This window comes from Holdemania sp. Marseille-P2844 (assembly GCF_900120005.1).
GTDB lineage: Bacteria > Bacillota_I > Bacilli_A > Erysipelotrichales > Erysipelotrichaceae > Holdemania.
The window spans coordinates 172,354-228,269 of sequence record NZ_LT635448.1 but is presented as its reverse complement, the minus strand read 5'-3'; the positions used below and the strand labels follow the sequence as shown (position 1 = coordinate 228,269).

57 protein-coding genes and 1 other annotated feature (2 of these 58 only partly in view) are annotated in these 55,916 nt (G+C 52.3%); of the genes, 21 read left to right on the top strand and 36 right to left on the bottom strand.

Annotation, left to right across the window (positions count from 1 at the left end; translation table 11 throughout):
* On the top strand, positions 1-1,484 hold the 3' portion of the coding sequence (locus BQ7364_RS01940) for a DUF1846 domain-containing protein (protein WP_072683147.1). Its footprint begins 1 nt before the window's first position; the window shows 1,484 of its 1,485 coding nt (coding positions 2-1,485); its start codon straddles the left edge of the window (only 2 of its three bases are visible, at positions 1-2); its stop codon occupies positions 1,482-1,484.
* 143 nt (positions 1,485-1,627) lie between these two features.
* Here BQ7364_RS01940 and BQ7364_RS01935 read toward each other — a convergent pair whose 3' ends face one another.
* From BQ7364_RS01935 to BQ7364_RS01920, 4 genes are all read right to left on the bottom strand, one after another.
* The gene (locus tag BQ7364_RS01935) at positions 1,628-2,281 is read right to left on the bottom strand and encodes an HAD family hydrolase (RefSeq protein ID WP_072683146.1); all 654 of its coding nucleotides are present in this window, start codon (positions 2,279-2,281) and stop codon (positions 1,628-1,630) included.
* Between the two features lie 132 nt (positions 2,282-2,413).
* The gene (gene rpoE / locus BQ7364_RS01930; protein ID WP_072683145.1) at positions 2,414-2,758 is read right to left on the bottom strand and encodes a DNA-directed RNA polymerase subunit delta; all 345 of its coding nucleotides are present in this window, start codon (positions 2,756-2,758) and stop codon (positions 2,414-2,416) included.
* A 32-nt stretch (positions 2,759-2,790) separates the two neighbouring features.
* Complete coding sequence (gene argS / locus BQ7364_RS01925; RefSeq protein WP_072683144.1) at positions 2,791-4,437, bottom strand: arginine--tRNA ligase; 1,647 nt, start codon at positions 4,435-4,437, stop codon at positions 2,791-2,793.
* Positions 4,434-4,826, bottom strand: a complete 393-nt coding sequence (locus BQ7364_RS01920; RefSeq protein ID WP_072683143.1) for a YwiB family protein — start codon at positions 4,824-4,826, stop codon at positions 4,434-4,436. The genes argS and BQ7364_RS01920 overlap by 4 nt, the downstream gene beginning before the upstream one ends.
* A 118-nt stretch (positions 4,827-4,944) precedes the next feature.
* Between BQ7364_RS01920 and BQ7364_RS01915 the strand changes: the two genes are divergently transcribed.
* Positions 4,945-6,831 (top strand): transglycosylase domain-containing protein, encoded by a 1,887-nt coding sequence (locus BQ7364_RS01915; protein ID WP_072683142.1) that lies wholly within the window; start codon positions 4,945-4,947, stop codon positions 6,829-6,831.
* 119 nt (positions 6,832-6,950) lie between these two features.
* Positions 6,951-7,115, top strand: a complete 165-nt coding sequence (locus tag BQ7364_RS17895; protein ID WP_159432745.1) for a hypothetical protein — start codon at positions 6,951-6,953, stop codon at positions 7,113-7,115.
* Here the strand turns inward: BQ7364_RS17895 and BQ7364_RS01910 are convergent.
* Both BQ7364_RS01910 and BQ7364_RS01905 read right to left on the bottom strand, forming a co-directional pair.
* Positions 7,098-7,880: a hypothetical protein gene (locus BQ7364_RS01910; protein WP_072683141.1), complete on the bottom strand. Its 783-nt coding sequence runs from the start codon at positions 7,878-7,880 to the stop codon at positions 7,098-7,100. The genes BQ7364_RS17895 and BQ7364_RS01910 overlap by 18 nt on opposite strands.
* A 228-nt stretch (positions 7,881-8,108) precedes the next feature.
* The gene (locus BQ7364_RS01905; RefSeq protein WP_072683140.1) at positions 8,109-9,347 is read right to left on the bottom strand and encodes an HD domain-containing protein; all 1,239 of its coding nucleotides are present in this window, start codon (positions 9,345-9,347) and stop codon (positions 8,109-8,111) included.
* Positions 9,348-9,493: 146 nt separating this feature from the next.
* On the opposite strand from BQ7364_RS01905, the gene proC reads away from it, so the two are divergent.
* Positions 9,494-10,279, top strand: a complete 786-nt coding sequence (proC, locus tag BQ7364_RS01900) for a pyrroline-5-carboxylate reductase (RefSeq protein WP_072683139.1) — start codon at positions 9,494-9,496, stop codon at positions 10,277-10,279.
* Positions 10,280-10,315: 36 nt separating this feature from the next.
* Positions 10,316-10,849 carry a type II secretion system protein gene (locus BQ7364_RS01895; protein WP_200798744.1) on the top strand — a complete coding sequence of 178 codons (534 nt, stop codon included), beginning with the start codon at positions 10,316-10,318 and terminating at the stop codon, positions 10,847-10,849.
* Positions 10,850-10,893: 44 nt separating this feature from the next.
* Here the strand turns inward: BQ7364_RS01895 and BQ7364_RS01890 are convergent, their stop codons facing one another.
* The 3 genes from BQ7364_RS01890 to BQ7364_RS01880 form a co-directional block, all read right to left on the bottom strand.
* Positions 10,894-11,355: a YbaK/EbsC family protein gene (locus BQ7364_RS01890; protein ID WP_072683137.1), complete on the bottom strand. Its 462-nt coding sequence runs from the start codon at positions 11,353-11,355 to the stop codon at positions 10,894-10,896.
* Positions 11,356-11,673: 318 nt separating this feature from the next.
* Positions 11,674-13,140: a sensor histidine kinase gene (locus tag BQ7364_RS01885; RefSeq protein ID WP_072683136.1), complete on the bottom strand. Its 1,467-nt coding sequence runs from the start codon at positions 13,138-13,140 to the stop codon at positions 11,674-11,676.
* On the bottom strand, positions 13,121-13,825 hold the full coding sequence (locus tag BQ7364_RS01880; protein ID WP_072683135.1) for a response regulator transcription factor: 705 nt from the start codon (positions 13,823-13,825) through the stop codon (positions 13,121-13,123). The genes BQ7364_RS01885 and BQ7364_RS01880 overlap by 20 nt, the downstream gene beginning before the upstream one ends.
* Positions 13,826-13,947: 122 nt before the next feature.
* On the opposite strand from BQ7364_RS01880, the gene BQ7364_RS01875 reads away from it, so the two are divergent.
* Positions 13,948-15,783, top strand: coding sequence for an FAD-dependent oxidoreductase (locus tag BQ7364_RS01875; protein WP_072683134.1), 1,836 nt, complete (start codon positions 13,948-13,950; stop codon positions 15,781-15,783).
* A 299-nt stretch (positions 15,784-16,082) separates the two neighbouring features.
* Here the strand turns inward: BQ7364_RS01875 and BQ7364_RS01870 are convergent, their stop codons facing one another.
* Positions 16,083-16,847, bottom strand: coding sequence for a hypothetical protein (locus BQ7364_RS01870; RefSeq protein WP_072683133.1), 765 nt, complete (start codon positions 16,845-16,847; stop codon positions 16,083-16,085).
* Positions 16,844-17,578 (bottom strand): hypothetical protein, encoded by a 735-nt coding sequence (locus BQ7364_RS01865; protein WP_072683132.1) that lies wholly within the window; start codon positions 17,576-17,578, stop codon positions 16,844-16,846. The genes BQ7364_RS01870 and BQ7364_RS01865 overlap by 4 nt, the downstream gene beginning before the upstream one ends.
* Positions 17,579-17,805: 227 nt before the next feature.
* Between BQ7364_RS01865 and BQ7364_RS01860 the strand changes: the two genes are divergently transcribed.
* From BQ7364_RS01860 to BQ7364_RS01850, 3 genes are all read left to right on the top strand, one after another.
* Positions 17,806-18,051: a FeoA family protein gene (locus BQ7364_RS01860; RefSeq protein ID WP_006058412.1), complete on the top strand. Its 246-nt coding sequence runs from the start codon at positions 17,806-17,808 to the stop codon at positions 18,049-18,051.
* Between the two features lie 2 nt (positions 18,052-18,053).
* The gene (feoB, locus tag BQ7364_RS01855; RefSeq protein WP_072683131.1) at positions 18,054-20,174 is read left to right on the top strand and encodes a ferrous iron transport protein B; all 2,121 of its coding nucleotides are present in this window, start codon (positions 18,054-18,056) and stop codon (positions 20,172-20,174) included.
* 254 nt (positions 20,175-20,428) lie between these two features.
* Positions 20,429-21,100, top strand: coding sequence for a lysoplasmalogenase family protein (locus BQ7364_RS01850; RefSeq protein WP_159432744.1), 672 nt, complete (start codon positions 20,429-20,431; stop codon positions 21,098-21,100).
* A gap of 401 nt (positions 21,101-21,501) precedes the next feature.
* Here the strand turns inward: BQ7364_RS01850 and BQ7364_RS17635 are convergent, their stop codons facing one another.
* Positions 21,502-21,780, bottom strand: a complete 279-nt coding sequence (locus tag BQ7364_RS17635) for a hypothetical protein (protein ID WP_139248534.1) — start codon at positions 21,778-21,780, stop codon at positions 21,502-21,504.
* Between BQ7364_RS17635 and BQ7364_RS01845 the strand changes: the two genes are divergently transcribed.
* Complete coding sequence (locus BQ7364_RS01845; protein WP_072683129.1) at positions 21,752-22,510, top strand: SDR family NAD(P)-dependent oxidoreductase; 759 nt, start codon at positions 21,752-21,754, stop codon at positions 22,508-22,510. The genes BQ7364_RS17635 and BQ7364_RS01845 overlap by 29 nt on opposite strands.
* Positions 22,511-22,746: 236 nt before the next feature.
* Positions 22,747-24,513, top strand: coding sequence for an oligoendopeptidase F (gene pepF, locus BQ7364_RS01840; RefSeq protein WP_072683128.1), 1,767 nt, complete (start codon positions 22,747-22,749; stop codon positions 24,511-24,513).
* Between the two features lie 86 nt (positions 24,514-24,599).
* Here the strand turns inward: pepF and BQ7364_RS01835 are convergent, their stop codons facing one another.
* Positions 24,600-25,538: a LysR family transcriptional regulator gene (locus BQ7364_RS01835; protein WP_072683127.1), complete on the bottom strand. Its 939-nt coding sequence runs from the start codon at positions 25,536-25,538 to the stop codon at positions 24,600-24,602.
* A 133-nt stretch (positions 25,539-25,671) separates the two neighbouring features.
* On the opposite strand from BQ7364_RS01835, the gene BQ7364_RS01830 reads away from it, so the two are divergent.
* Positions 25,672-26,541, top strand: coding sequence for a hypothetical protein (locus BQ7364_RS01830; RefSeq protein WP_072683126.1), 870 nt, complete (start codon positions 25,672-25,674; stop codon positions 26,539-26,541).
* Between the two features lie 3 nt (positions 26,542-26,544).
* On the opposite strand, the gene BQ7364_RS01825 is transcribed toward BQ7364_RS01830, so the two are convergent.
* The 15 genes from BQ7364_RS01825 to BQ7364_RS01755 all read right to left on the bottom strand — a co-directional run bounded on the left by BQ7364_RS01825 (position 26,545) and on the right by BQ7364_RS01755 (position 40,320).
* Complete coding sequence (locus BQ7364_RS01825) at positions 26,545-26,835, bottom strand: metallophosphoesterase (protein WP_072683125.1); 291 nt, start codon at positions 26,833-26,835, stop codon at positions 26,545-26,547.
* Positions 26,836-26,998: 163 nt separating this feature from the next.
* Entirely contained in the window at positions 26,999-27,862 is an 864-nt protein-coding gene (locus BQ7364_RS01820; protein WP_072683124.1) for an aldose epimerase family protein, read from the bottom strand.
* Positions 27,855-28,310, bottom strand: coding sequence for a PTS sugar transporter subunit IIA (locus BQ7364_RS01815; RefSeq protein ID WP_072683123.1), 456 nt, complete (start codon positions 28,308-28,310; stop codon positions 27,855-27,857). Before BQ7364_RS01815 ends, BQ7364_RS01820 begins: the two co-directional genes overlap by 8 nt.
* A gap of 29 nt (positions 28,311-28,339) precedes the next feature.
* Positions 28,340-30,298, bottom strand: a complete 1,959-nt coding sequence (locus tag BQ7364_RS01810; RefSeq protein WP_072683122.1) for a BglG family transcription antiterminator — start codon at positions 30,296-30,298, stop codon at positions 28,340-28,342.
* 86 nt (positions 30,299-30,384) lie between these two features.
* A complete protein-coding gene (locus tag BQ7364_RS01805) occupies positions 30,385-31,245 on the bottom strand; it encodes a ketose-bisphosphate aldolase (RefSeq protein ID WP_072683121.1) in 861 nt (286 codons plus the stop codon).
* Positions 31,246-31,250: 5 nt separating this feature from the next.
* Positions 31,251-32,342, bottom strand: coding sequence for a PTS fructose transporter subunit IIC (locus BQ7364_RS01800; protein ID WP_072683120.1), 1,092 nt, complete (start codon positions 32,340-32,342; stop codon positions 31,251-31,253).
* The gene (locus BQ7364_RS01795) at positions 32,326-32,664 is read right to left on the bottom strand and encodes a PTS fructose transporter subunit IIB (RefSeq protein WP_072683284.1); all 339 of its coding nucleotides are present in this window, start codon (positions 32,662-32,664) and stop codon (positions 32,326-32,328) included. Before BQ7364_RS01795 ends, BQ7364_RS01800 begins: the two co-directional genes overlap by 17 nt.
* Positions 32,664-33,761, bottom strand: a complete 1,098-nt coding sequence (locus BQ7364_RS01790; RefSeq protein WP_072683119.1) for a class I mannose-6-phosphate isomerase — start codon at positions 33,759-33,761, stop codon at positions 32,664-32,666. The genes BQ7364_RS01795 and BQ7364_RS01790 overlap by 1 nt, the downstream gene beginning before the upstream one ends.
* 92 nt (positions 33,762-33,853) lie before the next feature.
* Positions 33,854-35,302 carry a lactate racemase domain-containing protein gene (locus BQ7364_RS01785; protein WP_072683118.1) on the bottom strand — a complete coding sequence of 483 codons (1,449 nt, stop codon included), beginning with the start codon at positions 35,300-35,302 and terminating at the stop codon, positions 33,854-33,856.
* Positions 35,299-36,123, bottom strand: coding sequence for a triose-phosphate isomerase (locus BQ7364_RS01780; protein ID WP_072683117.1), 825 nt, complete (start codon positions 36,121-36,123; stop codon positions 35,299-35,301). Before BQ7364_RS01780 ends, BQ7364_RS01785 begins: the two co-directional genes overlap by 4 nt.
* A gap of 3 nt (positions 36,124-36,126) precedes the next feature.
* Complete coding sequence (locus BQ7364_RS01775) at positions 36,127-37,047, bottom strand: transketolase family protein (protein ID WP_072683116.1); 921 nt, start codon at positions 37,045-37,047, stop codon at positions 36,127-36,129.
* Complete coding sequence (locus tag BQ7364_RS01770) at positions 37,044-37,880, bottom strand: transketolase (protein WP_072683115.1); 837 nt, start codon at positions 37,878-37,880, stop codon at positions 37,044-37,046. The genes BQ7364_RS01775 and BQ7364_RS01770 overlap by 4 nt, the downstream gene beginning before the upstream one ends.
* A 518-nt stretch (positions 37,881-38,398) precedes the next feature.
* A complete protein-coding gene (locus BQ7364_RS01765) occupies positions 38,399-39,262 on the bottom strand; it encodes a DUF4438 domain-containing protein (RefSeq protein WP_072683114.1) in 864 nt (287 codons plus the stop codon).
* 104 nt (positions 39,263-39,366) lie between these two features.
* Complete coding sequence (locus BQ7364_RS01760) at positions 39,367-39,840, bottom strand: hypothetical protein (RefSeq protein WP_072683113.1); 474 nt, start codon at positions 39,838-39,840, stop codon at positions 39,367-39,369.
* A gap of 3 nt (positions 39,841-39,843) precedes the next feature.
* Positions 39,844-40,320 carry a hypothetical protein gene (locus BQ7364_RS01755; RefSeq protein ID WP_072683112.1) on the bottom strand — a complete coding sequence of 159 codons (477 nt, stop codon included), beginning with the start codon at positions 40,318-40,320 and terminating at the stop codon, positions 39,844-39,846.
* A gap of 369 nt (positions 40,321-40,689) precedes the next feature.
* On the opposite strand from BQ7364_RS01755, the gene BQ7364_RS01750 reads away from it, so the two are divergent.
* Positions 40,690-41,460, top strand: coding sequence for a ZIP family metal transporter (locus BQ7364_RS01750; RefSeq protein ID WP_072683111.1), 771 nt, complete (start codon positions 40,690-40,692; stop codon positions 41,458-41,460).
* Positions 41,461-41,532: 72 nt separating this feature from the next.
* Here BQ7364_RS01750 and BQ7364_RS01745 read toward each other — a convergent pair whose 3' ends face one another.
* Positions 41,533-42,432 carry a hypothetical protein gene (locus BQ7364_RS01745; protein ID WP_072683110.1) on the bottom strand — a complete coding sequence of 300 codons (900 nt, stop codon included), beginning with the start codon at positions 42,430-42,432 and terminating at the stop codon, positions 41,533-41,535.
* 128 nt (positions 42,433-42,560) lie between these two features.
* Between BQ7364_RS01745 and BQ7364_RS01740 the strand changes: the two genes are divergently transcribed.
* Positions 42,561-43,181, top strand: a complete 621-nt coding sequence (locus BQ7364_RS01740) for a TetR/AcrR family transcriptional regulator (protein ID WP_072683109.1) — start codon at positions 42,561-42,563, stop codon at positions 43,179-43,181.
* Between the two features lie 57 nt (positions 43,182-43,238).
* Here the strand turns inward: BQ7364_RS01740 and gluQRS are convergent, their stop codons facing one another.
* The 5 genes from gluQRS to ispF form a co-directional block, all read right to left on the bottom strand.
* A complete protein-coding gene (gene gluQRS / locus BQ7364_RS01735) occupies positions 43,239-44,165 on the bottom strand; it encodes a tRNA glutamyl-Q(34) synthetase GluQRS (protein ID WP_072683108.1) in 927 nt (308 codons plus the stop codon).
* A 258-nt stretch (positions 44,166-44,423) separates the two neighbouring features.
* Positions 44,424-45,278 carry an anti-sigma-V factor rsiV gene (locus BQ7364_RS01730; protein ID WP_072683107.1) on the bottom strand — a complete coding sequence of 285 codons (855 nt, stop codon included), beginning with the start codon at positions 45,276-45,278 and terminating at the stop codon, positions 44,424-44,426.
* Positions 45,279-45,281: 3 nt separating this feature from the next.
* Positions 45,282-45,776, bottom strand: coding sequence for an RNA polymerase sigma factor (locus BQ7364_RS01725; RefSeq protein WP_072683106.1), 495 nt, complete (start codon positions 45,774-45,776; stop codon positions 45,282-45,284).
* Between the two features lie 357 nt (positions 45,777-46,133).
* Entirely contained in the window at positions 46,134-46,433 is a 300-nt protein-coding gene (locus BQ7364_RS01720; protein ID WP_072683105.1) for a hypothetical protein, read from the bottom strand.
* Positions 46,430-46,912: a 2-C-methyl-D-erythritol 2,4-cyclodiphosphate synthase gene (gene ispF, locus BQ7364_RS01715; RefSeq protein ID WP_072683104.1), complete on the bottom strand. Its 483-nt coding sequence runs from the start codon at positions 46,910-46,912 to the stop codon at positions 46,430-46,432. The genes BQ7364_RS01720 and ispF overlap by 4 nt, the downstream gene beginning before the upstream one ends.
* A gap of 398 nt (positions 46,913-47,310) precedes the next feature.
* Here ispF and BQ7364_RS01710 point away from each other — a divergent pair, with 398 nt between their 5' ends.
* From BQ7364_RS01710 to brnQ, 4 genes are all read left to right on the top strand, one after another.
* Positions 47,311-47,514, top strand: a complete 204-nt coding sequence (locus tag BQ7364_RS01710) for a helix-turn-helix transcriptional regulator (protein ID WP_072683103.1) — start codon at positions 47,311-47,313, stop codon at positions 47,512-47,514.
* Complete coding sequence (locus tag BQ7364_RS01705; protein ID WP_072683102.1) at positions 47,511-47,939, top strand: hypothetical protein; 429 nt, start codon at positions 47,511-47,513, stop codon at positions 47,937-47,939. The genes BQ7364_RS01710 and BQ7364_RS01705 overlap by 4 nt, the downstream gene beginning before the upstream one ends.
* Positions 47,940-48,105: 166 nt before the next feature.
* Positions 48,106-48,999 (top strand): carbohydrate kinase family protein, encoded by an 894-nt coding sequence (locus BQ7364_RS01700; protein ID WP_083538358.1) that lies wholly within the window; start codon positions 48,106-48,108, stop codon positions 48,997-48,999.
* A 283-nt stretch (positions 49,000-49,282) separates the two neighbouring features.
* Positions 49,283-49,517 (top strand) — a binding site (T-box leader).
* A gap of 40 nt (positions 49,518-49,557) precedes the next feature.
* Complete coding sequence (brnQ, locus tag BQ7364_RS01695) at positions 49,558-50,868, top strand: branched-chain amino acid transport system II carrier protein (RefSeq protein WP_072683100.1); 1,311 nt, start codon at positions 49,558-49,560, stop codon at positions 50,866-50,868.
* Positions 50,869-51,200: 332 nt separating this feature from the next.
* Here brnQ and BQ7364_RS01690 read toward each other — a convergent pair whose 3' ends face one another.
* Both BQ7364_RS01690 and BQ7364_RS01685 read right to left on the bottom strand, forming a co-directional pair.
* The gene (locus BQ7364_RS01690) at positions 51,201-52,664 is read right to left on the bottom strand and encodes a hypothetical protein (RefSeq protein WP_072683099.1); all 1,464 of its coding nucleotides are present in this window, start codon (positions 52,662-52,664) and stop codon (positions 51,201-51,203) included.
* A gap of 64 nt (positions 52,665-52,728) precedes the next feature.
* On the bottom strand, positions 52,729-53,766 hold the full coding sequence (locus tag BQ7364_RS01685) for a diguanylate cyclase domain-containing protein (RefSeq protein ID WP_072683098.1): 1,038 nt from the start codon (positions 53,764-53,766) through the stop codon (positions 52,729-52,731).
* Positions 53,767-53,804: 38 nt separating this feature from the next.
* Between BQ7364_RS01685 and BQ7364_RS17890 the strand changes: the two genes are divergently transcribed.
* The 3 genes in view from BQ7364_RS17890 to BQ7364_RS01675 are tightly spaced (at most 29 nt apart) and all read left to right on the top strand, a layout consistent with a single transcriptional unit that may run on beyond the window.
* Positions 53,805-54,095 carry a hypothetical protein gene (locus tag BQ7364_RS17890; protein WP_159432743.1) on the top strand — a complete coding sequence of 97 codons (291 nt, stop codon included), beginning with the start codon at positions 53,805-53,807 and terminating at the stop codon, positions 54,093-54,095.
* A gap of 29 nt (positions 54,096-54,124) precedes the next feature.
* Positions 54,125-55,624, top strand: coding sequence for a sensor histidine kinase (locus BQ7364_RS01680; RefSeq protein ID WP_229100751.1), 1,500 nt, complete (start codon positions 54,125-54,127; stop codon positions 55,622-55,624).
* Positions 55,621-55,916, top strand: the beginning of a protein-coding gene (locus tag BQ7364_RS01675; RefSeq protein WP_072683097.1) for a response regulator. It continues 418 nt past the right edge of the window; only the first 296 of its 714 coding nucleotides appear in the window; the start codon lies at positions 55,621-55,623; its stop codon lies beyond the right edge, outside the window. Before BQ7364_RS01680 ends, BQ7364_RS01675 begins: the two co-directional genes overlap by 4 nt.

Genomic DNA, 55,916 nt, shown 5'->3' with positions numbered 1-55,916 from the left:
TGAAAAGACTGGCTTTCGATAACGAAAAATATGTGCAGATGCAGTCTGCCAAAATTAAAGAACGCATCAAACAATTTGATAACAAGCTTTATCTGGAGTTCGGCGGCAAGCTCTTTGACGATTACCATGCCTCCCGCGTACTCCCGGGATTTCAGCCGGACAGTAAAATAAAAATGTTGATGGAGCTTCGGGAATCTGTCGAGATCGTCATCGTCATCAATGCGACGGACATTGAGAAAAACAAAGTCCGCAGCGACTTGGGGATTACCTACGATCTGGATGTCTTACGTTTGATCGACGCCTTCCGCAGCATTGACCTGTATGTCGGCAGCGTCGTCATCGCACAGTACGCCGGCCAGATCACCGCAAATCTGTTTAAGAAGAAACTGGAAAATCTCGGTATCAACGTCGTTCTGCATTATCCGATCCCCGGCTATCCAAGCAATGTTTCCTACATTGTTTCCGACGAAGGCTATGGCAAGAATGAATACATCGAAACCACCCGTGAACTGATCGTCGTCACCGCCCCGGGACCCGGCAGCGGCAAAATGGCAACCTGCCTGTCGCAGTTGTATCATGATTACAAGCGAGGCATCAAAGCCGGCTATGCCAAATTTGAAACTTTCCCGATCTGGAATCTGCCGTTAAAGCACCCGGTCAATCTGGCCTATGAAGCGGCGACGGCGGATCTCAACGACGTCAACATGATCGACCCGTTCCACCTTGAAGCGTATGGCGAAACTGCGGTGAACTACAACCGCGATGTGGAGGTATTCCCGGTCTTGAATACTTTATTTGAAAAGATTGCGGGCGTATCCCCGTACAAATCGCCGACCGATATGGGCGTCAATATGGTCGGCAACTGCATCATCGACGATGAAGCGGCGCGCCGGGCCAGCGAAGATGAAATTCTGCGGCGCTACTATCAAGCGCTGTGCGATTACCGCCGCGATCTGGCAACGGAAGAATCCGTTCAGAAAATCGAACTGATCATGAACCAGGCCGGGATTGTAAAGGAAGACCGCAAGGTGGTTACCGCCGCCTTAAATAAAGCCGCGGAAACCGAAGCGCCGGCCGTGGCCATCGAACTGAACGATGGACGGATCATCACTGGAAAAACTTCCAATTTGTTAGGCGCCTCCAGCGCCGCACTGCTGAATGCGTTAAAGGAAATCGGCGGCATCAACGACAATATCCCGCTGATCTCCCCGAATGTCATCGAACCGATTCAGAAGCTGAAAGTCGAGCATCTCGGCAATCATAACCCGCGCCTGCATACCGATGAGATCCTGATCGCCCTGGCGATTGCCGCGACGAATAATCCGGTATCCCATCTGGCGATGCAGCAGCTGAAAAAGCTGAAGGACTGCGAAGTTCATTCCACCGTGCTGCTTTCGGAAGTCGATTCGTCGACATTCAAAAAGCTGGGCATGAATCTGACATGCGAGCCGGTGTATCAGAAGAAAAGATTGTATAATCGTTAACAAAAGCTGCGACACAAAGATTCATCCGAGTCTTCTGTGCCGCAGCTTTTCATTTGCATTTTTATTTTAACTGGAAACTTTATTCATCCTCTGCTCATTCTCCAACAAGCACCCGCCGGGTGCTTTCTTCCACGGCAAAAAGGTTATCCAGCACTTATTGAAGCGGAAATCAACGCGACCGCTTCCAAAATATTGGACACGACCGGCTTGCCGGAAGTGACAAGAAGCCTGCGGCTTTGGTGGCCGCGGTCGATCAGAATGCAATCCCAGCCTAACGCTTCCGCAACCTCCGCGTCATGCAGGGAATCCCCGATCATGATCATTTCCCGATCCGGCTGCGGATTTTTCTTCAGCCACGCCTGGGCGGCGCTCAGCTTCTCCCGGGCATAGATATCGGAAATTCCGATCAGATCGCTGAACCAGTCCGTACATCCGCATTGTTCTGTCTGCATGCGCAGATGATCCTGCCGGGAAGCGGAAAGAATCAGCGACGGTACCCCCTGTTCCCGCAGCTGCCGGATCCCCGGCTCCGCATCCGCAAACAAGCCGCAGCGCACGGCCCGTTCGTGATATCCGCGCATGTATTCCGTTGACAAAGCCTCAAAGCTTTCCCGTTCCAGATCAAAACCAACCTGCCGGTAGTAATTGATCACCGGGAACGTAAACACATTCTGGTATTGATCCACGCTTTCCAGCTGCGGCAGATGCCGCCGGCGAAGCATCGCGTTGACCGTTTCGATGCAGACCTCCACATCGTCCAATAACGTCCCATTCCAATCCCAGACTACCATTTTCATCCTTTTTCACCTCACTCGCTATGATTCTTGCCTGAAACGCCATTGATAAACACGCTTGCGCAAAGCGCAAAACGTTTTCTTTGCGCATCACTTTTTCCAAACGAAAAGGCAGACTGCGCTGCCCTTTCCCCATCAGAAACTTTCGTCGTTTGATTCTTCAAACGGAACTTTTTCGACTTCCGCGTCTTCCTCGAAGCTGTCCAGTTCGTCCAGCTCGTCGATATTGTCGTCCTCCAGGACGATCGCACTGGTATCAAAGTGCGTTTCGTTATACGTATGCCGTGACCGCAGATCCCACTTGTTGTTGCCCAGGGACGTAAAACGGTTGTCCAGCATCATCGACGTGTAGAACGAGGCGATTTTCCGTTCAGCCACATTTTCGGAATAACCCATGATTTGAGAAACCTCATCCCACAGCTTGTTGAAGGTGACGCTGTTTTTCTTTTTGCTTAACAGTTGATAAGCAACATCAGTCATTGAACGATTTGACACTTTGAAACAGTCCTTTCTTACATTTTTTCCGGTGCGCTGACGCCGATCAAGGTCAGTGCGTTGCGCAGAGTTATTTCAGAAGCCTTCACCAACGCCAGACGTTGGGCGCTTAATTCCAGGTTCGTCCGATCCAGAACTTTGCAATCGGCATAGAACGTGTGGAACAGCTGCGCCAAACGGGTGATATAATTGCACATTTTGTGCGGCTGGCGGGTTTTGGCGGCATCCGCGACCGTGGATGCGAACTCGTTGATGTGCTTAAGCAGATCGAGTTCCTTTTCGTGCGTGATCAGTTCGTAATGATCCGCAAGCGCGATGTCCGCTCCCGAACGCAGAATCGAACACATCCGCGCGTGAGCGTATTGAGCATAGTAGACCGGGTTTTCGTTGGTCTGCTTCTTCGCCATGTCGATATCGAAATCCATGTGCGTATCCGCAGCCCGGGAAACGAAGAAGTACCGGACGGCATCGACGCCCGCTTCCTCCACCAGATCTTTTAAAGCAACGGCTTTGCCGGTCCGCTTGGACATCTTAAACTCTTCGCCGTCTTTCACCATCCGGGCCATCTGGATGATGTCCACTTCCAGATCGTCTTTATTTTTGCCCAGCGACTGCACCGCCGCCTTCAGCCGGGCAATGTAGCCATGATGATCGGCACCGAAGAAATCGATCAGCTTATCATAGCCACGGTCAAACTTGTCGACATGGTACGCGATATCCGGCGTCAGATACGTATAGCTGCCGTCGCTCTTGACGAGCACGCGGTCCTTATCGTCGCCGAAATCGGTTGTGCGCAGCCACAGAGCGCCTTCGCTTTCATACGTCATGCCCTGAGCTTTCAGCGTGTTCAGCGCTTTGTCCACCATACCGCGGTCATAAATGCTCTGTTCACTGGTCCAGACGTCAAACTCAACGCCGAAGGCCGCCAGATCGGCTTTCAGCTTCGCCAGCTCGGCCTGCAGTCCGTATTGGCGGAAAAAGGAATAAGTTTCTGCTTTATCCTTATGCGCCAGCTCTTCGCCGTATTCCTGTTTGAGATCCTGCGCGATTTTAATCAGGTCCGGGCCGTGGTAACCGTCTTCCGGCACCTCCGCCTCCATCCCGCACGCCTGCAGATAACGTGCCTGCAGCGACAGCGCCATGTTGCGGATCTGATTGCCCGCGTCATTCACATAGTATTCACGCGTCACGTCATAGCCCGCAAATTTCATCAGCCGCGTGACGGAATCGCCCATCGCCGCGCCCCGGGCATGGCCCGGATGCAGATCACCGGTCGGATTGGCCGAAACATATTCGACGTCCACCTTCAGTCCCTGGCCCGCGTCGGAACGTCCGTAGTTTTCATTTTCCTGCAGCACGACGCCGATCACCGACGCCAGACTTGCGCTCTCCATAAAGAAATTGATGAAGCCCGGACCCGCGATTTCACATTTGGCAATCGAGCCCTGCTTCAGATCCAGATGATCGATCAGCTGCTGCGCGATCATCCGCGGATTCTGCCGCAGCTGCTTTGTCAGCCGCATCGCCGCATTCGTCGAGTAATCGCCGTGGATCTTTTCCTTCGGGATTTCGATGACGACGTCGCCGCTCTCCCAATCCAGATCAAAAGCCTGTTTCACCGCGTTTATGATGCAGGTTTTGAGGTTTGTTTCAATTTGATTCACGCTTCTGCCTCCTTAAAAAACCATTCGATCTGGAAGCGGTCGGACGGCTGTCCCGCTTCGCCGATTTCATACGCGACGCGCCAACAGTCCTCCGTTTGTTCCAGAAGGGTCGTAAGATTGCCGATTTCAAAAACACCGAACTCCGTTTGAATACGGGATACGGACCGTTGATGAAGCACCAGAAACATCGTGGATACGGCTTCACCCTTGCGTTGGATCGTTATGCTTTGACTTTGTATTTCAACCCGGACCGGACAGCCCGAAGGTTCTTCGGTGTAGAAAAGCTGATTCCCGCCGACGACCTCGCAGGCACATTCGCACAGGCATTCCGCCCGGCCAGTGTTCAGATCTGTTCGTACGACTCGAACTTGTTTAGGTTTTGAAATCATGTTTCTTTTTCCTTTATTCCCTATGATTATAACGGTTGTTGAATAGTTGTCAATAGTCAATTTCAATAAGTTTAAAATTCTTTCTACGGGCCACAATAAACCTGCGAGGTGATGGACGATGAAAAAACTGATCACAGCCGGATGCGTCCTGACGTTATGCGGATTACTGGCACTTTTGGGCTTCTACGGCTACGCTTATTTATCGTATGTCCCGCTGCTGGGACAGGACAGCCGGATCCGTCTTTATAATAACCAGGGCGGTTTAATTTATGAATCGACCTACCAGAAAAACAGCGAATGGATAAATTTGGAGGACGTCCCGCAGACGATGATCGACGCGGTGATCTCGATTGAGGACCGGCGTTTTTATCACCATTACGGGTTGGATCCGATCCGAATCGCCAAAGCGGTGCTGGTCAACGCTGAAAACGGCGATATCGTGGAAGGTGGTTCGACGATCACCCAGCAGCTGGCGCGCAACCTGTTTCTGACGCTCGATCAAACCTGGTCGCGAAAGTTTCAGGAAGCGGTGTATGCCGCGAAGCTGGAGATGCATTTCTCCAAGGATCAGATTCTCGAAACCTATCTGAACACCATCTATTACGGGCATGGCGTCTACGGCATCCAGAAGGCCGCCGCGTTTTTCTTCGGCAAAGAGCTGGACGACTGCACCTTAGGCGAAATGGCGATGCTGGCGGGAATTCCCAACGGTCCTTCCTTATTCTCCCCTTTTATTTCGATGGACAACGCCCGTTCACGGCAGGCCGTCGTCTTGCAGGCGATGGTTGACAACGACAAGCTTTCCCAAAGCGAAGCCGACAGCGCAAAAGCGCAGCCGGTGCTGCTGGCGGACTTTTCCACCCAGAAAATCATGGGCTCCAGCGGGTATTATAAGGACGCCGTGCTGACGCAGCTGAAAGAGATGGGCTTCCTCGATCAGGAAACGCTGGAAAAGGGGCTGAACGTCTATACCTATCTGGATCCGCAGATGCAGACGATTTTACAGGACGCCGTCGACGATCACATGCCCGATACCGATCAACAGATCGCCGGATTAATTCTGGAGCCGTTTACCTTCAACGTTCTGGCGATGGTCGGCGGCCGGGACTACACGACCTCCCAATACAACCGCGCGCTATATTCCACCCGGCAGGTCGGCTCGACGATCAAGCCGCTGCTTTACTACATCGCCCTGCAGCAGGGGTTGTCTCCCTCCTCGACCTTTCTTTCCACCGCGACCCAGTTTCAGATCTCCCAAAGTGTGTTTTATGCCCCGACCAATTACCGCAATGTCTATCCGGAAAAGGAAATCTCGATGATCAATGCGATCGGCGTGTCGGATAATATCTACGCCGTGAAAACGCATTTGTTTCTGGGCATGGATCTGTTGGCGGACGGTCTGGCCGCCTTCGGCATCGAATCTGAGGAAGCCACGGCCGCGATGGCTTTGGGCGCGACGCATTTCCCGCTGATCGACCTGGCGAAGATTTACAACACGTTCGCTTCCGAGGGATTGGTGGACGAGCCGTCGATGATCCGGTTAGTCACCGATAACGCCGGCAACATCCTCTACCAACGCCAGGAAAATCCAAAACAGCTGCTGCACCGCGATGAAACGCTGATGCTTTCCCAGCTGCTGCGGGCGCCGTTCGATATCAAAAATCTGCAGGTGATGACGCCTTCCCTGTTGGGCTACGAGCCCTATACAACGACGGCCGCAAAGTCCGGATCCAGCGACTGGGACAGCCTGATCGCCGGGTATAATCCGCAGATGACCGTCGTGCTGTGGAGCGGTTATGATGAAAATGAGAAACTGGAAACCAACGAGGAACGGCGGGTGCCGAAACAGATCTGGAAGCAGATCTTCAACACCGTTTATCCCCAGGATTCCCCCGGCCCCTGGTACACGCTCAGCCCCGCGCTGGAGGAACGGCGCGTGGATCCGATCAGCGGACAGTCCAGCTCTGCCGGTTCGCTCTACTGGTTCCGCCGCACTGATCCGTAAGCGGAACGCCGTCTTTCCTGGACGGGTTATTTCTGAAATGATTGTTAACGAAAAAAAGGAAGGCGATTTCTGGAACCTTCCGTTTTTCTGCAACATAGTCTGGGGCAGGAGGAATTGCGATGATCCGAGGGTTATGTACCGGCCTGGCCGGCATTCTGACACTTTTTGGACTTTGGGCAGCGATGAACTGGCCCGCGTTGTTGTGGGCGAATCACAGCGCGGGCATGGCATGTTTAACCTGTCAGATGGCGCTGCTCGCCTTTCTGTTATACCGGCATGAATAAACGGCGGCGGCAGGGAATCCACTCGACTTCCGGGTCCGGCCGCAAGACCTTTCCCCACTGCGTCAGCTGCTTTGCCAGCTGATCGCGCAGGTATTCGTAATCCGCGCAATATGCGCTAGGGAGTTGGGCGCTGATCCAGGCTTCCTCGCCGATCCAGACAAACCGCAGGCCGCCGGCGTCGATCGGAGTCCCGGCCTTGTTCGCCAGCTGATTCCAATGATGAATCTGGGCGATGGCTTCTCCACGCCGGGCTACTTCGGCTTGCTTATAAGTCAGAATCCGAACTTCGAGCCGATGGATCTGAAGCTGGGGATCGATCTGACACCGCAGCACGCCCACGCCCGTTCTTTCCTCATCCTTCTCCCATTCGATCCGGCATGCGCCCTCCCTGCATCGGCCGGACTTTTTCCTTTTTCCAACAGGATTGCCTTCCTGAAAAAAGCCGCCGTCAGAGACAGCCAGCCCTGAAAGTGATCCGCAAGGAACCCCGATCCAGCCGCTGTGAAAGCCCCACAGCCACATCAGGCGATGATGAAAACGAAGGCTCAGCCGCAGTGCATCGGGATTTTCATCGAGAATGCCGCCCACGATCAGCTGTTTTTCGACCTTGCTGATAACGCCGATGACGTCCAGATTTCCTTCTTTTACCTGAAAGCACCGGCGAAATGAAGCGGGAAACGTTGGATCCAGAAAACGGGGATCGTTCACCCGCCGCTGCCCGGCCTCGCTCCGGTATTCTTTTTCCGTCAACCATTTCCACCGCATTAAAAACTCCCCCTTTTTTCACATCTGTCAATTAAATCAGACATTTTATGACAGCGAAAAAACGAAAGGAAAAGCCCTGTTTCCAGAAAATTTCCGGACTTACGGGGCTGTCAGGGAAAGTCTACTTTTTGTGTTTGATCCGCAGGAATGGAAAACCGCGCGGATCGTCAGCCGTATTATATCATGATTTCCAGCTTTTGGAATCTTTCCGCAGAGAATTTTACAGGCTTACCGGCCCGGAGGGTCACTCTCCATTTCCCGCGGATAGTACATCCGCAGATCATTCTTGGATTCCCCATGCACCAGTGCCGCCGCGATGACCGAGGCATCGGATAATTCCTCAATCGTGCCGTCCTGCATCAAAACCCAGACCATCGAATTTTCATTTCCCTGATAAGGCTGATACGGCCGTTGGCGGACTTCGTCTACGGTCAGGTAATACGTCGGATCCCAGCCGTTTTCCACCAACCGTGCACGCATCGCTTCCAGCTGATCGTGCGTATGGATTTCGCAGGACTGAAACAGATCGCGGTCCAAAAGCCGCCGCGCCAGATCCGCCGCGATCGGATCTGCGCATTGCCGCAGCAGCGTAAACCCGTAGTTGCAGGCGGATTCATCCATCAGAAAATGATCCTCGACGCTGACGCCGCGTCCTGAGAGGAATGCGTTGAAAATTGGAATTTGTTCCAGAATCGGACTGTCCTGATCCCGCAGCTGTTTTAACCGCGAAAACATCAGCGCGAGCATCGACTCAAAGCTGCGCGATACCGGATGAAAATAAACCTGCCAGTACATGTGATAGCGGGCCATAATGTAATCCTCGACGGAATGCATGCCGCTTTCCTTGACGACCATTTTATGATCGCGCACGCGAATGGTCCGCAGGATTCGTTCCAGATCAAATTCCCCGTATTTCGTCCCGGTGAAGTACGCATCCCGAAGCAGGTAATCCATCCGGTCGGCGTCCAGCTGACCGCTGATCATCTGAACAAGAATTTTATTGGGATGGGTGTGGTCGATCACCGCCGCCACCTTTTCCGGCAGCGATGGGCTGCAGCGGACTAACGCGCGATGGACTTCCGTGTCTTCCAAAATAATCCGGCGCGTCATTTCCTCATGCCTGGCGATCGTCACCGATTCAAACGCATGGGAGAACGGACCATGCCCCAGATCATGAAGCAGACCGGCGGCCATGACCGTAATCTTTTCCTCCTCGCTCAGCGTTTCCCGCAGATCGCGGACTTCCTCGACCATCCGCCGGGCGATCTCATACACCCCTAAAGAGTGCGCGAACCGGGAATGCTCCGCGGTATGATAAACCTGAAACGCCCCGCCCAGCTGCCGGATCCGCTTCAGCCGCTGGACCTCGCGGCTGTTGATGCAGTCCCAGATCACTTTCAGATCAACGTGAATATAGCCATGAATTGGATCGCGAAGCACCTTGACTTCGTTGAGTTTCTCAAACATTGTTTTCCACCTGGCCTTTCTGCTTTTATTTTAAAGGTTTCCCCGGATAATTACAATTCACGAGCGGTCGAAGTTGACGGTTTGTTGTATAATGAAACCAAATCGAAGAAAACCGGCAGGACCGGCTAAAAAAAGGAGGACTTTTTATGACGACAATCGGCTGGATCGGCACAGGCAATATGGCATCGGCGATCATTCACGGCATTACTCAGAAAACGCAGGCTTATGCGATGGCGGCGTATTCGCCGCATTTAGCGGAAAAGACGGATTTCCCGGCACAGAAGCTGAATTCCTCAGCCGAAGTGGCAAAGGTCAGCGACGTTTTATTTCTGGCGGTCAAACCGGTTAAAATGGCGGAGGTGCTCGCCGAGATCAAACCGGCGCTGCGGCCGGAAACGCTCGTCGTGACGATCGCCGTTTCTTTGACGTTGGACTGGTACGCCCGGCGCCTGGGTGAAAACGTCCATCTGGTCCGCTCCCTGCCCAACACCTGCGCGGCTGTCGGGGAAGGGTTTACCGCGCTGACGTTTAACGCCCAGGTCACGGAATCGGAAAAGCAGCTGGCGCTTTCCTTATTGGCCATGACCGGGAAAACCGCGGTGATCGAGGAAGCGCAGATGAACGCGGTATCCGCCCTGACCGGCAGTACCCCGGCTTTGATTTATATGATAATTGAAGCGATGGCCGACGCCGCGGTCAAACACGGAATTCCGCGCGCTCAGGCGTATGCGATGGCAGCCCAGGCCGTGAAAGGCGCCGGGGCGATGGTGAGCGAAACCGGACTGCATCCGGGAATTTTGAAGGATCAGGTCTGTTCCCCAGCCGGCAGCACGATCGTCGGCGTGGAAAAAGCCGAAGCCCTGGGCTTACGTTCAGCCATGCTGGAAGCGGTCGACGCGATCATTGAAAAAACAAACCAGATTTCCGGCTGATCCCTTTTTACACAATCAGAAAGTTTTATACTGTAATTGAATATAACTAACCGCAGTCAAATTGATATACTTAATGCGGTGATAAGGATGAAAGAGAAAAAAAAGAAAAATGGTTTTACTTTGATTGAATGCATTGTCGTTGTTGCGATTCTGGTGGCCTTGTTAATCATGCTGGTCCCCAAGCTGACCGGTTTCACAGAAACGGCAGCGGATACCGCCGCATTGAATAATCTGAAACAAATTGATAAAGCGTTTACCGCCGCCGACATCAAGGCCCGCGTTCAGGAAGGCTATCTCCTTAATCAGAACAGCGAAGTTCTCCTTCCTTTTAACTCTGCCATGCCGGGAGGCAATCAGGAATATGAAATCAGAGTTACCGAATTAATCGAAGAAATGATCGGAGAGGAACTCGCAAAACGATATTCAATTCTTTACGGGCAAACGACGTATCTTATTCAATATTATACAAGTGAGAAATTTAAATCCGATTATTATACCTATGAAAACGGTACCTATTTAAAGTGTGAGGCTGCCGGTTCATGCAAACCGTTATCCTTTCGTGAAGAATAACGAAAACATTCCGGTCAACGGGAAACGTGGATCGGAATGTTTTTTTATTTGCACACGTTAATCCACGCTTGTGCCTGCGCGATTTCATACAACCGGTCCGGCGTCAGCTCGATCGCGCTGTTGCCGCTGCCGCAGGCCGGAAACACCGTTTCAAACCGTTGAAGCGATTCATCCAAATAAACAGGAATTCCCGGACGGATGCCGAACGGACAGACGCCGCCGACCGGATGACCGATTACCGGTTCCACTTCCTCATAGCTTAACATTTTCGCTTTCACATGGAAAAACGCCTTATATTTCGCATTGTCGATCTTCTGATCCCCGGCCGTCACGACCAGCACCGGCTGATCCTGCACCCAAAACGACAAGGTTTTCGCGATCCGCGCTTCCTCCGTACCCAGCGCTTTGGCCGCTAACGCCACCGTTGCGCTGGAATGCTCCAGCTCAATGATCTGATCGGCGCAGCCCCATGCTTTTAAATATTCCCGGGCTTGTTCAATCGCCATAACATCACTCCCAATCTGTTTTTAATCCTACCTCACTTTGAAGGAAGACGCAAGAATTGACGAAATACGATATCAGGTTACATTGAAACATCACGCTTCTGCAATTAAAAATCTCAGCCATTTTACATGTACAGATATTTAATAATTAAGAATTCCGTCCCCGCTTTCGCTGCGGGCGTTCTGTCCGTGGTATCGTTTGATGCATCGGTTGGGTGGGCAGGAATTTTTTTTTATGCTTTTTTAATTATCAGTTAAGGAACTACGGAAATAAACTCTCATGCTAAGAAATTCTTCAATCAGTGGTTACATTATCGTCTGTTATTTCTCAACATGCATTTTATCTATTGGAAAAACAAGCGTAAACGTCGTGCCTGCGCCCACTGCACTTTCAACCTGAATCTCAATCTGATGCCGGACGGCGATTTCTTTTGCGATTGCCAGCCCCATTCCGGAGCTGCCGCGCTCAATTCCTTTTCCCTGCCGGTAAAAGCGTTTAAAGATATTGGAAAGAGCTTCCTGATCCATGCCTGCGCCTTCGTCCTGAATCACAATTTCTCCGCGGTCGGTCTGATAATAATAAATAGATTTTCCTGATTCTGTGTATTTAACCGCGTTATCCAGAATCAACATCAACAACTTGCGGATCAGCTCATAATCGCCCAGGATGACGAAATCATTCTCCGGCGGCTGCGTGACAAACTGAATTTTCTTTTTCATCGCCATGCCGCGGGCGCTCATCGCCGTATCGGACATCACCTCGGAAAGATGAACCGGCTCCTGTTTAATTTTAAATTCCTTGGTTTTCAAGGTTGAGATCATCAACAGGTCCTGAATCAGTTTCTGCAGGTACTGACTTTCCGCCAACATCTGCCGATAGTAGGCGGCGACATCCTGAGGATTCTTGATCACCCCGTCCGCCAGCGATTCCAGCGACCCGCGAATCACGGTCACCGGTGTTTTTAATTCATGCGAGATATCCGCCAGGAAATTATCGTGCATTTTCGCTTCGTTTCTCTGAATTTCCTTGCTTTTGCACAACTCAATCGCCAGCTGATCCATCGAATAGGCCAGCTGTCCGATTTCATCCTTCTGATGGATATTCGTTTGAATCGACAGATTGCCATGCGCCAGCTCGTTGGCAATCTGCGTGATTTTCCGGATCGGCGCGGTAAAATGAAAGGACATGAACACGCTGACTAACAGAAGCAGCAGTAAAACGACCAGTGTCAGCCCGAAAAGAAAACGGTTGATCTTCGACTGCATCGCCGCGGAATCGCCGGCCTGATGCAGGATCAGAAGAACACCGACAGTTTCTCCCTGATTATTATGAATCGGCGCGGCCCCGGCGATGATATGCCCTTCTTCCGTCGGAAACTCAAGACAGGAGCTTTCTCCCGCCAGCGCTGAATCCCGGACGGTTTCCGCTTCCGGGATCAAAGTGATATCGTTTTTCTGAATCAGCTGATCTTCGTTTAAGTACAGATATTCGCCATTTTGATCGCACAGGGAATAGCTGTAATCGCTGATATCGGAAAGCAGGGCCAGACTGTATTCCGCATTTCCCGTATCCCGAACCGCCTGGATAAAGTTATCCGGCCGCGTGTCTTCCGGAAGCATGCGTTCAAAGGTTTCCGCCGCGTTTTCCGCGCCGCGGAAAATAATATCGACGTGATGTGAATTCAGAACGTCGGCAGTGAAGTGCGAAAAATTATACACCAGAATCACCGCATAGCTCAGAATCACGGCGCTGAACATAACGACCAGCTTACTTGTCAGCTTGCTCATGCTTTTTTTCCTCATAGGCAAAACTGTACCCTACGCCCCAGATCGTTTTGATGGAGAAGCAGGGGTGCGGATATTCGTCCAGCTTGGCGCGCAGCCGCTTCACGCAGGAATCCACCGCCCGGTCATAGCTTTCCCCACTGTATCCCCAAACCAGATCGAGAAGAATCTCGCGGGAATACACCCGGCCGGGATGAGAAGCGAGCAGCACCAGCAGCTCCATTTCTTTCTTTGTCAAATTGATCGGCTTGCCGTCCAGACTGACTAAATTCCGGCTTTCCTGAATCATTAAATTGCCATAAACGAAATCGGCCTGTTCCGGATTGTCCTCTGTTCTGCGCAAAACCGCGCGGATCCGTGCCATCACCTCCTGACAGGAAAACGGCTTGAGAATATAATCGTCAGCCCCGATATCCAATCCCATCACGCGGTCCTGATCGGCTGTCTTGGCGGTAATCATCAGGATCGGCACCCGGGATACTTTGCGGATACACTGGCAGACCTCAAAGCCGTCGATATCCGGAAGCATCACGTCTAGAAGGATGACATCCGGCTTGTAATTGGTAAAATAGGTAAGTCCTTCCTGACCAGTATGCGCGATTACCATCGTGTAGCCGGCTTCTTTACCATAATGATATAAGATGTTGCAGATCGATTCGTTATCATCCACTATTAAAATCGTTTTCATGTTTGTTCTCCCGTTTTTATTATAACAAACAACAGAATTGCGTCAAAACTGTGTCAAAAACAAAATATTTTCAACACATTGTTAAATTATTATCTTGTTGCATTGTAAGAGGAGGAAAGACAATGAAAAAGCTTCTTAAACTGGCTTTATGTCTGGTGCTCGCTGCTTCAGCCGCCGGCTGCGGCAACAACGGCGACGCCGGCACGCCAACCCCGGATACCTCAGCCGCCGCGCTGACGCCGGGAACCTATACTGCGACCGTCACCGGCCACAACGCGCCGATCACGATTGAAGTGACGGTCAGCGATCAGGCGATCGAATCAATCAACGTCGTTGAATCGTCGGAGACGGCCGGAATCGGCACCAATGCAATGGAAAAGCTGACCGATGAGATCATCGCCAACCAAACCGTCAATCTGGATACGATTACCGGAGCGACGATCACCAGCGCCACCTTTATTTCCGCGGTCAAAGACGCGCTGACTCAGGCTGGCGCAGATCTGAATACCCGTTTCAACACCGAAGTCGCGGCGGAAGCACTCAACGACAGCTATGACTGCGACGTGCTGGTCATCGGCGGAGGCGGATCCGGCATTACGGCCGCCGTACGGGCCGCTCAGACCGGAGCGAATGTCATCTGTCTGGAAAAGAACGGCTTCATCGGCGGCGATACGGTCTTAAATGCCGGCACGATGGTTGCCACCAATTCCCGGATTCAAAAAGAAGTCCTGAATGAAACGCAGGATTCTTCCGATTTGTTGTATGAAGATATCATGAAGGTCGGATTGGAAAAGAACGACCCGGTGCTGGTCAGACTGCTTGCGGACAACATCGGCGAGTGCATCGACTGGCTGACCGACGATTTAAAAATTGCTTATGACGCGGCCGCAACGCAGTATCCGGATCATTCCGCTTCCCGGCAGATCGGCGTTGTCGGACGTTCCGTTTCCTTCCTGGATCAGATGCAGACGCTGCTGGCACAAAATCATGGTCAGCTGTTCACCGATGTGCGGGCATCCAAGCTTCTCACGGATGACAACGGCGCGGTGATCGGCGCTGTGGGCACGGATGCGGCAGGCAAGGAAGTCACCTTCAACGCGAAATCCGTCGTCCTGGCGACCGGCAGCTTCGGCGCGAACCAGGAGCTGCTTCCAAAATCGCTGGATGGATATCTGTTCTATGGCCGCGACAGCGACACCGGCGATGGCTTGGTCATGGGTGAAGAAGTCGGCGCGGCGACGATCAATCTGGATTTAGTCAAGGTTTACGCGCAGGGTGTTGAAAAGCTCCCGACCAAGGGGTTAGCCGCCACCGCCAGTTCGACGGCAGCGACCAACGGCCACGGTGCGATTTATGTCAACTCCAAGGGTGAACGCGTAGTCAGCGAAGTCGGCACATTAAGCGACATCACTAATGCTACCGTGGCTCAGGAAGATAAAATTCTTTATCTGGTCATGGATGAAGACGCCTATGCCGCCTATCTTGCCAAATCTGTGGAAGATAAGTTAATCCCTTCGGAAGCTTCGATCGAGGACTGGTATTCAGTTTCCAACAATGGCAAGCCGATTATCGTCAAAGGTGAAGATTTGAGCGCGCTGGCAGGCCAGATGGGCATCGACGCAGAAGGCTTAGCCGCGACGGTCGCTAACTACAACGAGATGTGCGCCGCCGGAAAAGACACACAGTTTGACAAACCGGATCCGGTAGCTTTAAAAGAAGGAACCTATGTCATCGTCGAACAGAAGCCGCGTTTCGCAACGACGCTGGGCGGCTTAAAAGCAAACGAAAATCTCCAGATTGTGGATGCGGAAGGCAATCCGATCGCTAATCTCTATGGCGCAGGCTGCGTTGTCGGCGGCGCGAACGGCGCGGATTCCATGACGGCGATGATGCAGGGATGGGCCAATTTCTCCGGTTATACCGCAGGCACAAACGCTGCGAAAAACGCGGGCAAATAAAGGAAGTCCCCACGCTGTTTCATTTCTGTTATTTCCAGATCAAAACGACAAAACCAGACTGCCGCAGTCATCGCACTGTGCCGGTCTGGTTTTTTAATTGTCAGCTTGTGGACGTCAGATTATGTTTTACAAAGTTTTGCGCAAACCGATTCTTTTGTGAAATCCAGCGATCCTTGAAAAATCGCAATTCATTTTTCATCAGTACCTCCAATAATCGCAGTTCGTTGAATGCCCTATCCAAAAATCGCAATAGAGAAGAATGATCGTTTTAGAAAGAGGCGTTTTCACCTTTTTCTCGTCTACAAACGGCCGAGCATCCATTCCATTTCATCGAACCGCATCGAAGCACCTTCGATCAGCGGCAACGGGGTCGCGTGATATTCCGGCCAGTCCTCGTCAGGCGGAAGGACAAGATCGCAAAAATCAGAACTGTAACCATAGTGATCATTCCAGTAAACCCAGCGGTTTTCTGCCTGATGGAGATTGTGGATCACTAAAACGAAGGTTTTCGTTTCTTCCGATTCCCCCAAATCCTCCCTCACCCAGGCGAACAGCTGAGCCGTATTGCCCAGCTCTGAATCAATAAAATATGCGTTTTCAATCGTCAATGTTCCTTCGGGATTCTGTTTATAGCGCAGGCTGGCAAAGCGAAACAGGATTTCCTCCAGCGCGGCCTGGACGTCCGGCGTCTGCGCTTCTTCCCGGGTCAATAAAGGGATTGATCCCTGTATCCGCGGTTCGTCGGTCAGCAGGATATTGCATGCCGGATACCAGTTATACCGGGGTGTCTGACAGCGGGACGCGGCCTGGACACGTTTGAGCTGATCGAGCCATTCCAGATCGCCTGCCTGCCGGGCATAGCGCAGATCGTCCTTTAGCAGCCGCGGATTCCATTCTCTTCGATTGGGCGTCGAGGGATATCCTGAATATACGGATGTATGATAATATTCCCACACTTCGCGGCTGATTGCCACTACCGGTTCCTGCATCACGCTGCGTCCAAGCAAAACCAGCGTTAACGCCGCAACAGCCAGAAGCACAAGGTTGATTCCTTTTTGTTTCATTCGCTCGCCAATCCCTTTCCATTCCCCCAGATCCAGGTCGAATCCGCAGCAGCCTGCCGCTCAAATTCCCGGACGTCAGCCAGGCGCAATTCTTTTTCTCCAAAATGGAAAACATCCTGCTCGTCAAAATAGGCGCCCGTGACCTCCACGGCATAAATCTGTTCAGTGTCCAGATCCTCAAAGATGATGATCATATTCACTTCGCCCTGCTCGTCTGTGCGCAAGGCATATGTAATCCAGTCGGGCTGTCCCGTAAAGTGCGGCGTCAGGATCCGCAGAATCTCCGCTTTCTGAGCCTCCAGCCGCGGATCCCGCTCTGTCAGCCCTTCAGACAGACCTTCCACTTGCAGCATCAGAGGCGAGGTGTCCGGCTTGACCTTCAGCAGTTCGGCATACACTGAATCATAAACCGGAATCACAAGCAGCGAATCACCGTTATGCAGCCGATTCAGCGCCGAGATCGGAACCAGCCCGGTTTCTGATTTTGCGAAGAATTCCATATTGGCGCAGAATTCCCCCTGCCGTGTAATATTATAAGAAGACTCGGCATTGGTAAATTCAACATGGCCGCTCCCATTTGCTCCGCTGAACTCAAAAACACCGCAGTGCCGGTAATCCGTCGGCGTTAACTGATGCCGGCGCGTGCTGACTATTCCAATAACATTGCCCAGAATCACAAGCAAAAGCAGCACGGTCAGCGTTTTGGATTCCAGTACCCTTGTTTTCTTCATGGCTTTTGAATTCCCCTTTCTTTATAAAATTATATCATCCCGTTTTTCGTTCTTTCAGCGAACAAAGAAATTGTAAGAATTCCTTCATCATTCAGCGCATCGAAGTCCGCTTTTTCCCCCTTTCTTTTTGCAGGCTGTTCCGTAAGCCTAGCAGCACGCTTTCCCTTCACATAAGTTGGTAGTGGGAAACAAGCTTTCCCATGACCAACTTAAAGGAGGAATTGACTATGAGTATCGTCCAATGTTCATTAAATCAGATCCCGTTGGGTAAGCGCTGCAAAGTCACCCAGCTCAACAGCACCGGTTCGATCCGCACCCGCCTGCAGGATATCGGGTTAGTTCAGGGCACCGAGCTGATTCCGCTGGTCAAAAGCTGCGCCGGCGATCCGGTGGCCTATCTGATCCGCGGTACGGTCATTGCCATTCGCGACAAAGATTCCCGTTCCATCCTTGTCGAGCATGACGAGGAATAGGTATGGGACTTACTGTTCAGTCGACCAGCGCGAAAGCCAGCCGCCGCTTCCAGTTCGGTGATTCCGAGACTCTGATCGCGCTGGCCGGCAATCCGAACGTCGGCAAGAGCACCGTGTTCAACGAGCTGACCGGCATGAACCAGCACACCGGCAACTGGCCGGGAAAAACCGTCGCGCTGGCCAAAGGCATCGCCCGGCATCAGGAAACGGACTACACGCTGGTTGATCTGCCGGGAACGTATTCCCTGATCGCCAACAGCGCTGAGGAAGCGATCGCCAGCGAATTCATCTGTTTCCAAAAGCCCGCCGTAACGATCGTGGTGTGCGACGCGACCGCCCTGCAAAGGAATCTCAACCTCGTCCTTCAAATTCTCCAGATGACCGCGAATGTCGTCGTCTGCGTTAATCTGATGGATGAAGCACGCAAAAAGAAAATTGAAATCGATCTGGAAAAGCTGAGTGAATTGCTTCAGCTCCCGGTCGTCGCCGCCAGCGCCCGCAGTCATCAGGGATTAGACGCATTGATGGACGCCGTCGCGCAACTATGCGAGCATCCCCGCACGCAGATCGCCTGCCTGAATTATCCGTTTGTCATTCAGAACGAATTGGACCGCCTGCGCGGACAGCTGCGGATGCTCGATCCGGCCTACGACATTCCCTGGATTGCCTTGCAGATTCTGAACAATCCGGACTCGACGCTGAAGTCGCTCTACGCATCGACAGCTTTAAATCAGGCGGATATTGAAACACTTCACAGTCTGGCCCTGCGCAGCCGCAAGGTGCTCGATCAGACGTATAAAAACGACAACTGGCCGGACCTGCTGATCCAGTGCCCGGTCCAGCAGGCGCAGCAGCTGGCGGAACAGACTGTGACGATGAACGAAGCCGAGGCGATGAAACGCGACCGGCAGATCGACCGCATTCTGTTCTCCCGCTGGGCCGGGATTCCTCTGATGATCCTGCTTCTGTGTCTGGTGTTATGGATCACGCTGGCCGGCGCGAATATTCCCTCGCAGATGCTGGCGGAATTTCTATTCTCTCTGGAAGCGCCGCTGGCGAAGTTTCTGACGGCGCTGCATCTGCCGGGTGTCATCGTCACGATGCTGAGCGAGGGGATGTACCGCGTATTAGCCTGGGTAGTCGCAGTTATGCTTCCGCCGATGGCAATTTTCTTCCCGCTGTTTACCTATCTTGAGGATCTCGGCTATCTGCCCCGCGTCGCGTTCAATCTGGACAAAACGTTCGCCAAGGCGCATGCCTGCGGCAAACAGGCACTGACGACCTGCATGGGCTTCGGCTGCAACGCCGCCGGGGTGATCGGCTGCCGGATCATCGACTCTCCGCGGGAACGGCTGATCGCGATTCTGACCAATAATTTTGCTCCCTGTAATGGAAGATTTCCCACGCTGATCAGTATTCTGACCATGTTCTTTCTCGGCTCGGCCGCAGGGCTGACGCAGTCGCTGCAGTCGGCGCTGCTTTTAACCCTGACGATCCTGTTGGGACTAGGTATGACGTTTTTAGTCAGCCGGCTGTTGTCGGCCACGGTCTTAAACGGTGTGCCTTCCTCGTTCACGCTGGAGCTGCCGCCTTACCGCCGGCCGCAGCTGGGCAAGGTGCTGGTTCGCTCGGTCTTTGACCGCACATTGTTCGTTCTGGGGCGGGCGATCACGGTCGCCGCGCCGGCCGGGATTCTGTTGTGGGTGATGGCCAACGTCGGCGTGCAGGGGCAGTCGCTGCTCGCCTGGGCGTCGGGGTTCCTCGATCCGTTAGGCCGCTTCATGGGACTGGACGGCGTAATTCTGGTCGCCTTCCTCCTCGGATTTCCAGCCAATGAAATCGTCATCCCGATCATCATCATGGCCTACATGGCCAACGGCTCGCTGATCGAAATGAGCAGTCTGAGCGCGATGAAGGACTTGTTTCTGGCGCAGGACTGGACGTTGACAACGGCGGTATGCACCTTGATCTTCGTGCTGTTTCACTGGCCTTGTTCGACGACCTGCCTGACCATTTACAAGGAAACCAAGAGTGTCAAATGGACCGCCGCGGCGATCCTGATCCCGACGGTATGTGGTGTCGTCTGCTGCAGTCTGGCGGCGTTTATCCTGCGGTTGTTCTAAACAGGAATAAGAAAATCCGTTCATCCACAGCGGTAAACCTTCTCTTTCTGCACGATCATTCAGTTTTCTTTCCCCTGTGATCTTCACCTTTCTTCCCTCCCTGTTGGAGCGCTGCCGGCGCTCCTTTTTCTTTTTAACGGTCTATTTCAGACCGATTTCGGTCAGAACAGAAAAGACAGTAATCCTCGCAACTGGGCAAAGACCTGATAAGGCTGTGCGGAAAGGGGCAGGCTAAAATGCAGGAGGTGGCGCAGATGTTTCTGCTTGCGGTCTTTTTCTGCGTTTTAATTCTGGGAATGGAGAATGGGGTTCTGCCGGGAGCTGCGGAGATTGAATATTGGAAGTGGATCGGGGTTGTCCTGTGTCTGGCAAGCGCGCTGATGTCAAAAGGGAAGGAGCAGCAGGCGGATCCTCTGTCGCTTCTGGTTCTGACCGGCTGTGCCCTGGCCGATTTGTTTCTGTTATTTACCCGGCAATGGGAAACCGGGATCGCCGGCTTTTGTCTTGTCCAGCTGTGTCTGAGCTTCAGCCTGATTTCCCGGGAACAAACACTCCAGCTGTGCCTGATCCTCGGCGGCTTGTTCTTTATCGCAGGACTGCTTCTGAAACTGCCGGAAATGATCTGTCTGGTGATGTTCTACGCAATTCAAACCAGCTTTAACCTCATCGCGGCACTGAGAATGCTTACGCATACTTTCCTTTTGAAATCCGCGTTTGACAAGCTTGGGAAGAATCCATCTGAGCTTCAACCCCCTTCAGCCGATATCCGGTTTCGTTTCTGGACGGCAATGGGAACCGTGTTATTAGCTCTGTGCGACCTGAACGTCGTGCTCTTTCAGCTGGGCGGTCCGCTGGCGGCGGCCGGCGGCTGGATCTGGCCGTTCTATCTGCCAGCCCTGCTTTGCTTCGCTCATGCCGCACGGTGAGGTCATCCTGCCTTCCATGAAAGCAAAGCCTGAAGTTCTCCATTGGGAAGAACGCTGACGTGCGGTTTATTCTTTTGTCCGGTCAGGAATCTGCCGGCTTCGCGAAGTCTGTATGATTGCTTTTGCCAAATTGATCAGCGCGCGTAAGCGCAGAAATTTCTGGAGATATCCTTTTAAACGAACATAAGAAACAGTCTGTTTTATAACGAATCGAGGCATTGTCCATGTCTGAAATCTTCTTTAGAACCTCAGTGGGAGTGCCGGCCCAACAGCGCAAACAAACCTGTCTCGCCTTGATCCAAAAATACGGCAGCCGCCGTTTGATTATCGCAATTCGGCCTCGCTCGGCAGATTGACCCCGGGACGTTTCATCACTTCCCCCATTCGAAGAAACTCAGATTTTATGCTTGTCCCCAAGAGCGGCGAGCGTCTTTTCCGGCAGTTTGTAGAAGCAGCGGAGCACAGTGGCGCAAGCGCTCCACCGCAAGGCTATCGCACAGCTGCAAGCTCTCTGAAAAAATTGATTTCTGAATTTCATAGTCCGCTGTCTTTGGTTTTTCCCTCAGAGCGCTTTGTGAAAGCAATACTTTGTTAAATTCTGCTCTTTCCTCACGAGTTAGTGCTATACTAAAATAAAGGAAGGTGAGATTTATGGGTAAACTCTCTGGTAAAATTGCCATCGTCACCGGGGCCAGCTCCGGGGTCGGCGCGGGGATCGCGAAGGTCTTAGCCGCGCATGGGGCTTCCGTCGTCCTCTGTGCCCGCCGTCAGGAAAAACTCGACGAGATTCGCCGCGAAATTGAAAATCGGGATAACGAAGGCGAAGTGATGACGGTCGCCTGCGACGTTGTCGACGACGCCCAGATCCACCGGGCCATCGAAGCAACAATCGCCCGCTTTCACACCATTCACATTCTTGTCAACTGCGCTCAGGGCGCGATGCTGTACCGGGCAATTCCCGATATCGACAGCGATTATGCCTTACTCGCTTACAAGACCGGACCGCTGGCCAGTCTGAAATTCATGCAGCTGTGCTATCCTTACATGAAGGAAAACCACTGGGGCCGGATCATCAACACCGCCTCGGCTGCCGGTGTTGACGGCAACGAGGGTTTCGGTGCTTACGGCATGGCAAAGGAAGCCATCCGTGCGATCACCCGCACAGCCGCCCGGGAATGGGGGCAGTATGGGATTACCTCCAACGTCTTCCTGCCGATCATTTCGACCGAGACGTTCCGCACCACCCAACCGGCGGCCTTGAAGTCGCTGGAACGCCAGTCTCCGCTGCATCGCATCGGCACAACGGAAGAGGACTGCGGACCGATTATCGCCTTTTTGGCCTCTGACGATTCCGCTTATCTCAACGGTCAGAGCTTCATGCTGGACGGCGGTCTGCACATGCACTCTTAATCTGCCGGATAGCACAGCCTGCGCTCAGGGTTTCCTTTCCCTGAATTACCAAAAAAAACGTTCTCCCCACAAAGCGAAAAGCACCGCTGACTTTCCCATCCGCGTTTATGAGTCAGCGAACATTTGAATCCGAGAAAAGTTCCGGAAGAAAACGGAATTTTTTTCTTTTTGTCGAAAGGAAGAAATGGGAAAATCAGGAATTAATGATACAATGGAAGGCAGAGGTGATATCCAACATGGAAAGAAAAGAAATTCGAATTGAAGATACCTGGGATCTGAGCGGATTGTTCGCCGATCAGGCCCAGTTTGACGCCGCTCTAAAACATGCGAAACAGCTGCTGAACCAGATCACGCAGGCACAGGGACACATCACGGAGTCCCGTGAAAGCTTCCGCAGCTTTATGGACAGACAGGAGGAACTGCAGCGGCAGTGCGAAAATCTGACGGTTTATGCCCAGATGCGCGCCGACGTGGAACCGGAGGATCCGCAGGTCCAGCAGAATCTGGCCAAGTCGGTCACTTTTGTCAATCAGGCCGCAGCGGCGACAACCTTTGTCGATCAGGAACTGATCGAGCATCGCAATGTGATCGAAACGTATCTGAACGCGGAAGACTGCGCAGATTACCGCTATCCGATGGAAGAAACGTTCCGCACCATCCCGCATCGTCCGAACGCTCAGACCGAGCAGCTGCTGGCGCAGATGAGCGATCTGTTTCAGAATCCGCAGAAAACATTCAAAGCGTTCGTACCGGAATTTAAACCGGTGATGATCGACGGAAAAGAGGAATTCTTAAATCAGGCGATCATGAACCAGCTGCTTCACAATCCGGACAGAGAAATCCGCAGGCAGGCGTTTGAGCATTTCTATGAAGAATACCGCCGGCATCAGAACGTTTTCTGTTCGACCTTGATCGGCCACGCTCAGGGACAGGTGCTCCAGGCGAAGCTGCATCATTTCTCCAGCGCGCTGGAAGCAAGCCTGTTTGAGGACGGCGCGGATGTTCCGCTGTTTAATCAGGTACTGGACATGGCCAACACCAGATATCACAAAACTTTCTGGCGTTATAACGAATTAAAAAAGAAGATCATGGGACTGGATGACTGCACCAGTTATGATTTGAACGTCCCGTTAGTTCAGGCTGTCGATGCACATTATGATCTTGATCAGTGCTTTGAAATTCTGGATCAGGCGTTAGCGCCGTTAGGCGAAGAATATCAGGCTTTATTAAAACGGGCGCGGGCTGAGCGCTGGATCGACTATTATCCGCATCAGGGCAAGCGCGGAGGTGCGTATTCCTGGGGCACCTACGATTCCAATCCGTTTGTCCTGACCAACTTCACCGGCGGTTATGATTCCTTAAGCACGCTGGCGCATGAGCTGGGCCATTCGATGCATTCGTTCTTCTCCCACCGGGCCAATCGGCCGTTATTGGCGGATTACCGCATCTTTGTCGCGGAGGTTGCTTCCACGGTCAACGAAGTCTTGCTGAACCAGTACATGCTGCAAAACAGCGACGATCCGAAAATGAAGGCTTCACTGCTGTACAACATGCTGGAGCAGCTGGTCGGAACGCTGTACCGTCAGCCAATGTTCGCCCAGTTTGAAGCATGGCTGCACGAGCAGCTGGAAGCCGGGCAGGCTCTGTCTTCCTCCGATTTGACAGATTATTATTACAAACTGAATCAGGACTACTATGGTCCATCCGTCACCGTGCATGAACTGGAAAAATACAAATGCTATTCCGTTCCGCATTTCTATTACAACTTCTACGTTTATAAATACACGATCGGCATGTCCGTCGCCTTATCCTTCGCTTCCCGGATTCTCAGAGGAGAAACGGAAGCTTACCTGCGCTTTTTAACACGCGGAGGCAGCTGCGCTCCGATTGATCAGCTGGTTGAAGCCGGCGCGGATCCGCGCGGCGAACAGGTCTATGACGACGCGTTCCGCTATTTTGAAGAAACGCTGGATCAGTTTGAAAAGCTGATGCGGGAAATCTGAATTTCCCCACGTGCTTTCGGCACAACAAAAATCCTGCTTTTGCCCGGCAGACTCCGAGCGAAGCAGGATTTTTTAATCTTCTCTTTTTATTCCGCCTGAATCTGATCCTCGGATGCCGGGAAGCTGGCCGGCGCGATGGCAGAAGACAGCGGCAGTTTCTTATTTAACGGCAGCGCGGCTTTCTGCACGATCTGGAAAAACCGTTCGGCGATCCGGCTTTGCGGCCGCAGCGGTATCGCCACGCTGAGCTGCCATGGATTCTTGTTGCGCATCGGAATTTTGACGATCTTTTCGCTTTCGATCGGAAACTGAGGATTGCTGATCGCCAGCCCTCTGCCTTCCTCGACCAGCCGGCGGATTGCTTCCAGATCGCAGCCGCAGTACACAATCCGCGGCGCGGCATTGGCCATCCGCATGTGGACGTTGTAACAATCGTAGATTTTATAACTTTCGTTTAAGGTTAAAAAAGGTTCGTTGACCAGATCGTGAAAGGTGACGAAGCTGTGCGAAGCGAGCCGATGTCCCCGCGGCACGCATAATTCGTTATACGCCTCAAACAGCCGGACGTTCTGCAGTTCGCTGGTGAAGATCGGACCGGTGATGAAGGCGGCGTCGACTTCCTGCCGCAGCAGTTTTTCCTCAACGATTTTATCCGAGTACTCGCTGAGAATCACCCGAACCTCAGGCTCCGTGCGCTCAAATTGTTCCAGCAGTCCCTGCACCATCGCATAGGTATTGCTTGAGATTGCCACGCTCAGCGTCTTATCGGAATTCCGGCGGATATCGTCGTTGATCTGTTCCAGCTGCCGCACAAGATCCTTGATCTGCGTGTAATAGAGCCGTCCTTCCTCGGTCATTTCCGTTTTGCGCTGCTGAAAGATCAACAAGTCGACATCCAGCTCCTTCTGCAGCGATCGCAGGCTTTTATTCAGACCCTGCGGAGAGATATAGAATTTTTTGGCGCTTTGAGTCATATTGCCGGTTTCGCACACGTCGATAAAATATTTCAGCTGTTCCAGATTCATGGCAAAACCCTCCCGCGGCAGACATTCTGCGCTACCACTATTGTAACAAATAGTTGATGATCAGTTCAACGCTTTGTTTGCGTCATTCGTTCATTCTTTCACTATAATGAAGCATACAAGGAGGAAAGAAGAAATGAAGAAAGGATTGATGATGATCGCCGCTTGCATGACGGCGTTCTCTCTGGCCGCTTGCGCGACAACGAAAGCGCCGGAAACCACAACAACCCCGGAGCCGACTGTTCCGGCGGAAGAGGTGAAACAGCCAAAGGATGGCAGCTACACTTCGTACATGACGTATTACGATCACCCGGCTTACCTGGCCACAGCGACCGTGACGGTAAAAGAGGGTAAAGCGACCGGTTACACATTTGAGGAATGTCATCTGCCGGATCATTGGGCGACGTTCACCGAAGAAGAAATTGCCGGCATGGATGAAAGCAACTACATCCCCGGTGTAGCCGTCACGGGTGCAAAGGGGTATTATGCCAGACAAGTCCAATTAGGAACTGGGGATGAGGCCATCATCCTGACCGGCGAAGGGGACGGAACCGGCATGCCGATTTACAGCAATGATCAAATCAAGGATTTCAGCAAGGAGATCTTGAACGAAGATTTAGCGGCCTGGTATATGGAACAGCTGGCAGCCGGCAACTACTGGTGTCTGGATGAAGAGGGAAATCCGATCGAAGATTGCGCGACCTACACGCTGGATCGGAAAGACGGCGTACATCTGGATAAAACGCAGTCCCGGTTTAAGACGTTGATCGGACACTGGACCGCAGTCGGCACGGGCTATGGCATTGAAGGCGGCGAACTGGGCTGGAGCGGCAACCTGAAAAAGATCGGCGATTTCTGCATTGAAAATCAGTTCCCGGAAGGAGAATTCGGCAGAAATGAAGATAATGTCGGACTGGTTGGCGACGTTGTTACCGGCGCCACGGCGACGGAATACGAAAACTATATCGGAATGTACTACGCTGCCTGGCAAAAGGCTTTTGAATAAGGTTTAACCGGTAACTTGCGCTGCCGCTGCGGACTTCCCATTTTGTTGTTTCTTCCTGCAAGAACAACCATCGAAGCAACCGCGCAGAGAAAAAATGAGCTGGAATCGGAAAGTATACTCTTTCATAGATTCCAGCTTTTTCTGATTTGGGAATATCCGGCGAGCGGAAGGAAAATCTCCCCCGGCATCCAAATCCCCTAACAAGACGAGCTTATCCGCTCCTTGAATCTGATCAAGGATCATCTTCAGCTTGTCAAAGTCCCCATGGATATCGCTGAGTACCGCTATTTTCATTCTTTGTTCCGCTTCTGTTCTAATTAACGTTAGAAATCTTTCTCTGATTTCAGTTTATCATTTTTAAAGAACGTTCGGAAATAAAATCATAAAAAAGCCGATGGGACTCTGCCTTGATCAGTGCATCATCCGGCTTTTTTCCAACCTCATTGGGGTTCTGTTCTCATTCCATGCCGTTGGGGCAATCCGCAGCGGTTTCCGGCTTCAATCGGCTCAACCGCAGCGACCAGGTCATCTTGGCGCTTGCCCGGGGCGCCAGATTCAGTCCGGCCTGCTTCTGATTGATGCCATCCAACGGTCCCGTCAGCGGTTCCAGCACCAGGAAACGATGCGCGTCGCCGGACCACACCATCAGATTCCGATATCCTTTTTCCAATCGCAGTTCCATCCGCTGATTCCGCAGGGGATCCTCCACCGCAATCATCGGACAATGGCTCAAAAAGCACCCCTGTGCCAAAACACTGGCTTTCTTCAGATGATCCAGCGGGATTCCCGTTGCAGCATCTTCCATTCTTTCAGGGTGAGCGACAAGCGTCAGCGCATCATAATCCTCAATCAGGAAAAACGGATGCATCCCCAAATCACAGGGCATGACTTCTGAGGAGTCATTGGTAATCTCCACTGTGGAAATCAAGCCCTCATCCGTCAGCGTAATCGTCATCCGGGCATGAAAAGCATACGGATAACGTCCGGCCAATTCTTCATCACTGTCCATGCGCAGTATTGCCTGATTCACTTTTAAATCCTCTACGGTCCAGGGAAATGAATGAAGAAAACCATGAAGTCCCGCCGGATATTCCCGGCCTTTTAATTTAAGGACACCGCCGCCGGGATTCCCATAATAAGGGAACATGACCGGAATTCCGCACCGCGGACGTTCGCTGGAAGCGATGTTCTCCGGCAAACGGTGCAGACACTCCCGTCCCGCCCACATCAGCGAGCTGATCAATGCGCCCCGTCCGGGGTGAATCATCGCTTCCATTGATCCCTGAGTCAGCCGGATTGCCTCCCTTTCCACCTCAGCCATGAAGCAGATATTCCCTGATCTGACGCGGACACCGGGCCTGCTTGATTTTATCCAGCAGCTCATCATCCGCCAGCTTGGCGGCAAGCCGGGAAAGCAGGATCATGTGATTGCGGGCAAAATTCTGATCGTTGCTGACGCAAAACAGGAAGATCGTTTCGATCGGTTTGCCATCCAGCGTTTCCCATTTGATCGGGTGTTCAAGGTTGGCGACGGCAACGCCGATCCGGGACACACTGTCGCTTTTGCCATGGGGGATCGCGACGCCGTTGCCAATCCCCGTGATCCCCTCTTTTTCCCGCTTGTAAATATCCGCGACAAACGCTTCGACATCCGCAATATAACCATTTTCCTTCAACTGCCGGGCCATCTGCTTCAGCGCGTCGTCTTTATCGGCGGCTTTCAGCGAAACCGTCATAATTTTTTCATCTAAAACATTCTCCAATTCCATGGTGTTCCTCCTGTTATCGAACTAAAAATTTATAGAGTTCTTCTTGGGAAAGAGAGTTCTTCTTGGGAAAGGCGGCAAAGTTCACTGACGTCCTGTTCGGTATCAATCATTTCCAAAAAACTCTTGTAAAACAACTGGGTCTTTTCCGATTCGTAACGGGTGTTGACCCGAAGTCCCAGCAGGAAAACCAGCCGCACCTGTTCTTCCTCATTCCATTGCATCGCATCTTTCAGCACAGCCACGACCACCCGCGACTGATTGACATAATTCGCATATCCATGCGGAATCGCGACGCCGTTGCCGATGCAGGTTGACACAGCGCCTTCCCGTTCCAGCACCGTGCCCAGATATTTCTCGCTGACTGCTCCGCACGCCAGCAGCCGGTCTGTCATCTTCCGCAGCAATTCCTTTTTATCCCGGGCTGCGGGATGGATCAAAATCAGCCGCGGATCAAACAGCGTATGGCAGGAGACATCGAAATGTGATTTCTGGTTAATTTTCGTCTTCTTTAAATATTCGATCTTCTCTTTCAATTCTTCAATGCCATGCCCGCTCAGCAGCGATTCGATATAAACGATCCGCTCGTCCTGCACCGGCAGCGCCGAAGTGGAAATGATCAGATCATAGCCCGCCAGCTCGCCGACGTCCAGATCGTGCAGGCTCAGGATTTTGATTTCCTTGATCTTCGGAATTGCCAGCTTGATCTTGTTGCAGAACATCTGATTCAGGCCCATGCCCAGCTCCGTGATCAGCAGAATCGTCAGCGGCGGTTCCAGCCGGTCCAGAGAAGCCTGAATATATAAAGTAATATAGCTCAGCTCCGTCGAAGAAATCTGGATTCCGTAATACTCCTCAAACAGGATGCTCAACGCCCACGACACGCGGTAGGTCTTGCGGTATTCCTCCTGGATAAAGCTGGTCAGATTGGCGGTGGAGTGCTTCTCAAATTTCATGCGGAAGACGGCGGGGCGAATGTGATTCAACAAGCCGTAATACAGCTCGTGATCCATTGTCAGATCGACGTTCATGATATTGGAAACGACTGAAATAATCCGCTGAACAAATTCTTTGATTTTCTTATCGTAATCCCGCACGCCGTATTCCAGATCGGCCGCACCGTTGTGGATCATCTGCGAACAGAGCAGCTGAATCGCAAAGTATTTCACTTCCTCGTCGTCGATCCGGATCATAAACTTTTCCTCAATCTGTTTAAACAACGATTGGGACAGCTCATATTCGTTATATTTGACGACGATGTCTTTTTCTTCCTGTTTCAGCTGAAGCAGTCCCATATCCGAACGGGTGACCGCCAGCGCCGCAAACAACAGAATACTGTTGTAGGATTCCTCGGTAAAACTGAAATTCCACGATTTTTCAACAGCGTCGATACATTCGGAAAGCAGCTCCAGATTGATGCCCTTGGCAAAATAGCGGATATTCGCTTCAATCGAATGGGCCTTGTCGTTGATCACCAGATGTTTGATCGCCAGCCGGCAGCTGACCTCCTGCCCTTCTAAATCTATCCCGTAATTGCGCCGCACGGACAGATCAATCGAAAACATTTTCAGCCATTGCGCGCAGGTTTCCAGGTTTTTCTTGCAGACGGGCAGGGAATCATAGGTCAGCTCGCTCAATTCAGCGACGGTCAGCCGATGGCCGAAGCGGGACAACAGGATCCGCAGATAGACATACAGCCGGTATTCGCCATTGACGATATCTTCCACCTCATAGGAACCATACAGACTGGAAAGGGCCTTGCGTTGTTCGCTGTCAGCTTTCAACAGACTGCCCTTCCCCGGCACCTTGATGATTTCACCGAGATTCTTCTGCCGGAGCACATCGTTCAGTTCGTCGATCTTGCCGCGGACGTTCTTTTCCGAGAGGTTTAACAAACGGGCGATGGAGGAGGCTGAAAACCATTCGTTTTCCAGCAGAATCTGCAGGATCTGATGCTTGATCCGGTTTTTTTTATTCGCCTTCATCCTCATCGCGTCACCTCTTTGTCGTTTTCTTTCTCATCGTGTTCCTGCATCCTCCTCTTTGTCAAGCGGTGTGCCCTGGCTATGTATCTGATTTAATAGAAGGACGCTTTGCCCAGCGAACCGAAAAGTTCCATTTTTGCGTGGACGGTGCTGCGGGTTTGGGCGATTGCCGGGCCATACATCTTCGGCGGCAGAAAACCATGGGTTTCATCCAGCGTTGCCTGCAGGGTGCGGAAGAAGGTCTGCTTAATATCGCTGGAAATGTTGACTTTCTGAATTCCGATCGCGCAGGCCTGACGGATTTCTTCATCCGGATTGTCGCTGCCGCCGTGCAAAACCAGCGGAACCGGTGCGACTTGATGAATTTGCTTCAGCAGCTCAAGCTGCAGCTTCGGGACAAAGCCTTTGGGATATAAACCATGAGCTGTACCGATCGCGATAGCCAGAGCGTCCACGCCTGTGCCTTCAACAAACTTCACTACATCTTCCGGATTGGTATAGGTGATGTTTTCCACGCCGCCCTCGTCCGAGGTGCTCATCGCGCCGATCGTTCCGATTTCGCCTTCCACGGATACGCCGCAGGCATGAGCCAGTTCAGCAACCTGCCGGGTCAGCCGCATATTTTCTTCAAATGGAAGCTGGGAACCGTCGATCATCACCGAAGTAAATCCGGCCTGGATCGCCCGCAGGCAATCCTCCGCCGTCTTGCCATGGTCCAGATGCAAAGCAAAGGGAACGTCACTGTTGCGCATCCGCAGGGTTACATAGGCAAAGAATTCCGGCGTGGCGAAGTTAAACTCTCCCGGCGCAAATTGCAGAATCGCCGGCGACTGCGTCGCTTCAGCTTCCTCGATCACAGCCCGAACCAGATTCAGATCGGTCGTATTAAAGGCTCCGACAGCAAACTGTTCTTCTCTGGCTTTCGCCAGCATTTCTTTCAATGTGATCAACATGGTGATTACTCCACGTTGACGAAGGAGATTTCATCCAGTTCGTCTTCAGAAATTTCATGCCCCAGATCCTCGCCGGTTTCATCCGCCGCGCTGACCGGACGCTTTAAGAAGGAAAGCACAACGCCGGTAATCACGCTGCCGATCGCCAGACAGATCAACCCTTTCATCGGATCGCTGAAGAATGGGAATGCGATGAAGCCGCCGTTGAGCAGTTCGGAAGAAACACCCCACATCATCGACAAGCCGCCGGCGACCGCCGAACCGACAACGCAGGAAACGACAACTCGAACCAGATCCCGCGCGGCAATCGGAATGACGCCTTCAGTGATCATGACGCAGCCCATCGGCACCGCGGATTTCAGGGTTTCTTTTTCATTGCGGGTATATTTTTTCGGGGTTAACAGACAGGAGATCGCGATCCCAAACGGCGGAATCATCGAAGCGATGATCTGCACGGTCTTCGCGTCGCGAATCCCGTCGGTATACAACGCGTTGGCAAACGCTGTCGCGACCTTGTTGACCGGACCGCCGAAGTCAAACGTCGCCATACTGCCCAGCGCCGCGCCGTAAATAAACCGCGAGCCTTCCGACAGCGAGGTCAGGAATGTGGTTAACAGATTGGTCAGCCAGGTAATCGGACCGACGAGCACGCCGTACATCAGCAGCCCGGCAGCCGCTGTGGATAAAAACGGAATGATAATGACCGGCATGATGCCTTCCAGCGATTTCGGCAGCTTGATATACTTTTTGATCAGGACGACCAGATAACCGACCAACAGGCCGCCGATCATACCGCCGATAAACCCAGCTTTGATATTATTCGCGACATAACCGATGATGAAGCCCGGCGCTAACGCCGGACGGCCGGCGACGCTGAAGGCGATGTACGCGCACAGCATCGGGACCATCAGCTGCATGCCCAGATTGCCGGTCTGATACAGCCAATAGCCGATCCCGCTTTCACCGAGGTTGGCGACGCTCTGGCCTGCGATCAGACGGCCGATCGCCATCGTTAAACCGGCGGCGACAACGAGCGGAATAAAATAACTGATGCCGGTAAGAATGTGCTGTTTCATTTCTCTAAACGTTTTTTTCATGCGAAGTTCCCTCTTTCTCTATGGCTTTTTCTACTTTCTGGATCAAGGCGATCGGGTTTTTGATTAAGGTCGACGTATCGACTTTAACGACTTTCTTCCCCTTGAAGCGTTCCATCCCGGTAATTGCCACGTCGATCGCCAGAATCACGACATCCGCAGCTTTGATGTCCTCGGGCGTCAACTCATGCTCAACGCCGATTGTTCCCTGCGTTTCGCAATGGATTTGGTGTCCGCGGAGCTGCGCGCTTTTCATCAGCTTTTCACGGGCGATGTAGGTGTGGGCGATCCCCGCCGTACAGGCGGCCACGCCAACGATCTTCATCATTTTGATTCCTCCTTTATCACGGCCGGAAGTCCGATCAGGACCCGCGCCGTTTCTGCCTGTAATGTAACCGAGGAGCATTCCGCCGGGATCAGGGCGCCCCAGCCCTGAGTGAGGGTGACGCTTTCCTGCGGCGTTGTCAGTTTGACGTCGCCGTCAATCGGCACGCACAGCCGGTGTTCGTCGGTATTGGCCAGTGTATATTCCCCATGAACCTCGACGATCTGCATCCCGAAGGCGTCGGTATCGGTCTCATCAATCATCATGACCGATCGGCTTGCGCCCTGGAGGACTTCCGCCTTCGGATGCATAATCACCCGCCGGCGGATTTCGTCTTCCGTATAGGTCGTCATATCAAACAGTCCGAGGCCATGTTCGCCATCCAGACCGTTGAACATTTCCTCATCTGTTAACGTCACGCCGTTGACCTGCCGTTCCACGCGGATTGTGATATCGCTGCATTCGTGGATTTCCAGAAACAGACAGCCCGGCCCCACGGCATGCGGCATCCCCGCCGGGATCAGAATGACGTCGCCCTGCTTCACTTCAATTTTGTGCAGGCAACTCACCATCGCCGCGACGTCCTGCTTTTCAAACAGAGATTTCCACAGGGCGGCGGTAACTCCCGGCAAAAAGCCGGCATATATGCAGCTGGGCTGCCCGTTCACGGTCTGCGTGCGGGCGATGTACCAGGCTTCGGTCTTGCCGCAGGGGCTGTGAAAATAACGCGCGGCGTCTTCCTTGTGCGGATGGCATTGAAGCACCAGCCGGACGATCGTATCGCCGGCGCGCGCCAGCACGCCGAGCTGATTGGGCAGCCGTTTCTGACTGCGCGGGCCAAGCACGCCGGAAGGATCTTCCGCGATGATCGCGTCCAGCCGTTTGCCGCCCTGCGCCGCGATTGTGCGGCTGATCGCATAACCCTCGCCATGTCCCGATGAGATTGCGCCGATCGAGGTGACCAGCAATTCTTCACATTGATGATTGTTTTCAGCGGGTTCCATTCTCCGCCATTGATTTAACAGCGTGCCGCCGATATACGGACGGGTGATTCGATCATGATCAAAAATCCAGATTCTTGAGGAAGCTTCACTCATAATTTTCCTTCTTTCTTTCAACCTTTCGTCACTCTGCCTGAGACAGATGTCATTTATTTTTCTGATGGCTGCGGATGGGAAGGGGCCGCTGGTTAATCAAGGTGCTGATCCTTCATCATCAGGTGGACGGCGCTGGTCTTAAAGGTCAGCGGCAGCGCCAGAATGTTGGGATGCCCGCCGACATATTTCTGTTGGGCATCGGCCAGCGCTTCCTCCACAGTAGCGCGGGTTTTCATGCCCATCGCACGGGCGTAGCCGGGTTCCATCGCTCCGGTGATATAAATTGCCGCGGTGTTCATCTCGGCGATATGCGCGCATGAGATCATACTGAACCCGTGGAAGGGATGGAAGGCGTTGGCAAACCGATAACGCCGGATGTATTCCGCGTTTGTCGCAAAATATTCCCCAACCCGGTTCATGTCCGGCAGCGTATTCATCTGATCGTGCTGGAACATCTCAAACATCTCGCGCGTATACGGCCACAGCTCATCGTGGAAATACCCGTTGCACAGACTCTGGCAGATGATCACGCAGCGGTCGCTCATGATGCGTTTCAGCCGGATCACCTGCGCGGAGATCGCCTGCATCAACATGATCGGGTTCGTGCCCATTCCCTCGCCATAGTGGAAAAACTGCGGCGCCCCGAAAATCAGCACATCGTATTTCTTTTCCGCCCACGGCACATAGGTTCGCCGATCAGCGACCTTCCAGCTTAACGGCATCATTTCTTTCGCATAGCCGGAAAAGATCGCGATCTGCCGGGACTGCGTGTCCAGCACGGCGTCGCAGCAGAAGAATTTCTTCCCCATCCGCTCTTCCATCGTCATGCTGATCTGATTGAATTTATCACGCATCAGGCTGTGGCCGCTGACCGGCGTGAAATCAGCCCGGTGCATGACGGATGGGACATGATGCGAAGCGATCGAACGCCAGTGCGTGATCCCGGTGGCCGAGTGTTTGTAGCAGCCGGAATAACCGCCGTAGGGGTTGCCCTGGACATGGCCGATCAGAATTGCGACATCCGCGTCGTAAACATATTTGTTCATGATGACCGGATCGCCCTGTTCGGTTTTCCCCAGATCGACCAGATGTTCATAATCTTCCGAGTCGTGATTCAGAATTTGCCCCGTCCCCCAGAATTCTCCAAACAGTTCCGGGCCGAGGATCCCGCGCAGCTCCGGCTCGGTATTCTTGCGGTGCAGACCATTGGAACAGATCAACAAGATATCCTGATGCCGAACCCCTGCCGCGATCAGTTCGTCGACGATCAGCCGGATCGCCACCTTGCGATGACTTGTCGGCTGCTGCCCGCCTTTCACCCGATCGGGAAAAACGATGACGCAGCGGCTGCCGGGATGAGCCAACTCGCTTAACGGCGGCATGCCGATCGGATGAAGCAGACTGTCCTGCGTCGCCTGTACCAGCTGGTCTTCCGGAATGTGGGGCGGATCCGGCACCGTCACGCCCGGGATAAAGATGTCGGTCGTGTCCGGCAGTTCGGCCCAGATGGTTCCCGGGCCGTATTCCAATTCTACTTTCATTTTCGCGCCTCCTGATAGTCCTGCATGATTTCCAGAAATTCATCGGGGTAAAACCCGATCTCGCCTTCAAAACGGGTCAGAGCGATCAGCCCGCCGTCGATTTGGGCAATCCGCGCGATCGCTGCCGCGTTGGTTTTCTTCAAACCGCCCCCATAGACGACCGGAACGGGAATCACCTGTTTAATTTTTACGGCCGCTTCCCGAATCTCATCCGGCGAGGCCGGGATTTTCCCCGGTCCGATGCTCCACAGCGGCTCATAGGCGATCACGACTTTTTTCAGATCCGCGCCCGCCAGGCCGATTTCCAGCTGGGTTTGCAGCACGCTTTGCCACTTCGGACGCTGCGCGGCGCTCTCGCCGATGCAAAACAGCACGTCCAGTCCCGCTTTCTGCGCAGCCAGAACTTCCTTATTCAACGTCCGGGAAATCGCGTCTTCCGCTTCCACGCCGGCCGCTTCCAACAATGCGCGTTCTTTTGCCCGTTGTTCGCCATGACCGATCATCACCGCCCGGCAGCCCAATTCCACAGCGGCGTTCGCGGTCAGACTCGTCGTAAACGCTCCGAAATTTCCGCCGGCCTCCGTATCAAGACCCAACACGCCCTGCGCGCCGACATGGATTTTCTTCGCCGCTGCCACTGCCGGAATTAAATGAGCTTCCGGGAAGAAAAACGTCACGTCGGTTTGGGAAGTGAACGTGAATCCTGATTCTACCTGACGGATGATCGTCGCTGCCCATTGATCCATCGGCGCCAGACGATTGACGCCGCCTCTGCGGGGCGAAATATCAAAACGTTTTAAATTCACATAAAGATGATCCATGGTTTACCTCCAATCCCGGATCGCCTGAGCGATCGTTTCCGCATCCAGACCATAGCGTTTCTTCAAATCATCGCGCTTGCCTGAAGTTCCGAAGCGATCCTGGACTCCGATCCGGCGGACCTGCCCCTGTCCCAATTCGGCGACGACTTCGCTGACCGCACTGCCCAATCCGCCGATAACATTATGATCTTCAGCGGTCAGGATCTTCCCGGTCCTGGCGGCGTAATGACAGATGAGTCCGCGATCAACCGGCTTGACTGTGCTCATATCGACAACCGCAGCCGCAATGCCTTCTCTTTCCAGAATCTGCGCTGCCTGCAAAGCTTCATACACCAGATCACCGATGGCCAGAATCGCAGCGTCGGTTCCATCCTTGACGACAAGACCTTTTCCGATTTCAAACTTGACGTCCGGGCGATGCACCGCGGGGGAAGAAGTCCGCCCAAACCGCAGGTAGACAGGACCCTCGTGGAGAATCGCCGCCTCCACTGCCGATTTCACCGTAAATTCATCGCAGGGAACGATCACGGTCATTCCCGGGATCGCCCGCATCAGCGCCAGATCCTCAATGCACTGGTGGGAGGCGCCGTCCTCGCCGATCAGCACGCCGCCATGGGTCGCACCGATTTTTACATTCAGATGAGAATAAGCGATCGCGTTGCGGATTTGTTCGTAAGCCCGGCCCGCCGCAAACATCGCGAACGTGGAAGCGAAGACGGTTTTGCCGCAGCTGGCCATGCCGGCCGCTGTGCCCATCAGATCTTGTTCGGCGATGCCCATATCAAAGAAGCGTTCCGGATATTTCCGGGCAAACAGACAGGTCTGTGTTGCCTTGGACAAATCGCCGTCCAAAACGAGAAAATCATAAGTTTCCCCCAGTTCCGCCAGCGCTTCGCCATACGCTGTCCGCGTGGCTTTCGTCATGCTTGTTCCTCCTTGTGAAGCCGCGCTTCCAATTCTTTGCGGGCTTGTTCACTTTGTTTTAAATCCGGCGGTGTTCCATGCCAGCCGACGATATTTTCCATAAAGGAAACACCCTTGCCTTTCACCGTATTGAGAATGATGGCGGAGGGTTTCCCGGATGCGGCTTTGGCACGCTTGATCGCCTGGTCGATGGCGGCGACGTCGTGGCCGTCGATCGTCTGCACAAACCACCCGAAAGCAGCCAGCTTCTTTTCCAGGGGTTCGATATTCATTACCTGCGCAGTTGGACCGTCGATCTGTAAGCCGTTGCGGTCGACGAACAGCGTTAACTGATCGAGCTTATAATGAGCGGCCGTCATCAGCGCTTCCCAGATCTGTCCTTCCTGCATTTCCCCATCCCCGCAGATGCAATACACGCGGTAGGTTTTATGGTCGACCCGGCCGGCTAACGCCATGCCATTGGCGCATGACAATCCCTGGCCTAACGAACCGGATGACATATCCACCCCCGGCGTTTTCGTCATGCTGGGATGTCCCTGCAGGATTCCGTCAATCGACCGGAATTTTTTCAGCTCCGCCCGGTCAAAATACCCATGCGCCGCCTGCGCCGCATACAGTGCGGAGGATGCGTGGCCTTTCGATAATACCAGCCGGTCGCGGTCCGGCCATGCCGGTTCCTCGGGCCGGATCTTCATGTGTTCTCCATAAAGTACCGCAAGCAGTTCGCAGATCGACAACGCTCCGCCGATGTGCCCGCTTTGCGCCGTGGTGATTTCATCAAGGATATCCAACCGCATCTGATCCGCGGCGATTTGTAATTGTCGAACATTCATGACACTCGCCTCCTTGCCTTAATCATAAAAGCAGAAATGCCATGAATACTGAACGATCAGGTCCAGAAAGTTCCGGTAAATTTGACGTTATTCCTTACAAAACGATACAGATCCGCCTTTATGCCACTTCGCCCCTGTGTCAGACATGCCTGCGGATCGGGTCAGCTGCCTGAATCTTGCGTGAGGAAAAATGGCTGGGGAATCAAAGAAAGTCTGGTTCAATCGGACATTTTCGAAATACGCAAACCAACGCAGAAAAACACCTCAGAACAACGTCAAGTCAGCGAACTCATCACACCCCTTGCCGATCTTTGCATGGGCATGGAGTTTGCCTTTGCCAAAACAAAGCGCCGGCTAAACTTCGTCCTCCTTTTTTGACTCAGGCCTTTTTTCGCTGAGCAAACGCAAAAAAAGATCCCACCTCCGGATCAGAAATGAGATCTACTTTATGGATAAAACGCCGGTTCTTCTGTCATTCCGACTTGTCGCTGCCGCTTTGTCCCGCTGAATTCTGACGTTTATTTCTTGAAATTCAGATAGTTTGCCAGATTGGCATTCGAATCCAGTCTGGCTTTGATCTTCGGTGTACGGCAGCTCATCAAAACGGTAACGCCCGGGCCATGCCCTGAAATGTAGCTGTCGCCATGGATGATGACGCCGATCGTCACGGCACCCTGGCAATAATCCGGGCCATGATCGTTGCAATGATCCTGAATCATTACGATATCGCCGAACCGCAGTTCCTGCAGCCTTAGCTCCGCAAACGATTTCGCGTCGCGCGTCATGATATCATAATCGCCGCTCAGCATCGTATCGCTGCCCAGGCCCGAACCCATTAACGCCGCCGGAATCACCTTCGTGACCGGCACGACCAGACAGCCGTCCTGTTCCTCTATCCCCATCTTATTCAACAGCTCCGGGTCCAGATTCATGACGGTGATTTCCGGATAATCCGTCAGCGTCATCCCCTGACCGCAGGCTTTGACTAAAAATTGATCGTCGACCGTCAGTTTTTCCAACACTTCCTGTTCAAAGGCAATCATGACGTGATCAATACCGCCGTGCTTTCCCGTAACGTAGCCTATTGCACCTTTTGCTTCGCCGGTGATGACCTTAGCCTGATTGCCGATGCAGGTCAAGGTGTTGTACGCCATATCCATAGCCGGATCGGGATTCTTCGTACTGACGCCCGGTTCGACATGATCGCCGGCCAGCCCCATACAGCCGTCGCCAATCTGGAAATTATACGTGATCCCGCCGGTCGCCGGCAGAATCCATGGCCGTCCGTCGCTGCCGACGCGATACTGGCGTTTCATTACCGGCGGATGAACCTTGCCCTGAACGGATTGCATGACTAAATGTTCTTTGTTGAATTTGATCATTGAAATTCCTCGCTTTCTCATTGAGCCTATTATACCATTTAATTTTCATTGCATAAAAGCGAGGATTGTCCCCGCTGTTAATATTTGTGTCTTACGCCTTTGGATCACCGTCGGCGCAGGGATGTGATTCGCCAGCCGTCTTCCGTTTCTTTAAAGTTCAGCAGCAGCTTCACCGTCTTCTTTTCGGTGGTATAGGTAACCGTGACATCATAATCCCCGCCGCTGAGTTTTGCCACATCACTGATCTGACGGCAGTCTTGAGTTTGCATTGCCTCCTCAAAGCCAAGAAACCGGTTAAAGTTTTCCGGCATTCGGTTGGCGACAAATGCCTCGATCGCCTCATCTGTCATCACTGGCGAAAGATAATCCTGGATCTGAGCGCCCCAATCTTCTGCCAGCGCCGTTCTCTCGTCCAGCGTTTTGGCATCATCGAAAAGATCCTGCGGCATGGCTGGGATCGTGTCTGTCAATTCCAGAAACTGTTCCGTTTGAGTCCGCAGAATTTCCTCGGTTGTAGGTTTTGTCTGGCAGCCAAACAGACACAGGGTGATGATAAGACAGAAGAATCCTTTTTTCATAATCTACTCCTCCTGATCAGGATAAGAAATCCTTACATAAGCCGTATCAATCAGCCATCGCGGCGAATCTGCTTCAGGGTTGGGAACAAATGAGAGAATCAGTTCACGTACCCACATATAGCCCGGATGCGTGATCTTGATCGCATAACTTACGCTTTCACCCTGCCAAACGATTCCCAATCGCTTTTTCTTATAGGTAATGTACTCTTTCCAGCTTAATCCGGTCAAGCCTTGCAGCGTATACGCCTGATCCTGAACTAACTGTTTCATCCCGGATTCGCTCATCATCGGACCCAAAACAGCCTCAGCCTGTCGGTCAAGATCTTCATCCTGACGATGAAAATTCAGGATAATTACTTCCCGCAAAAAACGCCGGACGATCGTTTCAATTTCTTTGTCCTCTTCCTGATGGGAACACCCAACTAAGCCAAATCCCAGCAGAATCCAGATCATCATCGTGATGAAACCTTTGTTTTTCATAATGTTCATCCTCAATTCAGAAGAGAAGTCTTCTAAAACATCATTTCATCTTCTTCTTTGTTCTAATTTGTCAATTTGTACTTCTCATTTCCGACAGTTTCTCATTCGGATGGTTGATTCACTATTTTTTATTTATTTTTAAACAGTATTCTTTAATTTCATTATAGCTGAAAATTGGAGAAAACAGTGATTTTTTTTATTTTCCCGCAATTTTTCATCTGTTTTACAGGATGAATTTTCTTTGCTTCATCCTCGAATTCCCCGCGAAGGGTCTATCACGGAGAGAAACGGGCAGAATAAAATTACGGGAAACAGATTGTTCTTGACACGTTTGATATAATTAAAGACGCTGAAAGGAAGGCGATCAACATGGTTATGGCGGTTTTATTGACATTTGTTGCGGGGGTACTGGGCACGCTTCTGGGAGGAGTTCTCGGTTTGCGGATCGACCCGAAGTCATCGCAATCTCTGAGCTGTCTGTTGGCGTTTTCCGCCGGCATGATGATCAGCATGATCTGTTTTGACCTCATGCCGGAAGCGCTGGAACAGGCGGGATTGGCGATTGCCGTCGCCGGCTGCGGTCTGGGCGTGCTGCTTCTGTTGAAATTTGACGGTCTGTTTCATCATCATGATGAACAGCCGGATGAACTGGATGATCTGCATCATCACCATCATGCGATGGAAGAAGTCAATACTAAAAAGTTAATGCAGCTGGGTCTGATGATGATCGGCTCAGTGGCGCTGCATAATTTCCCGGAAGGCATGGCGGTCGGCTCCAGCGCCTTGTACGAAGTAAAGACGGGAATGATGATGGCGCTGCTTCTGGCGCTGCATAATCTGCCGGAGGGCATGGGCATGATCGTACCGCTGCGCAGCGGCGGAGTGGGCAAAGGCAGGGCGCTGCTTCTGGTCGCGTTAAGCGGACTGCCGACCTTGATCGGCGGGGTTGCCGGCGTGCTGCTGGGTTCGATCAGTCCGGTGTTTATCGGATTCACGCTGGCGCTGGCAGCCGGATGTATGTTGTATGTCACTTATTATGAAATTTTGCCGCAGGTCACGCTGATGGAAAAAGGCCGGCGTCCGCTGGTATTCCAGCTGGCCGGGTTTCTGTTAGGCTTCGTGCTGATTTCGATCATGTAAAGAAAAGCTGAAATTGACGATCAGGATCGCGATGGGATCCTTGTTCAATCTCAGCTTTTTCTGTCTGCGCCGTTACTCTGCGGTAAACGGTGTTCCCTGACCTGATTCAATCTGATCATAAGCCTGCTTGATCAGATTGAAATAATTTGGCGCACCGGCTAACGTGGCGCCGGTCGTGACATCCGCAACGGTCCATTCGCCGGCATCATTTTTCGCAATGTCTGTCGATTCCGGGTATGTTCCATAATTGACGCCGTGATCGTAAACATAGTTTTTGATCAGCTCGATATTTCCCGGGAAGGTGATCGGACTTGGCCAGAAATCGACGCCATGATGAATCGACGCTTTTGTTCCAATCTGAATTTCGGCCGCCGGTTTTCCTTCGCTGTCCAGCAGCTGCGCAGGTTCCGTTATTCCTTCATGATACCAGGCGCCGCCTTCCTGCGTTGCAACATAGGCTATGAATTCAACGTCTTTGCCATGGACCGGCGCTGTATAAACAACCTGATCGTCCGCCGACGACGCTGTCCAGGTCAGTCCGTTCAGTTCAAAGGCTGCAGGATAACGCTTTTCGCCTGCCGTAATGACGGCGCCGCCTAAGGCTTCCGCTTTTTCATCGTCGAGAATAGCCCAGCCTTCTGCCCCGCCGGCCGAAACCGGAAGCAGAGCTTCTACAAAATCAATAAAGACGACTTCCTTGGTTTCATCATTGACATAAACTGTCGCTGCAATCGAACTGTCGACAGAATCGCCTTCCTGATTGTAAACGCCATAGACAGAAGCACAGGTCAGCTTCATGCCCTCTTTCGCTAACTGTTGGACGTCGATATCCCGGTAATCTACCGTCGTCGGTTCAGCGCTGGCTGTCGGTTCCGGCATTGTTTCCGGGGTTGCCGTTGGCGCAGGGGATGTGGAACAAGCCGCCATCATCAAACCCGCCGTCAGTAAAGCAAGACTGTGTTTATTCTTCATTTCTTTCCCTCCTAATTTTAGTACATTGTACTAATTTAGAGTTTAATCGTTTGTTACTTCTTTGTCAAGACCCAGGTTTGTTTGTCAGATTGCAGAGCACATGCTAGAATTAAACAAGGTGATCGCTGATGAAAAAAAATCTGAAAGAAGAAATTCTAAAAACAGCCCAGACCTTTTTTAATGAAAAGGGGTATCAGGAAACGACGATGCGCGATATCGCGTCAGCTCTGAGAATCAGTCTGGGCAATTTAACTTATCATTTTCATAAAAAAGAAGACCTGATGATCGCTCTGCTGAAATGGCCGGATTTTCTAAATCAACCGCCCGCTGCAACTTTTGAAGAGTTGTTCGAATTAATCCGGGCGATGATCGAAAGCTTGATCGTCAATCGCTTCTTCTATACCGAAGATGAACTGGGCCGGGCAACGCCGGAGTTTTACCGTCATAACGTCGATACGGTAAGCAGGATTGAAAATCATCTTGAGCAGTCTCTGCAGCAGCTCAGCGATCAAGGCTGGCTGATCCCCTGGACAAGCGAACAGGAAAGGCATGCGTTTACGCGGATGATCATGGACAGTCATATCGTATGGATTAAAAATTCTTTTTACCGGGAAGCGCAGGATCAGATTTCATACGCTGATTTTTTGGATATTCACTGGTATTTGCTACAAAGCCATGTTCAGAAAGAAAAATTGACTGAATACCTTAGTTGCCGAAAGACTTTTTTCATTTCAAAGGCCAGGATATAATTCTGTGATAACAAAATGAAGCAGCCGATTCTCATTCAGGCTGCTTTTTTCAACAAATTAGAAATCCGCGGGCACGACAATCGGCTCCCGTCGGACCTTCGACCAGGCAAATTCGCCGATCAGTTCCCGGGCCGTGATCGGTTCATAATGATCGCGCAGTCCCGTCAGCCAGGCCAGCTTCCCGATCAGCTCCGGCGCACTCCAACGTTGGCGCAGCTCGCCCAGATCCAGCGCCTGATCCCGTTTGGATAACCGCTGCCCGTGTTCGTTCATCAACAAAGGAATGTGGTAAAACTCGGGGACAGGCAGGCCAAGACATTGATAAAGATAGATCTGGCGAGGGGTGGACGATAACAGATCCATCCCCCGGACCACCTCGGTGATTCCTGTCAGACCATCGTCAATCACCACCGCCAGCTGATAGGCAAACACGCCGTCGGAACGCCGCACAATAAAATCGCCGCAGGTCTGATCCAATCGTGACACCCCCTGTCCCTGAAGTCCGTCCTTCAACGCGATGACCCGATTGTCCACCCGGACCCGCATTGCCGGCCGGCGGGTTTTCTCAAGCGTCCGTTTTTCCTGTTCGCTCAAATTCCGGCACCGTCCGCTGTAAAGCAATTCCCCATCCGTTCCGTGCGGAGCACTGGCGCTGTGCAGATCCGTCCGGCTGCAATAACAGGGATAAATCAGGTTCTTCTTCTGCAGCTCACCGAGCTTTTCTTCATAGATTGCCGTACGCTCACTCTGCCAAAGCGGTGTTTCATCCCAATCCAATCCCAGCCAGCGCAAATCATCCAGGATCTGTTCAGCAAAAGCGCGCCGGCTGCGCTGCGGATCCAGATCCTCAATCCGCAGCACCCAGCTTCCCTGCTGAGATCGCACGGACAGCCAGCTTAACAACGCCGCCGTCACATTGCCAAGATGCATCCGTCCGCTGGGACTGGGCGCAAACCGTCCCCGGACTTGTCCTTTTTCTCCCATAACCTTCCCCATTTCCTTCTCCGGCGGTCTGCGCTTCACGAGCTTTCCGTATCAGCGTCATCCGGCCGGATCTGAATATTTTTATGATAAAACTTTTTCAGTTAAAAGTAAAACAGACCGTCGATTCCGATCTGTTTTCCGTGTTCCTATTTCATTTCTACTCTTTCCTTCAAAACTCAGGTCCTGACAAAGCCCAGCCCAAGCTTCGATTGATTTGCATTTGCCGCAGAGCGTATCCTCCGTTCTGAGCCGGGCTGTCTATTTCAACAAAGGCAGACTCAGAATAAATTCCGGCGTTCCGCTGGACCCCGGGGCGATTTCATACTCGTCATAGACAACGACAACCTGACGATTTTCATTAATAAAGAATTTCTGATTCGCGCTGAGTCCGGCATATCCACCTTCCTCATCAAAATCGAAGAACGAAGATGGGTTTTCAGCCAGCTGGCGTTCGATCTGGGCGCGGATTTGTTGATCTGCCGCCGCAAGATTCTCCGGGCCTATCGCCTCAGCTAACGTCAGCTCCTGTCCGGTTTCCAAGTCCAGATTGAAGAAATAGCGCTGATCATACCCGCTGGCCATCGTCGTTGTCGTGTCGATCGAGAAGCTCAGCAACGTTCCCTGATTGTAGTGAATATGATAATCGGCATAAAAATCAACTGGATAATACGGCTCCTTCTGACTGGCAGCCTGTTTTTTCAGCGCTTCCGCCTGGCCGCGGGCTTCGGCGGACAGCTGGTTCAGTTCTTCCTCAATCCGCTGATTAATCCGCTTTTCAAATTCCGCATTGCCGCTGTTTTCCACCTTCGGCAGCGTGATGTGGATGACTTCATTCGCATCTTCCTTATCAATCTGCACGCCCGTCACAAGCCGCAGAAATTCGCCGATCACCGGCAGTTTCGCTACATTTTGCGCAAACACCGGCGACACATGCATCATCAGAGTAAAACAAGCCGCCGCGGCCGCAAAGCTGATCAGCCCTTTCATTACCCACCGGGGTTTTTGCGTTTGTTTCTGTCCCTGAGCAATCGCCTGTTTTACCCGTGCGTTCAGCTGGGGCGGAAGCGGTTGATTCTGATATTCCTCTTTGGCCTCTATCCAAGGTTCCTGCATTGTCTACACCTCCTGTTTCAACTGTGTTTTTAATAATTCCAGTCCTTTATAGACCTGAGATTTGATCGTATTGACATTGGTCTGCGTCATGGCCGCGATCTCGTCAAATTTCAGTTCTTCAAAAAAGCGCAGGATGATCACCGTTCGCAGCTTTGGTTCCAAGGCCATCACGGCCTGAAACAAATCGCTGTATTCGATCGGCGATGTATCCTGAGTATACCCCTGATACTCCTGCAGCGATGCCTGACGCTGACGTTGTGTGATCTGTTTGCGGCATGTTCCGTTGGCTTCGTTGATGCAGATCCGCACTAACCATGTCCGGATATATTCCGGCTGTCGAAGCTGGCCGATTTGCGAATACGCCTTGACGATCGTTTCCTGTACGACGTCCAGCGCGGACTGTTCCTCTTTGACAATGGAAAAGGCGATTCTGTACAACATCGCCTGATGTTCCAGAACCGTTTTTTCCAACAGCTCCTTTTTTTCTTCTCTGTTCATGAGCCTGCTCCTTCCGATCTAAAACCAGATTGCCGCCGCGATATCACCTCCGATTTTAGAAAAAGATCTTTTTCCGGGTTTCTACTTAATTAGGTGTTAAACCTGTGGTAAAAGTTGGAATTTCGTTTTCTTTTTTATACGATTTCCAATTTTATGGATGGCTGCGGAAAACAGAAAAACCGGAAACGCTCTTCTATCCGCGATCTTTTCACACTCGCTAAAATGGAAAACCCTCTTTTCCCATGGCGAACATGGCCGGATCCGGAAAAGAGGGGATTCTGTTTCATGCCTGGAGCGGGACATGTTCATCCTGTCCCGGTCTTTTCTGCTCCTGACACAAACGTAATGAATATTTGTTTATCGGAAAGCCTGCCGGCTGCGCATGACCAGAAAGGTCATCATGGCCGGATCGATCAGATTCAACAAGTTAAATGACAGATCGACATGATTCAGAACATTGATCAGGAAAATCGTCGCGCACATCGTCCAATATAAACGCAACCCCAACAAACGTCCCTGCATCAAAAGCGTCAGACACCACAGACTGATCGCCGCGATCCCCAGCATCATCCAGGCCTGACCAAACAAACTCTCAACCGCGATGATGGCATTGTAAATCAGACTCAGCTGCAGCCAGAAACGACAGAATTTACTCATGCTTCCGTTTTCTCCAACAAAACGATGGCCTGGGCCAGCACGCCTTCTTCCCGGCCGACAAAACCGAGCTTCTCCCCGCGCGTCGCCTTGACGTTGACCTGATCCTGCGCGCAATGCAGCGCCTGTGCGATGTTTTGACGCATCAACGGGATATGCGGAGCCATCTTCGGGCGTTCAATCATGATCAGCGCGTCGACGTTGCCGATGCGATAGCCTTTGCTTTCCATTAATTCTGTCACCTGTTCGAGCAGAATCAAAGAACTGATGCCTTTGTATTGCGGATCGGTATCCGGAAAATGCTTTCCCAGATCCCCTTCGCCTAAAGCGCCGATCACCGCTTCCGCGATCGCGTGAAGCAAGGCGTCAGCGTCGGAATGTCCGACTAATCCTTTCGTGTGTTCAATTTCAACGCCGCCTAAAACTAAACGGCGGCCTTCCGCCAACTGATGAATATCGCTGGACTGCCCAATTCTAAACATGTTTTATCCTTCTTTCTTTTGTGTTCTTGAACGCCGATCCCCAGATCAAACCGCGGGTATTTCAGAAATCCATCTTTGATTTTCATCCCTGGGGAATGGGAAACGAATTCTTCTTTCTTTTATTATAAAGAATACGGCGTAAAATCGCATCCTTTCTCTGAAATATTTTATAAGAACTTTTCCTTATTACGTCCTGCGCAGCGGTTAAAAGCTGAGTGTTAAAGATCAGAAAAGCAAATGATCGAAAGAATGTTCTTCACCAGAGACCGCCAGCTCCATTTCAATCTCGTTTGTTCCACCCCTTCTCTATCCCGGAAAAATGGAAAGTCTGCTTGACATAGCAACGAAGCATGCTATACTATAATGGAAAGCAAGCTTTCCATGAATGGAGGAGGTTTATGAAGAACAGACTGGAAGCGCTGCGTAAAGCGCGCGGCATCAAGCAGGAAGAATTGGCAGCCGCCCTGGAAGTTTCCCGGCAGACGATCGGCTCGCTGGAAAACGGCAGGTATAATCCATCAATTTTGTTAGCTTTTAAAATTGCCCGCTATTTTGACGTCAGTATTGAAGATGTTTTCATTGATGAGGAGGAATCAAAATGAAAAAAAGAAACGCACTTCTGCTTGCCGCAGCCGGATTGCTTTTGATTGCCGCTGGTTTTCTTCTGCTTCGCACATCCATTTTTCCCGTTGATAATCTGCCCGCTCTGCCTTATCTTTTGATCGGCGTTGGCTGCGGCGTTTTCGGTCATGGCGCAGGCGCCTGGATCAGCCGTCAAGCTTTAAAAAACGCGCCTGAGATTCAGAAGCAAATCGAAATTGATCAGCGGGATGAACGCAACGTTCAGATCGCCAATCGGGCGAAAGGCAAAGCTTACGACGCGATGATCTATATTTTCGGTGCTTTAATGGTATCGTTTGCGCTGATGAACGCGGATCTCTTTGTCATCCTGTCCTTGGTCGCCGCCTACCTGTGCGTCGTCGGCATTTCGGTTTACTATCGCGTGAAGTTTGACAAAGAAATGTGAAGTTGCTAAACAGTCAGTCAGGCTCACGAAAAATACAGGATTTTTTCAAAATTCACAAGGGAAGCCGGCCACTTCCTTTTTTCTTTTAAATCCGAAACATTTCCGCGGAATTTCGCGTTCTTTCCGCATGGATTGACAGTTTTCTTTCCGCCGACTTTCTGTTATCATGATGGAAAAGGATGTGGGAATCATGAATGGAATCGCCGTGATCGGAACGTCAATGATTGATCTTGTCGTTGTCGGCCGTCAGACTTTTGAAATGGAGCATTGCAACAAAGCGCAGATCGTGCGAAGCTTCGGCGGATCAATGCACAATGTCGCTTATAACTGCGGTTGTTTAGGTCTGGAAACGCATTTTGTCAGCAAGTTCGGGCGCGATGACGCCGGACTGGCAATCGTCAACGAGCTGCAGAAAAAAACATGTTTCGTTTACGGCCCGGTTGTCAATCAAAGCACGCCGGTTTTCATCTCGGCTTCCGATCCGGAAAAAGGGCTGTACTTTTCGTCCATCCAGCCGGAATTTCTCTTCCATGGCGAAGGGGAAGATCTTCCTTACTGCGTCTTGGGAGAATGTGACTGGGGAATCACCGATCAGACCGATCTCACATTCTTAACGACGCTCTTAGCCAAAACGCCGCAGACACGCTGGATTTTCAGCGGTCAGATTCCGCCGGAGGCCACATTGGACAAATGGGAAGGAATCGTGCTCAACCGTGATGAAATGACAGCTTACGCCGGCTCAGTCCCGATGGCGCAGGCTGCGAAAGCGCTGTTGAAAAAAGGCGTCAGCTGGATCATTATTACTTTGGATAAGGATGGCGCGCTGTTAGTAACGCTGGATGGGATTCGCCCGTATCCAGCGGAGAAGGACGGCGCTTATCCGCTGGGCTGCGGCGACGCGTTTTTAAGCGGACTGCTCTTAGGTCTGACGCAAAAGAAACCGATCGAGCATTGTCTGCATCCCGCTTTGGCCGCGGCGGCAATCGTGCTGCAGGAGCCTGCCGCATTGTCAGAAAAGCTATGTCAGCTGAAACCCCGAACCGCTTCCCAACCCCAGTAAATCGGCAGATAAGCCAAGCCAAATGAGAAAGATTGATAAAACTCCGTTTCCTTCAATTTTAATCGCTATCCTTGATTGAAGGTGCGATCAAGGGGATTGAAAACCGGGATTATCCTGCATCTATTCCTTCAGTATGACAAGGTTAGAGGATTAGGACTATCTCCGCCAGAAAAATCAAGAGGTTCACCTCAATTCTGATTGATTAGCGGTAAATCATGACCAATATTTTGTCGATCTTCCACAAAAGAATTGACATCCTGCGGAAATTGAATACAATCAGGGTATAGATTCGATGACAAGAATAAGTAGACGGAAATTTCTGAACCTCACCAGAGAGCCGGATCCAGGTGTAAGCCGGCAGGCAGAATTCCAGCCGAAGTCCTCTTGAAGAAGCCTTCTGAACTGACAGTAAGAAGTGCCGGACGCTGATCCCGTTAAAGACACAGCCCATTGACAGATGGGAAAAGAGCCGGAATTTTCCGGAATCAAGGTGGTACCGCGGTCAAGCCGTCCTTTGTTGGACGGTTTTTTTGTGGATCGAACTGGAAGGAGAGTTTTATGAAAAAATGTTCTAAAAAGAATCTGATCCTGCTGAGCCTGACGTTGTTTTCAATGTTTTTCGGGGCTGGCAATCTGATTTTCCCGCCCTTCCTGGGACAAAATGCCGGGACGCAGAGCCTGCCGGCGTTAATCGGTTTTCTGATCACCGCGGTGGGTTTCCCGGTGCTGGGGATCGCCGTTGTGTCCCGCTTCAATGGTCTGGATGTTCTGGCCCAGAAGGTTCATGCCGGATTCGGACTGTTCTTCGCGGTTTTGATCTACCTGTCGATCGGACCGCTGCTGGCAACGCCGCGGACAGCTACGCTGCCCTTTGAGATGGCGATCCTGCCCTTGCTTCCGGAAGGCAGCTCCCCGCAGCTTTCCCTTCTGTTGTTTACGAGCGTATTTTTCCTGATCGCCTGGCTGCTTTCCCGCAATCCAAGCAAGCTGATCGACCGGCTGGGAAAGCTCCTGACGCCGACGCTGTTAGTGTTGATTGTGGCCGTCTTTGCCGCCGCGCTGCTGCATCCGTTAGGACAGCCGGCCCTGCCGCAGCCCGATTATGCATCCGGGCCGTTAATCAAGGGATTTTTAGAAGGCTACCTGACGATGGACGCGCTGGCAGCCCTCAATTTCGGCATTGTCGTTTCTTTGAACATCCGCGCGCTGGGGATTGACGACGATCAGGAAGTCATGTCCACCAGTATGAAAGCCGGCTGTCTGGCGGGGTTGATTCTGGCCGTGATTTACATCATGTTAACGCTGTTAGGCACTTCCCTTTCCGGCATGCCGATCGGCGCTAACGGTGCGCAGACGCTGACGCTGGCCGTCACTTCGCTGTTTGGCGAAAGCGGCCGCTGGGTCATGGCGTTGATCTTCCTGTTGGCCTGTATGACGACTTGCGTCGGCTTGTTAACCAGCTGCAGCGAATTCTTTTCCTCACTGACGCCGAAAATCAACTATTCTCAATGGTTGTTATTCCTGACGCTGTTCGCGCTGGGCGTTTCCAATTTTGGGTTATCGGCGATTCTGTCGATCTCCGTTCCGGTGCTGAATATGATTTATCCAATGGCGCTGGTTCTGATCCTGCTGGGATTGGGCGATCCTTTATATAAGGATAACCGCCTGATCTATCCATTGACTGTGTTCAGCACGGGTGTCGTCAGCGTTCTGGCTGAGCTGGATACCCTGGGTTTACGAATTCCCGGACTGACCCAGCTGTTGGAAAGTCTGCCGCTGGCCTCGCAGTCACTGAGCTGGATCTGCATCGCAATAGTGATGTTTGGCCTTTCGCTGATTCTGGGCAGAAGAAAGAAAGCAAGGCGTTAACCTTTTTCTAACAATCAGACAGGAAGCGCCATGTTTTATAAATCAGACTTATCTTTCATGGGCAAGCACGTCCTGATATACTACTTTTCTTGATTTCTGTTTCCTATTTTGTCTGTTGTTTTCCCCCAGCTTTCTTCATCCATTACATCACGATAATCACTTTGCCTTCGGTTAGAATTTTGATGCTTGTGCCACTACTGCACAGTGATCTTCCATATCCAGTTATCACCCTGGCAGGTTGTGTTAAAAAAAGCTGATTTTCCCCGATCATCCGGAAGTCAGCTTTTCGTTTTCCTATTCGCAAAAAGGCAGTTCAGGCAGGCCGCTGCCGCTTATTCCTCGTCGTTTTTCAACAGGATTCCGCCGACGTTGACGCGGAAAGTCTGAAAGGCGGCCCACTTCACCGGCGCTTCGGCAAATACGGCCACCGCCGCGTCCAGTACCGCTTTGAGATCCCAGGCGATGAAGTCCAGATATCCACAATTCAATCCGGAAGCCCCGCCCAGCCAGGCTGCGGCGTCCATCCCGGCCCTTTCGCTGATCTTCGCTTCCAATTCATCGCGGAAATCCAGGATCGCTTTCGCCCGGTCTTCCCCCTGAAACCCGTCGATCGGATAATAGAAGAAGCCGGCGGCGATGCCGTCCTTATGCAGATCATCAACCGCCTGCGTTATCCCACGCAAATACTGCTGGATCAGCACCGGGCAGCATGTCGAACCGGCCGTCACATCCCCACGCACCTGTTCCTGGCGTTTCTCGTCCGGCTCCATCCGATATGCAGTGTAGCTCTTCAGTACACGCGCCGGATCGCGGCTGAGATCCAGCCCCATCTCACGCAAAGCCTCCGGCAGTTCCGCCAGTGTTATCCCCGCATCACTTTGCGGCTGCGAGTACAGCTTGACCTCGTCAATCACCGACATCGCGGCAATCTCGCCCAATGTCTGATCAATGAAAACAGACAAAATCCACCAGACCTGATTTTCATTTTCCGCCATAAGCTCTGCCAGTGCCGGGCAGCAGACCGCCAGCGACACCGTTTTTTCAGTGTGCTCTGTAATCCACACCTGCACTTCGTCCGCCGAAAGCTCCCGGCCCGCGATCCGCAGCGCCGCTTTGAGCGCAGGCTGGCGGCCGATCATCACATTCCAGCGTTTTTTCAAGCTCTCCGGCATCTGCTTCTGATAATAATCCAGCGCTATCAAGCGTACCCGGTCGCCCTCAGGCGTCAATATCAGATCATAACGATCCTGATTGCATCCCAACTCAAAGGCGATCTCTGAAAATGCCGGATGAAGCAGCCGGGTTGTCTGATTGATGATTTCCTCACCCTCAACCCGATTGCGCCTCCGCACCCGCAGCACCTGTTCTTCACGCTCAAACAGCTGCCAGCTCTCCTGCACCCGCTGCCGAAACGGCTTCTCAAAGCGCGGTAAAGCTAAGCGTCTGCGGCAATCTTCGATCAACGCCAGCGTATCCTCATCGCCCGGCCGGGCGTTTAGTGCCCGTTCAAAATAGGTCAGCGCCGGGCCTTCCTGATCAAGATAATAATAGGCGTAAGCCATCCGGAAATTCCAGGTATGCTCCTTTCCCAACGGTTCTTCGACCCTCTTTAACAGCTGGATCGCTTTCTCAAAATTTGCCCGGTCATTCACGTCCGCGGCATTATTATACGCTTTCGCCAGTTCGCTGATCAGTTCAGGCGTGAGCTTTGCCTCTTCCAGCGCTTCGATGGCATCAATGATTTGGGTGTATTGTCCGTTTTCGTTCCAGAGTTCGATCTGTTTCCACAATTCCATTTCTGATTTCCTCCCTGAGATCAGCGCGGCTGACCCACATTCCACATTCAAGTTGATTTCTTTCTTACAATCCATTCAAGGGTTCATCCTTTTCCCCGCTGAAGCGCATACACCCCCGGCCGGCAGCTTTGGCCTGATACAAAGCCTGATCGGCATGGTACCAGAGCTGATCAAACTGTTGTCCCTGCTCCGGGAACCGGGCGGCGCCCAGACTGGCGCTGACAGGAATCGTCAGCCCTTTCTGTTTTCGAAGCGTTTCCCAGACACTCATCAGCCGGTTGGTTTCCTCTATGATCCCCGTGGTGGAAAGCGGATTGATTTGATCCCGGTCCGATCTGAGATAGAGGATGAATTCATCGCCGCCGATCCGTCCGCTTAAGGCGTCAGGAAAAACGGCGAGGATCGCCTGGCCCAGCGTTTCCAGCACCTGATCGCCCAGCGGATGTCCCATCGTATCATTGATCTGCTTAAACCAGTCGATATCCAGCATGATCATGACGCCCGGGCGGCCTTCCTGCATCGCCGCGCTGATCTGCACTTCAACCCACCGGCGGTTCAGCAGCCGCGTCAGCGAATCATGCCGGGCATTGTATTCCATCCGGCGGTAAGATTCCTCCAGCGCACGTGTTTTCTCTTCCACCAGCTGTTTCAGCTGACGGTTGGATTGTTCCATCAGACGGTGCGGAAAAAATTCATCCGTCCCCTGTTCCGGATCAGGAACCGACTGATGTACATGCAGAACCCGCCATTGATTGCCCATCTGACGCAAAAGTATTGTAAAGCGGAACCGGCCGATGAATTCCAGCGGATTCTCGGTCTGTTCCCGAACCCGCAGCTCGCCGATCACAAGCGTGCAGTCGGCGCTGACCGGCTGACTTTGATACCACTGATCCTCAATGATAAACGCCGTTGTCCGCGCGCTGATTTCCGCGGCGATCTTCTGCACGAACATCTCAAAACTGCGGCTGACCTCATGTTCGCCGGTACCGATGATTGTCGTTTCCGGCAGAAAACAATGATCCAATAAAGTATAATTTTGTTTTTCCAGATATTCATGCCAGAGATACCGGCAAAAAGTTTCGGGGGAAGGCAGATTTTCCATGCGATCAACTCCTTGATTTTTCAGCCTTGCTTACAAACATGTTTCATCCGGTCGACCGGGCAATGAAATTCCCGGCCTGTCGTTCGGTATATCCTGAAATTTTATCGCTTCTGTGCGTTTTCAAAAACTTGTTTTGTTCGATTTTTGAATCAGCTGTTTCTATTATAACGAACTTCCGGATAAATGTCTTTAACGAGAACGGTAAATCCGGCGCTGCCCGCCGGCTTCCGGATCTGCCCGGGGTAAATCAGGCTCGGCCTGCCAACTTCCCGATGCCGCTTCCGCAACTTTCAAGGGAAAGCGAGAAATGGACAGTTTCCGCTTTTTAAGCTACAATCAGTACCAGGAGATGAGCGAGATGTCAAATTCCCGGATTTCGATTTTCTGGGCGACGCTGCGGCATGGGCTGCAGATGCTGGGACTGCTTTGCGCCGCGACGGTTGTCGGCCTGGTATTCCGCCAGCTGGGTTTCCCGGAAACCAATATCGTCCTGTTATACCTGCTCGCCGTGCTGCTGACGGCCTGGATCACCCGCGGCTACGGTTACGGCGTCCTGGCGTCGTTAGCCGCCACGCTGATCTTCAATTACTTTTTCACAGCTCCCTACTGGTCGCTGTCCGTCGATGATCCAAGCTACTGGATCACGTTTGTGATCATGACCGTCACCGCCTTCATCACCAGCGCTCTGACTTCCAAAGCCAAGCTCAGCGCCCGGCGCGCGATGCAGCGGGAACAGGAGATCAAAACCTACTATACGCTCAGCCGAAGGCTGAACGAAGAAATTGAATTACCCCAGATCGCACGGCTGGCTGCTGAGGTTCTTTCCAACGCCTTGAACACGGAAATCAGCTGTCTGTGCCTGAACGAAAGCGAACAGCCGGCATCGCTTTACCGCGCTCTGCCGGGGCAAAGCGCCCTTTCCCTGCCCTGCGGCGGTCTGACGGCCGGGAAGGAAAGCCGCGAAACTGATCAAAGCGAAAAAACCGTCAGTCTGCCGTTACAGAACAAAGGGGTGCAGCTGGCCGTTTTGCGGATACCGGCGGAAACCATGAATTCGATGAGCGAATCGGACCGGCAGCTGCTTCAATCGTTAAGCGAAATGATCACGCTGGCGATGGATCGCTTCCGCGCCGCAAGACAGAAAATCCGCTCGGAAGAAGAAGCGGCCCAGGAACGGTATCGAAGCAATCTGCTGCGGGCGATCTCCCACGATTTGCGCACCCCGCTCTCAGCGATCATGGGCACCTCGGAAATGATTCTCGGCATGAGCGAAAACGACGATCCGCGCCGCGCTCTGGCATGGGATATCTATCAGGACGCCGACTGGCTGCACTCCCTGGTGGAAAACATTCTCAGTCTGACCCGCATTCAGGATGGGCATCTGAATTTGCATCTGGAAAAAGAAGCGGCGGAGGAAATCATCGCTTCCGCTCTCGATCACATTGCCAAGCGGGCGCCGCAGCGGATGATCAACGTTTCCATTCCGAATGAAGTGCTGATGATTCCGATGGACGGCAAATTGATCCAGCAGGTTTTGATCAATCTGCTCGACAATGCCTTGAAGCATACTCAGCCGCAGGATGAAATTACGCTGACGCTGCGGCGTGATCAGAACGAGGCTGTTTTCACAGTCCGGGATGGGGGCGAGGGTATCGCGGACAAAGACCTCGCGCATATTTTCCAGACTTTTTACACGACGCGCACCCGTCAGGCGGACGCGCAGCATGGCATCGGCCTGGGCTTGACAATCTGCGAATCTATCGTCAAGGCCCATCACGGCACGATCAGCGCCCGCAACCGCACGGATTGTTGCGGCGCGGAATTTACATTCCGGCTGCCTTTGGAGGAATCACAATGAACAAGTTTACAACCCGGATCCTGATCGTCGAGGACGATCCGCAGATTCGTAATTTTATCAGTTATGTCTTGAGCGCCGAAGGCTTTGCCAGCGACAATGCCGCAACGGCGCAGAGCGCGATGACGCTGCTGGCGGCGAATGTTTATGATTTAATGCTGCTGGATCTGGGACTGCCGGATTATGACGGCATGGATGTCATCCGCAAGGTGCGTGAATGGTCGGAAATCCCGATTCTGGTCGTTTCCGCCCGTGATCAGGATCAGGAAAAAGCCCAGGCGCTGGATCTGGGGGC

Bases quoted from the DNA above. Each gene is read 5' to 3' on its own strand.
- BQ7364_RS01795 (WP_072683284.1), bottom strand. From the start codon at position 32,664: ATGAAGATCGTTGGCGTGGCCGCCTGTACGGCGGGGATCGCCCACACC.
- BQ7364_RS01760 (WP_072683113.1), bottom strand. From the start codon at position 39,840: ATGAAAAAAGGATTCTTCTGTCTTATCATCACCCTGTGTCTGTTTGGC.
- BQ7364_RS01690 (WP_072683099.1), bottom strand. From the start codon at position 52,664: ATGGAATTGTGGAAACAGATCGAACTCTGGAACGAAAACGGACAATAC.
- BQ7364_RS01810 (WP_072683122.1), bottom strand. From the start codon at position 30,298: ATGAGGATGAAGGCGAATAAAAAAAACCGGATCAAGCATCAGATCCTG.
- BQ7364_RS01720 (WP_072683105.1), bottom strand. From the start codon at position 46,433: ATGAGTAAATTCTGTCGTTTCTGGCTGCAGCTGAGTCTGATTTACAAT.
- BQ7364_RS01850 (WP_159432744.1), top strand. From the start codon at position 20,429: ATGTTTCTGCTTGCGGTCTTTTTCTGCGTTTTAATTCTGGGAATGGAG.
- pepF (WP_072683128.1), top strand. From the start codon at position 22,747: ATGGAAAGAAAAGAAATTCGAATTGAAGATACCTGGGATCTGAGCGGA.
- BQ7364_RS01805 (WP_072683121.1), bottom strand. From the start codon at position 31,245: ATGTTGATCACATTGAAAGAAATGCTGGCGAAAGCCAGAGAAGAACAG.
- BQ7364_RS01935 (WP_072683146.1), bottom strand. From the start codon at position 2,281: ATGAAAATGGTAGTCTGGGATTGGAATGGGACGTTATTGGACGATGTG.
- proC (WP_072683139.1), top strand. From the start codon at position 9,494: ATGACGACAATCGGCTGGATCGGCACAGGCAATATGGCATCGGCGATC.
- BQ7364_RS01860 (WP_006058412.1), top strand. From the start codon at position 17,806: ATGAGTATCGTCCAATGTTCATTAAATCAGATCCCGTTGGGTAAGCGC.
- BQ7364_RS01750 (WP_072683111.1), top strand. From the start codon at position 40,690: ATGGTTATGGCGGTTTTATTGACATTTGTTGCGGGGGTACTGGGCACG.
- BQ7364_RS01790 (WP_072683119.1), bottom strand. From the start codon at position 33,761: ATGAGTGAAGCTTCCTCAAGAATCTGGATTTTTGATCATGATCGAATC.
- BQ7364_RS01825 (WP_072683125.1), bottom strand. From the start codon at position 26,835: ATGAAAATAGCGGTACTCAGCGATATCCATGGGGACTTTGACAAGCTG.
- BQ7364_RS01685 (WP_072683098.1), bottom strand. From the start codon at position 53,766: ATGGAAAATCTGCCTTCCCCCGAAACTTTTTGCCGGTATCTCTGGCAT.
- BQ7364_RS01885 (WP_072683136.1), bottom strand. From the start codon at position 13,140: ATGAGCAAGCTGACAAGTAAGCTGGTCGTTATGTTCAGCGCCGTGATT.
- BQ7364_RS01725 (WP_072683106.1), bottom strand. From the start codon at position 45,776: ATGAACAGAGAAGAAAAAAAGGAGCTGTTGGAAAAAACGGTTCTGGAA.
- BQ7364_RS01875 (WP_072683134.1), top strand. From the start codon at position 13,948: ATGAAAAAGCTTCTTAAACTGGCTTTATGTCTGGTGCTCGCTGCTTCA.
- BQ7364_RS01920 (WP_072683143.1), bottom strand. From the start codon at position 4,826: ATGATTTCAAAACCTAAACAAGTTCGAGTCGTACGAACAGATCTGAAC.
- BQ7364_RS01700 (WP_083538358.1), top strand. From the start codon at position 48,106: ATGATGGAAAAGGATGTGGGAATCATGAATGGAATCGCCGTGATCGGA.
- BQ7364_RS01845 (WP_072683129.1), top strand. From the start codon at position 21,752: ATGGGTAAACTCTCTGGTAAAATTGCCATCGTCACCGGGGCCAGCTCC.
- rpoE (WP_072683145.1), bottom strand. From the start codon at position 2,758: ATGACTGATGTTGCTTATCAACTGTTAAGCAAAAAGAAAAACAGCGTC.
- BQ7364_RS01740 (WP_072683109.1), top strand. From the start codon at position 42,561: ATGAAAAAAAATCTGAAAGAAGAAATTCTAAAAACAGCCCAGACCTTT.
- BQ7364_RS01755 (WP_072683112.1), bottom strand. From the start codon at position 40,320: ATGAAAAACAAAGGTTTCATCACGATGATGATCTGGATTCTGCTGGGA.
- BQ7364_RS01745 (WP_072683110.1), bottom strand. From the start codon at position 42,432: ATGAAGAATAAACACAGTCTTGCTTTACTGACGGCGGGTTTGATGATG.
- BQ7364_RS17895 (WP_159432745.1), top strand. From the start codon at position 6,951: ATGATCCGAGGGTTATGTACCGGCCTGGCCGGCATTCTGACACTTTTT.
- BQ7364_RS01915 (WP_072683142.1), top strand. From the start codon at position 4,945: ATGAAAAAACTGATCACAGCCGGATGCGTCCTGACGTTATGCGGATTA.
- BQ7364_RS01775 (WP_072683116.1), bottom strand. From the start codon at position 37,047: ATGACGAAAGCCACGCGGACAGCGTATGGCGAAGCGCTGGCGGAACTG.
- BQ7364_RS01820 (WP_072683124.1), bottom strand. From the start codon at position 27,862: ATGGCTGAGGTGGAAAGGGAGGCAATCCGGCTGACTCAGGGATCAATG.
- BQ7364_RS01815 (WP_072683123.1), bottom strand. From the start codon at position 28,310: ATGGAATTGGAGAATGTTTTAGATGAAAAAATTATGACGGTTTCGCTG.
- BQ7364_RS17890 (WP_159432743.1), top strand. From the start codon at position 53,805: ATGTTTCATCCGGTCGACCGGGCAATGAAATTCCCGGCCTGTCGTTCG.
- feoB (WP_072683131.1), top strand. From the start codon at position 18,054: ATGGGACTTACTGTTCAGTCGACCAGCGCGAAAGCCAGCCGCCGCTTC.
- BQ7364_RS01890 (WP_072683137.1), bottom strand. From the start codon at position 11,355: ATGGCGATTGAACAAGCCCGGGAATATTTAAAAGCATGGGGCTGCGCC.
- BQ7364_RS01905 (WP_072683140.1), bottom strand. From the start codon at position 9,347: ATGTTTGAGAAACTCAACGAAGTCAAGGTGCTTCGCGATCCAATTCAT.
- BQ7364_RS01910 (WP_072683141.1), bottom strand. From the start codon at position 7,880: ATGCGGTGGAAATGGTTGACGGAAAAAGAATACCGGAGCGAGGCCGGG.
- BQ7364_RS01765 (WP_072683114.1), bottom strand. From the start codon at position 39,262: ATGATCAAATTCAACAAAGAACATTTAGTCATGCAATCCGTTCAGGGC.
- ispF (WP_072683104.1), bottom strand. From the start codon at position 46,912: ATGTTTAGAATTGGGCAGTCCAGCGATATTCATCAGTTGGCGGAAGGC.
- BQ7364_RS17635 (WP_139248534.1), bottom strand. From the start codon at position 21,780: ATGGCAATTTTACCAGAGAGTTTACCCATAAATCTCACCTTCCTTTAT.
- brnQ (WP_072683100.1), top strand. From the start codon at position 49,558: ATGAAAAAATGTTCTAAAAAGAATCTGATCCTGCTGAGCCTGACGTTG.
- BQ7364_RS01800 (WP_072683120.1), bottom strand. From the start codon at position 32,342: ATGAAAAAAACGTTTAGAGAAATGAAACAGCACATTCTTACCGGCATC.
- gluQRS (WP_072683108.1), bottom strand. From the start codon at position 44,165: ATGGGAGAAAAAGGACAAGTCCGGGGACGGTTTGCGCCCAGTCCCAGC.
- BQ7364_RS01830 (WP_072683126.1), top strand. From the start codon at position 25,672: ATGAAGAAAGGATTGATGATGATCGCCGCTTGCATGACGGCGTTCTCT.
- BQ7364_RS01865 (WP_072683132.1), bottom strand. From the start codon at position 17,578: ATGAAGAAAACAAGGGTACTGGAATCCAAAACGCTGACCGTGCTGCTT.
- BQ7364_RS01730 (WP_072683107.1), bottom strand. From the start codon at position 45,278: ATGCAGGAACCTTGGATAGAGGCCAAAGAGGAATATCAGAATCAACCG.
- BQ7364_RS01680 (WP_229100751.1), top strand. From the start codon at position 54,125: ATGTCAAATTCCCGGATTTCGATTTTCTGGGCGACGCTGCGGCATGGG.
- BQ7364_RS01770 (WP_072683115.1), bottom strand. From the start codon at position 37,880: ATGAATGTTCGACAATTACAAATCGCCGCGGATCAGATGCGGTTGGAT.
- BQ7364_RS01870 (WP_072683133.1), bottom strand. From the start codon at position 16,847: ATGAAACAAAAAGGAATCAACCTTGTGCTTCTGGCTGTTGCGGCGTTA.
- BQ7364_RS01710 (WP_072683103.1), top strand. From the start codon at position 47,311: ATGAAGAACAGACTGGAAGCGCTGCGTAAAGCGCGCGGCATCAAGCAG.
- BQ7364_RS01785 (WP_072683118.1), bottom strand. From the start codon at position 35,302: ATGAAAGTAGAATTGGAATACGGCCCGGGAACCATCTGGGCCGAACTG.
- BQ7364_RS01780 (WP_072683117.1), bottom strand. From the start codon at position 36,123: ATGGATCATCTTTATGTGAATTTAAAACGTTTTGATATTTCGCCCCGC.
- BQ7364_RS01835 (WP_072683127.1), bottom strand. From the start codon at position 25,538: ATGAATCTGGAACAGCTGAAATATTTTATCGACGTGTGCGAAACCGGC.
- BQ7364_RS01880 (WP_072683135.1), bottom strand. From the start codon at position 13,825: ATGAAAACGATTTTAATAGTGGATGATAACGAATCGATCTGCAACATC.
- BQ7364_RS01705 (WP_072683102.1), top strand. From the start codon at position 47,511: ATGAAAAAAAGAAACGCACTTCTGCTTGCCGCAGCCGGATTGCTTTTG.